Source organism: Tenacibaculum larymnensis (genome assembly GCF_028829235.1).
GTDB classification, from domain to species: domain Bacteria; phylum Bacteroidota; class Bacteroidia; order Flavobacteriales; family Flavobacteriaceae; genus Polaribacter; species Polaribacter larymnensis.
The window spans coordinates 288,358-346,028 of sequence record NZ_JAIWJY010000004.1 but is presented as its reverse complement, the minus strand read 5'-3'; the positions used below and the strand labels follow the sequence as shown (position 1 = coordinate 346,028).

Sequence of the window (57,671 nt, the reverse complement as noted above, 5' to 3'; positions counted from 1 at the left end):
TGAAGCATAAAAATAAAGATTACGATATGCTTTTAGGTACTTCTACAGGTAGTTTAATGGTATCGCATTTGGCTTTAGGTATGGTTGATGAATTGAAAGAGGTATATACTTCGGTAGATCAAAAAGCTATTTTTAGTAACAGTCCGTTCAGAGTAAAATCAGTACATGGTGAAAAGGTGGTGTCAATAAGACATAGAAACACGTTTTGGAACTTTTTAAATGGAAGTAAAACCTTTGGTGAGAGTAAAAATTTACGTAAGCTCATAAAAAACAGTATAACCAAAGAAATGTATGATGAGATTAGAAGGTTAAATAAAGAAGTAGTGGTAACAGTTTCTAATTTAACAGCGAATCAAATTGAATATAAGTCGATTTTAGAGTGCGAATATGAAGATTTTTGTGATTGGATTTGGGGTTCGTGTAATTATGTGCCGTTTATGAGTTTGTTAGAAAAAGATCACTGTCAGTATGCAGATGGAGGTTTTGGAAGTTTAATACCTATACGAGAAGCAATTTCTAGAGGAGCTACAGAGGTAGATGCAGTAATTTTAGCTACCGAAGTGACACAAATGAATAGATTGCCAGCAAAGAACCCATTTTCTTTGATGATGGACACGTTTGATTTCATGTTAGAGAATGTAGAGCGACATAATATTACCATAGGGAAATTATCAGCAAAACAGCACGATGTAAAGTTAAATTTATACTATACACCAACAGTTTTAACTACAAATTCTCTAGTATTTGATAAAGAGAAAATGAAACAATGGTGGAAGTCAGGATATAATTATGCTAAAAAGCTAAATGATGATAGAATGACAGAGTTTAGACCAGAAATGGTAGATAATCAGGAAATTGAAGAAGGAATAGAAAACAATTAAGTATGAAGTTTGGAAAGGTTGAACACCCTGAGTTAATAGATTTTACATTACCTGAAACTCACCCTAAAACAATAGAGTTGTTAAGTTCTTATGAAAAGAATGATAAACCAAGTGTTTTTGTAGGGTGTGCTAAGTGGAACAAAGCCGATTTAAAAGGGTTTTATCCGAGAGGTACAAAAGATGAATTAGAATATTATTCGAAGCAATTCAATTCTATCGAATTAAACGCTACTTTTTATCGTCAATTTTCTGCGGAACAATTTGCTAAATGGAAAGAAAAGACTCCAAAAGGGTTTAAATTTTTTCCAAAGTTAGGGCAGGAGATAAGTCATTGGAAACGACTAGAAGGTGTTCAAGATGCGGTAAATGTTTATTTAGATAATGCCTCGCATTTACAAGAGAAGTTAGGCACCATCTTTTTACAGTTACATGCTAATTTTGGAAATAAAAACTTTGACAGATTACAAAACTTTGTAGTGAGCTGGCCTAAAGGTATACCATTAGCTATTGAAGTTCGTCACCCAGATTGGTTTGAAGATACAACGGTATTTGATGAGTTTACACAGTTGTTTGAAGAACATAACATAGCCAATGTGTTAGTAGATACAGCAGGTAGAAGAGATATGATGCATATGCGCTTAACGAATAACGAAGCTTTTGTTCGTTATGTTGGAGCAAATCACCCGTCTGATTATGCACGTTTGGATGATTGGGTAGAGAGATTAAAGGAGTGGAATGATTTAGGATTACAGAATATTAACTTTTTTATCCATCAAAATTTGGAGGTAGAATCTCCTTTGTTGGCAGCCTATTTTATAAAAAAGTTGAATAAAGAATTAGGAATTAATTTAAAGATTCCTAATGAAGAGAATAACCAACAAATGAGTTTGTTGTAATAAATAAAATCCAGCTTACTCAGCTGGATTTTATTTTATATCGTTTAGTTCTCTATTTCAACTCCACATACATATTGTTATAATCAGGGCGCATCATGTTTGAATTCCATGATGGAGAGAATTGAACTCCTTTTTTCATGGTAGGTACTCCTTTTGCACCCGTAGTAATGTATTGAATAGTTCTTTCTAATAAAGGTTCTGTAGAATCCCCCAAGATACCTAAATTCCCAGGATCTTCATCTATAAGAATATCAGGAGTAAATCCTTCAGGAGAATTTTCTCCATCTACATTTTGAATTTCAGAAACAATAGGCTGTAGAGCCCAAGTATGACTTTTTAAATTATTTCCATATCGAGTATAATCGTCAGAATCGTACAAAGTTATCGAACCAACATGTTTTCCATAAGTTTGAGCTCCTACTAGTTTAACATCAATATATGGTTTTAGAGAATTGATTACGACTTCAGAAGCTGAGGCAGAATTACTAGAAACAATAAAATATACCGTTGTTAAATTCAAACTGTTAATGGTTTCTTCTAACACAATAGTTCCTTGCGGATCTGTATTTTTAATTTGATTCGTAAAATTGTTGATGAATGATTCAGCAGGGCGAGAGTTCATTACTTTTTGATTCCATAGTTGTTTTGCAAACAACTCATCAGTAAATTGTCCAGTAATCATACTACCTAAATAGGTAGCTGTTTGTAGAGAACCACCACCATTGTAGCGTAAATCGATGATTAAATCGGTAATTCCGGCAGCTTTAAAGTTGGCAAATTCGGTATTTAAATCTCCATCGAAATCTTTAGAGAATTGATTGTAGAGTAAATAACCAATTGTATGACCTCCATTTGTAATTACATTGCTTACCTTAACAGGGTTTTCAGTTACTTGTGATTTGTTAACCGTGATAGTTGTTCCATTACTAATAGGATTTCCTCCGTTATAATCCGCCAAATGAATGGTAAATGTTTCATTGGCAAATAAATCATTTACATTAGCCCTAGTTAAAGTTGTTCCGTTAACTTCAGTAATAATCATACCTCTAGTTACTCCTTGCATTTCAGCATCAGAGCCATTAACAACATCGTATACGTAGACATAATAACCACCAGAACCGTCAGAAAAATCAGCACCTATAGCCTTAATACCACTTGTTAATCGTGTACCTGCAAAAGACTGCTCAAGGGCAATATAATCATCTACAATCCAAGAATAAGTTTTATTAGGGTCTTGTGGATATTCATTATCCATGTATAATAAGCTATAAAAAAGATCTACTGGGTCATCATAGCCCGATAAATAACTATATATTTCGTTATCGTTACTAAAACGTCTGTCATCTAAATCAGGAACTAAATCTTGCCATAAGTAGTATGCATTTAAGCCTCTCCAAACAAAATGTTGAACTTCTATGTTTTTTGGGGCATCATCTTTTTCACTACAAGAAACAATAAGTATAGAAAATAAGAGAATAAGGGCTGTTTTTACTATTTTCATCTATTTTAGATTTTTGTAATTGTTTGTTTTATTAATGATTTAATCAAGTTATGTGAGTGTGGTATACCTAAATGCCCATTATGGACTTTTATAAGGAATGTGCTAACTGTAATACCAACGCAATTTAACGAATAATATTATTTTTTTTATTATTGATGTAACAAACTTGAAACTGCCTCGTCGTAGTTATGTAAGCCTGATAAATAAGAAGTGTTTATTTTAAAGGATTACACAATTAATCAACTAAACAATGAACCAAACAGACTTTTTAAAAGTTGTATTACCATTTAAAGACAAAGTCTTTCGTTTAGCGAAAAGGTTGTTGGTTTCTACAGAAGAAGCTGAAGACGCTACGCAAGAATTGTATTTTAAATTGTGGAGGAATCGGGAAAAACTGTCCGACTACAAAAATGTAGAGGCATTTGCGATGACGATGACAAAAAATTATTGTTATGATCGATTAAAATCGAAGCAAGCAAGTAATTTAACATTAGTGCATAGCAATTATAAAGAAAAAGAAACATCGCTAGAAAAGAAAGTAGAACATAACGATAGTGTAAACCAAGTACATCAGCTCATTGAAAAATTACCAGAACAGCAAAAAATAATCATTCAGTTACGTGATATCGAACAGTATGATTTTGATGAAATATGCAAAATGGTAGATATGAAACCTACCGCTGTAAGGGTAGCCTTATCAAGAGCAAGAAAAACAATAAGAGAAGAACTCATTAAAAAACATAACTATGGAGTTAGCTAACATAGAGAAGTTATTAGAAAAATATCTAGACGCAGAAACAACGTTGCAAGAAGAAAAGATGCTACAAGAGTATTTTACCTCAAACAATGTGGCACCTCATTTGCAAGAGTACAGTATGATGTTTGGTTATTTTAAACAAAGTAAAGATGAAACCTTTACCCAAACCATTCAGTTAAAACCTGAGAAAACTAAGAAGAACTGGAAATGGTTGTCGGTAGCAGCGTCAGTAGTCTTACTATTTAGTGTATTTATAGGTAACGAAGAATACCAAAAGTATCAACAACGTAAACAGTTTGCGCAAATTAAAGAAGTGTTACAACTAGTTTCAGTCAATTTAAACAAAGGAAACGAAGCTATATATGCCGTTTCAAACAACCTAAAAAAGGGAAGTGATGCAATTGAACATTTAGAAACCTATGAAGAAACAGTAAATAAAGTAATAAACACTGTAAATTAATAAAGAAAGTAAAACCAAGTACTTATAAACAAAAGAAATCATGAAAAAAGTAATAGTATTATTAGCATTAGCATTTGTATCTAACTTAAGTTTCGGACAATCAATTTTTGATAAGTTAGAAGATATTGATGAAGTTTCATCAGTTGTTGTAAACAAAGATGCTTTTGAAATTTTATCAAAATTTAAAGTAGAGTCTGAAGACAATGAAGCAATGGAAGTTTTTAAGATGATTCAAGACTTACAAGAATTAAAAGTTTTTTCTACTGAAAATGCTGCCGTAGCAGCTCAAATGGAAAATATGGTAAAATCAGCTGTAGGAAAAAGTAACTTAATAGAGTTAATGCGAGTAAAAGACAAAGATTCTCGTGTAAAGATTTATGTTAAGGCAACTAAAAACAAAGATTTTGTAAGTGAAGTGTTAATGTTTGTAAAAGACAAAGATTCTAAAAACGGATCACCAGAGTCAGTAATTGTTTCGTTAACAGGAAATATAGATATTAACAAAATGTCTAAACTAGCAGAAACGTTTTCTAAAGACGGAAAGAAAGATAAATAAAACAAACAGAGCAGCGTTAATTCGTTAATGCTGCTTTCAATCAAAAACTAACAACAATGAAAAAACTAGTTATATATTCAATGTTACTAATAGCATTTGTAACAGTTTCTTGTAAAACAGAATCGTTACAAAGTTATTTGGTAGAAAGTCAAGACAAAGAAGGTTTCATGTCGTTTGACTTACCAGCAAGTGCACTTCAATTAAGCATGGATAAAGCTTCTGAAGAAGATAAAAAAGCCTACGAAAGCATAAAAAAAATAAATGTTACAGGTGTTCCGTATAAAAACTTAGACGAGGCAAGTTATAAAGCTGAAAAAGAGAGATTAAAATCTATTTTAAAGAAATCAAACTACAAAGAGTTGATGAAATTTAAAAAAGACGGAGCCAATGCTGCAATTTATTATTTAGGTGAAGCAGATGCTATCGACGAAATTATAGCTTTTGGTTATGGAAAAGGAATGGGAGTAGGTGTAGCACGTGTTTTAGGAGAAAATATGGATGTTAACAAAATTATGGGAATGATGCAGAAAGCTAATTTCGATGCAGGAAATGTAGACCTAAAACAATTTAAAATGATTTTAGGAGATAATGATATAGTCTCAGATAAAGCAGAGTAACCGCCATTATTAAAAATATTAAAAAGCCATCAGATTATCTGATGGCTTTTTTCTTTTTAACGGGGCATTAACAAGCCTACCAATAGATTTTCCTATTTTTGGAGTCTAAACAAAAATATATGAAGTTTCAAAAACTCCTTGTTGTCGTTGTTACCCTTTTTACAGTAACATTATTCTCTCAATCAAATAAAGTTTATAGAGCTGAAAGAGACAAAGTTCATAGTTTAATTCATACGAAGTTAAAAGTAGATTTTAACTTTCAAGAACAAGAAATGAATGGAGAAGAATGGGTAACACTAAAACCACATTTTTACGAAACAGATAAAGTTACTTTAGATGCCAAAGCAATGGAAATTCATAAAGTAATGATGAATAACCAACCATTAGATTTTAATTATGACGATTTTGAGTTGGTTATCAATTTACCTCGCAAATACAATCGAAATGAAGAGTTTACGCTGTATATTAAATATACTGCACGTCCTGAAAGAGTAAAACAAAAAGGAAGTGCTGCAATTACTTCAGCAAAAGGGTTATATTTTATCAATCCGAAAGGCTTAGATAAAAACAAACCGACCCAAATTTGGACGCAAGGTGAAACTGAAGCGAGTAGTTGTTGGTTTCCAACAATTGATGCACCGAATCAAAAAACATCACAAGAAATTTACATGACGGTTCCGCAAAAGTATGTAACACTTTCTAACGGAAAATTAGAAAAGCAAAAAACAAATGCAGATGGAACTCGTACCGATTATTGGAATTTTACTCAAAAACACGCTCCGTATTTATTCTTTATGGGAGTAGGAGAGTATGAGATTATTAAAGACAAGTACAAAGATATTCCAGTTGATTATTATGTAGAAAAGGAATATGCTCCGTATGCAAAAGATATTTTTGGAAATACGCCTGAAATGTTAGCTTTTTTCTCAAAAATTACAGGAATTGAGTATCCTTGGAATAAGTATGCACAAATAGTTGGTCGCGATTATGTTAGTGGAGCGATGGAAAATACCACAGCGGTAATTCATGGAGAAAACGCATACCAAAGACCAGGGCAGTTAATTGATGAAAACGTACAAGAAAATACCATTGCACACGAAGTTTTTCATCACTGGTTTGGTGATTTAGTTACAACTGAAAGTTGGAGTAACTTAACTGTAAATGAGAGTTTTGCGAATTATAGCGAATATTTATGGTTAGAGCATAAATATGGAAAAGACGAAGCAGATGCACATTTGTTTGAAGATAGCGAGGCGTATAAGCAAGGGCAAAATTATGACAAGCATTTAGTTCGTTTTTATTACGATGATAAAGAAGATATGTTTGATGCGGTGAGTTACAACAAAGGTGGCGCTATTTTACACATGTTACGTAACTATTTAGGCGATGATGCTTTTTATACGACATTAAATACCTATTTAACCGATTATAAATACGGAACAGCAGAAGCACATCAGTTACGTTTGGCTTTTGAAAAAGTTACCGGAAAAGATTTAAACTGGTTTTTCAATCAGTGGTATTTTAATAGTGGTCACCCGAAGTTGTCTATTTCGTATGATTATAACAAGTTACGTAAAACGGTAACTGTAAATATCATGCAAACACAAATTAACGAGTTTAAATTCCCATTTGCAATTGATGTTTTTGAAGGAGGTAAACGTACACGTCATAATGTTTTTGTGGATGGTAGAGATGCTTCGTTTACCTTCCCTTTTACTAAACAACCAGATTTAATTCAAGTAAATGCAGATGGAGTATTACTATGTGATATTTCAGAAAATAAAGTGTTGAGTGATTATATCCATCAATTAAAATATGCTCAAAACTATGCTCATAAAAGAGAAGCGTTGTTAGAAGTTGCAAAACATCAAGATGATAAAAATGCGTTTAATGCAGTTGCTGGAGCGATGAATGACGATTTTTATAAAATCAGAATTTTAGCGTTGGAAAACATCAATCTAATCAATAAAAATTCAAAGAGAAATGTGATTGATAAAATTATGAAAATGGCTAATAACGATCCTAAAACATTAGTACAAGCGGCTGCTATTGAAACCTTAGGAAAGTTAACTGACCCTGCATTAAAATCGGTATTTGATAAAGGTTTACAAAGTAAATCATACTCAGTATTGGGTAAATCATTGGTAGCAATGTATTATATCGATAAGCAGTTGGCAATTCAAAAATCAAAAACCTTACCGTTAGAAGTAAAAAAGATTGTAGCCACTCCGTTAACACGTATTTATTTAGAAGAAAATGACGATACAGAGTTAAGTTTTATTGCGGGTAATGTAATGGCAGGAATGTTCTTAAGTCCGAATAAGAAAATTCAATCTTTATACAAAGAAGCGTTTGATAAAATTGGAAAAAGTAACAATACAGAAGCCATTCAAAATTTAGCGGATGATATTGTAGCGAAAGGATTGCAATACAAGCAATATAATTTTGATAAAGTAGGAATTAACTTGTTACGTCAATTAGTAGAAATGCAAAAGGCAAACAATCCTTCAAACATTGATAATAACTTACGAGTTATACAAATTGCAACAGCAAAATTGTTAGAGTAAACAAAATTAAACTCTTAGCACATATTATATAAAATCATAAAGTTTAAGTTAAAAAGAATACTTAGTTTTGGCACAGAAATTGAATTTTCTAGCGAAACTTAAACTTTATGATTAAAAAAACTACCCTACTATCTATTTTTTCAGTGCTAGTATTAGCGTCTTGTAGTAGTATTAAAACTACCGAAAAGGCTATTAATTCTGGTGATTACGAAAAAGCTATTTCTTTATCAATAGAAAATTTAGCAAAGAACAAAACCAAAGAGAAAAATCAGCCGTATGTGTTGATGCTTCAAGAAGCTTTTGCTAAAGCGACTCAAAGAGATTTAGACCGTATTTCATTTTTAGAAAAAGAGCAAAATCCGTCGAATTTAGAATCTATTTATAATTTATACCAACGATTAAATAATCGTCAGGAAAGAATTAAACCATTATTACCGTTACGAATTTTATCATCAGGAAGAGATGCTAAATTCAAAATGGTTAGTTATGCTGATAGAATTATTGAAGCTAAAGAAAACTATGCCGATTATTTATACGAAAATGGAGTTGCCTTGTTGAATGACGGAAAACGTAATAAAATTAATTACCGACATGCTTTTGATGAGCTAAGACATTTAGATAAAATCAACCCGAATTATAAAGATACAAGAGCGTTAATTGAAGAAGCTCATGAGTTGGGGACAGATTTTGTACATGTATCAGTAAGAAATAAAACCAATCAAATAATTCCTAAAAGATTAGAAAGAGATTTATTGGCGATTGATACCTACGGATTAAATGATTTATGGACCGTATATCATGCAAATAAAGACAGAAAAATTCGTTATGATTTTGATTTGGAATTAGATTTTAGAAATATTGAAATTTCTCCTGAACAAGTTCGCGAAAAAGAAATCATTAAAGAAAAAAGAATTAAAGACGGTTACAAGTACTTGTTAGATAACAACGGTAACTACGTGAAGGATAGTTTAGGAAATAAAATAAAGGTAGATAAGTACAAAGTAATTCGTTGTAAATTATATCAATTTACGCAGTTTAAAAGCAGCCGAGTTAGTGGAGTTGTAAAGTATATTGATAACAGAACGAATCAATTAGTACAAAAGTTTCCTATTCAAAGTGAGTTTGTATTTGAGCATGTATATGCCGATTATGATGGTGACAAAAGAGCGTTAGAGACTTCACTGTTAGATTTATTGAATGAAAGAGTAGTGATTTTTCCATCTAACGAACAAATGGTATACGATACGGGTACCGACTTAAAACAGAAACTAAAACATATTATCACACGAAATAAGTTTAGAAATTAAAGAAAAGCTCCTGTAATCTACAGGAGTTTTTTAATTTTATAGCGATGGACTTATTCTTACAATTTGGCGATGCTCCTAAAAACTTACTTCCGAAAGATGGAACGGTAAACTACTACGGAATTGTTTTGTCTAAGGAACTAGCAGACCATTATTACGAGGCTTTATTGAATTCTATTGAATGGCGTAACGATGAAGCTATTATTTTTGGTAAACGCATGGTAACCAAACGAAAAGTAGCTTGGTATGCCGAAAAACCCTTTGAATATTCCTATTCTAACATTACCAAAACAGCCTTACCATTTACCAAAGAATTGTTAGCGTTAAAAGGACTAGTTGAAAAGGAAACAGGCGAAACCTATAACTCTTGCTTACTGAATTTATACCACGATGGTTCTGAAGGAATGGCGTGGCATAGTGACGGAGAAAAAGATTTAAAAAAGAACGGAGCGATTGCTTCGTTAAGCTTTGGTGCAGAAAGACGTTTTGGATTTAAACACAAACAAACCAAAGAAACGGTGTATAAAGTGTTAGAACATGGTTCGTTATTGGTGATGAAAGACGAAACCCAAACCCATTGGCTACACCGATTACCGCCTACAAAAAAAGTCCACCGACCACGGGTGAACTTAACGTTTAGAACGATTGTGAGGTAGGGGTATATAATAGTAAATAGTTTACTTTTATTTTCTTTAGTATTTAGTCAATTTTTTCCAAAAGGAATTGATTATTACCTAAAACGGTTAAGTAGAACTTAGGAGGCATTCCCTTTTTCCAAAAAGTAAAATTATTTTCAATAAGCCATTTTCCGATTCTTTTATCTCTAAATTCTGGACAATCTTTCCAAAAACCACTTGTTATTTTTACCTTAAAGAAGCTGGAGTTTTCGATTGATAAATTAATTTCAGAGATTTTTTCTTCAAAAAAATCACGTCCTTTTACACCAACTCTAATTCCATATCCGTTCCCTCGTTGATTATGTTTATCATCATTCCAAGCACTTACTGTTAATTTTTTCATTTAACAGTTTAATGATTTTAATTTATCATCACGTTGTTGTATTAATGCTTTTTGTTGTGCTTCGTCTCCTTCAGCTAATTCAATTAGTTTGTTGAATTTCTCGATGATTTCAGTTTTTTCTGATAAACAATCATTTTCATCGTTAGAACAAGAGACAAATGAGAAACACAAAGTCATTATTAGAACTAGATAATTATATTTCATTTTCAAAAGCTTTTATTAAAATTAATTAAGAAATGTATAAATATAGTATATAAAAATGATTTAAAATAAAGGGAAACTAGGTGTTTTGACCAATTCATCAATCGTAAATCATAATTCAAAAACTTACTCCATTTCCTTATAAAAAGTCAATTCATATTCTGGGAGCAAATTAGGATGTGTAATTTTTATCAAATCTTTCAGCACTAAGTCTGGTCGTATAGGAGAGAGTTCAAAGTAAATTAAACCGCCACTTTCTCCTTTGTTATGTCCGATAGAAAATATCTTGTTATTAGTAAATGCATCAAACTCTTTGTAATGAATATTTGCGTTAGTTAGCTGTTCTTTGGTAGCATACAAGCCACAGTTAAACCAAAAATCGGCATGTTGTCCTTTTTCTAATACACTTTCAAAATTAAGTTGCAAACTCCCCGTTCCGCTAGTTTCTTTCCATAAGTAATTAAGGTTTGCATCGTTAAAAAAGGTAGCGATAAAACTTTCACCAGCAGGAACATTCCAAACATCTTTAAACATGCTTCCAGATAAAATCGTAGGTTGTTTATCGCTGTTTTTAGCAATTTCTTTTGCTTTTAAGTACTCTGTTTCTATGTTCGTAAAAATACTGTCTGCTTCCTTTTCTTTTCCGTATAAAGCTCCGAAGAATTTAATCCATTCCGCTCTCCCTAAAGGCGTTTCTTCTAACCAATCACCATTAAAAATCACAGGAACTCCCGTTTTTTTGATGTTTTGGTATAGTTTTGTATTTGGATGCAAAGCAAAACCAATAACTAATTCAGGCTCTAAATCGATAAGTTTTTCGGTGTTCATATCTTGTTCTAAACCTAATTCAACAATGTTACCTTCGTCAATTCTTTTTCTTGTCCTTTTTGAAGAAACATATTTGGTGTGCGGAAAACCAACAATAGTATTTTCAGCATTCAAAAGTTCCAACATTGGAACGTGCGTGGTACTGGTAACCACCATTTTTTCTACAGGAACTTTAATTTCATTTTTAGAAAGATCGGTTTTATCGGTAAGCGTATAAGAATATAGGTCGTGTGAGCTTTGAAAAGCCTTTTTGATCACTAATTTTTTTACTCCGTTTTCTGAAATAATATCAAACCCCTTGGCGTATTTCACAGTGCTTTTAGCAGGTTTCTTTTCAGTAGTTTTTTTAGCTTCTTGTTTACATTGTGTAAAGAACACAAATAAGGAAAGAATAAATAAATAGCGTTTCATAGTAATTTGTTTTTATAGGTGGAAAGTTAACGTATCTCCGTAGTTTAGTTTTAATTCAAATGATTTTTCCAACGGAATTTCATTCATATAAGCCCAAAGACTTCTCATTACTCCTGCATGGGTAACAAGCACAACTTTTTGATGGTTTTTGGTCGTTAATTCGGATAAAAATTCGGTAGTTCTGTTGTGCAAATCGATATAAGATTCTCCATTTTTAGCAGGAGTTTTTACAAAATTGTTCATCCAAATATCGAGTTCTTTTTTATCAATATCGTTCCATTTTTGGAGCTCCCAATCACCAAAATCAAGTTCTTTCAATCGGTTGTCAAAAATCACGTTAGCTGAAAGTTTTTCAGCTAAAAGTTTACAACGTTTTAGGGGACTGCTATAATACGTTACATCAGTATTGTTAACAGGAACTTTTTTTAGAATACTGCTCACTTCTTCTTCAAAATTAGTTGTTACGTCAATATCTGCTTGACCATAGCATATACCTTTGGCAATATCAGGTGTGGTATGTCGTACTAAAATAACTTCCATAAGGCGAGTAGGCTTAGATAAAAAACAATTTCAGCTACTTGTTGCAAAGCACCCGCACAATCTCCTGTTTGACCACCAATCCATTTTTTAAAGAAATGCCCCATATACAAATAGGTGAGTAATAAGGGAAGTAATACTAAAAATACCGTTGGTTTTTGAAAGAAAAATAAGGGTGCTATTCCGAAAATAGCTGATATGAGTAGCGATTTACTACTCATTTGTTTGGTGGTTGGTTTTATTTTAGAACTGTCAATATCTCTTACATAGTCATGTGTGTATAATAGAACAGTTGCGATAAATCGGCTAATACTATGCCCCGAGATAATTACTAGAATTAAATTAACTGATAGGTTTTGTAAATGATATAAAGCTAAAAACTTTATAGCTAGGATAAAGACCAAACCGCTCACTCCGAAAGTTCCGAGTCGGGAATCTTTCATAATGGTTAAAATCTTTTCTTTGGTCCATCCGCCACCAAAACCATCACATACATCAGCAAATCCATCTTCATGAAAAGCTCCTGTAATCCAAACGGAACTAATCATACTAATTACAATAGCAATATCTGTAGGAAAAATATAAGAAGAAGCGAAATAAGTTAGTGCTGCAATGCTTCCGACTACAATTCCTACTAAAGAAAAATAGCGACTGCTTTTGTTGAGTATTTCAGGAGAATGATTTACCCATTTAGGACACGGAATTCGTGTAAAAAACAATACAGCTGTTAAAAAATAATGGATTTGTCTTTTTATCATAACTAGGCTTCGCTAACATTGGCACTTTTAAAAGTAGCCATTTCGTTTAAAAAGTTCACACTCGATTGAATAATAGGAAATGCAACTGCACAACCTGTTCCTTCACCTAAGCGTAAGCCTAAATTTAAAAGCGGTTCAGCATTTAAGAACTCTAACATTTTTTGATGCCCTTGTTCTCCTGAATTATGACAGAAAATACAATAGTCTAAAATATCAGATTCCATTGCATGAGCCGCTAATAGGGCAGCAGTAACAATAAAACCATCAATAAGTAAGGTCATTTTTAAGGAAGCAGCTTCTAACATAGCACCACACATCATTACAATTTCAAATCCGCCGAAAGCAGTTAAGGCTTCCATAGGAGTTGAAATAGAATCGGCATGTAACTTATAGACTTCACATAATGTGTCGATTTTTGTTTGTAGTCCTTTATCATCCACTCCAGTACCTCTACCAACACATTTTTCAATAGGTGTATTGGTAAAATAACTCATTAATAAAGCTCCAGATGATGTGTTGCCAATCCCCATTTCACCAAAACCAATAACATTACAACCTTCGCTATATACCTTTCTTACCAATTGTCTTCCTTTTTCTATCGCTTCTTGACATTGTTCTGAAGTCATAGCTTTGGTAGTGCTATAATCTTGAGTTCCTTTCGCTATTTTGGCATTGGTAAGTTGTGGATGTACTTCAAAATCAGCATTTACACCAGCATCTACAATGTTTAAATGAATATTATTTTGTTTACAAAACACATTAATAGCAGCACCTCCTTGTAAAAAATTAAAGACCATTTGTTGGGTAACTTCTTGAGGATACGGACTCACTTTTCCTGTAGTAGCAATTCCATGATCTCCTGCAAAAACCATAATTGTAGGTTTTGATAACACAGGGCTAGTGGTATTTTGAATTAACCCCACTTGCATGCCGATTTTTTCTAAAGTACCTAAAGCACCAATAGGTTTGGTTTTGAAGTTGATTTCTTCTTGAAGTTCGCTCAGTAAATCTTTTGATAAGGGAGTTATTGTTGTTATCATGTGTTATTTTAAAGTTAAAGGAAGTCCAGATACCATAAAAGTAGCTTTGTCAGCCAATTTTGCTATGTGTTGATTCGTCCAACCTTGTAGTTGTGTAAATTTTCTTCCAGATTCAGAATTAGCGTGTAATCCCATACCAATTTCATTAGAAATGATGATAATATTGGCGTCAATTTCAACCAATTTGTTTATTTCTTCTTTGGCGATTTCTAGTGCTTTTTCAATATCATATTTTGTGTCTACAAAGAAATTTGTTAGCCACAGTGTTACACAATCGATAACCACCGTTTGTTTTTCAGAAATTACTTTACTTAACCATTTTTCTTCTTCAATAGTGGTCCAACGTTCATCTCTATCAGAAATATGCCTGTCTACTCGTTGTTTAAAATCTTCGTCCCAAATACGAGAAGTTGCTAGGTAAATAGGGGTTTTAGATAAAGATTCTGCTAACTTTTGAGCATAGCTACTTTTACCTGAGCGTTCACCTCCTGAGATATAATATATCATGAAATCGCATTTTATTTTGACACAAAGATTGGAAAGATTTTTAATAAAAAACAAATTAAAATAGAGAACTGTTTATTTTTGCTGAACTAAAACCACGAATTATGACAGTATCTTCTTTTATGCCAGCAGTAACTCAGATGATTTATGACATGGGGTTACAAGATTATTTAAACGGAATAACTTTTGAGTGTTCAGAAGTAGCTCTAAAAGAAAAAGAAGTAGCTGTTCGATATAAGTTAGAAGGAAAAGTGTTAACGAGTAAAGAAATAACGGCTATTTTTTCTAAAACCAAGGCAGAAGGAAAGACGTTGTATTATGTTGATGAACCTGTTTTAGAAAGTATAGCACCCGATATTGTTTTTACACAAGATGTATGTGATGTTTGTCAGATAGATACAGAATCTGTGGCAAAATCAGCGTATAAATTGCCTAAGGTTCCAGAATTAATATCAATTACTCCAAACTCTTTAGAAGATGTTTTTGATAATGCATTAACTATTGCAAAAGCAATGAAGCAAGAAGAAGTAGGAGAGGCGTATGTAAAGGGATTAAAAAAACGTATTTATGACATTGTAGATGTGCAACGTGAGCATAAAATACAGTCTAAAAGTGTAATGCTGTTAGAGTGGATTGATCCGTTGTTTAACTGCGGACATTGGATTCCCCATCAAATAGGATATGCAGGCGGAATTGATTTATTGTCGCATCCATCAGGAGATAGCATCGTTATTTCTTGGGATAAAATTGTAAAATATGATCCAGAGGTATTAATTATTGCTCCTTGTGGATATGGAATCGATAGAACACTAGAAGACATGAAGTTTTTAGAAGAAAGAGAAGAATGGAAGTCTTTGAGAGCTGTAAAAAACAAACAAGTATACATTGCTGACTTCGCCATGTTTACACAATCTTCTGCGGGTACTTTAGTAGAAGGAGTTGAATGTTTAGCAAAAATGATTCATCCAGATTATTATACACTACCAGAGAACTTAAAAACAAAATTCGCAAAATATCATGATTTGATGGTTGCTAATTTATAAGAATACTATACATTTGCCGTGATTTTTGGTTTTTCTTTAATCATCTATTAAAGAGAATTAAAAGGGAATTCGGTGTAAAACCGAAGCTGTTCCCGCAACTGTAAGCTATTAAGCTTGTAACAATTACTCAAACCACTGTTTTTAAAATGGGAAGGTATGTTGCAAGACGCAAGCCAGGAGACCTGCCAAGATTCAACATGTAATTCGAACTTTCGGGATAAAAGTTTGGGTGTGGTTTTTCTACGCTTATATTTTTCCTGATTTTAAACTTTAATGATTAAGTAGTAATGAAAAAAAAAGTACTTTACTTAAGTGTTTTAACATCATTTTTTGCGTTTAATATCAATGCGCAAGAACAAGAAAAAACAATACAACTAGATGAAGTTGTAATTTCAGATTCTAAATTCAATTTAAAAAAGGAAAATTCTGGAAAAGTTATTCATAAAATAACAGCAGAAACTATTGAAAGAAGTAGTGGTAAAAATGTTGTTGACTTAATTAATAATATTTCAGGAATTGAAATAAACGGAAACACAAGTTCACCAGGACAAACATTAGGGGTTTTTGTAAGAGGGGGAAGCACTAAAGAGTTAGTAGTGTTAATTGATGGAATTCAAGTATCTAATCCATCAAGTACTTCTGGAAGCTTTGATTTAAGATTGTTAGATTTAAACGATGTAGAATCAATAGAAGTAATTAAAGGAGCTGCCAGTACTTTATATGGAACAGGTGCAGCGACAGCAGTAATAAATATTAAGCTAAAAGAGGCTAAATCAAATAAAACGAATGTTGCATTATCGTTATTTGGAGGAACAAATAATGACCAAAATACTAAGAGTGGTACAAGTATCCAGAGTTCTGCAAATGTTAATGGAAAAATCAATGATTTTAACTATTTAGTGAGTTTTTCATCTCTTGATACAAAAGGAACATCATCTGCAAGAGGAGAAAATGGAGAATCTTTTAAAAATGATCCATTTCAACGTATTTCTACAAATGTGAAATTAGGTTATAAATTTAACGATAAGTTTTCCATTAATACTTTAGGGAGTTATAGTGAATTTACCAATAGTTATGATGGAGGTTCTTTTGCTGATGCTGATAACGTTTCGTTAGATAAAAGCTATAGAGTAAGTTTATCTCCTAAATACGAATATGGAAAAGGTAGTGTACAAATAAATATGGCCTACAGCAAGTACGATTCAGATAGAGTTAACACTCAGTATCCAGGAATAAGTAAAGGCGAAAATTATATAGCTGATGCATTTTTAAAGCATGAATTTGATAAAATATACTTTTTAGCTGGAGTAAATTTTCAACATAATACAATTGAAACCTATTCAATTCCTTATGGAGAAACAGAGTTAACTAAAACTGAGTATTCAGAAGAACCAACAACAAAATTAATAGATCCTTATGTGAATGCTGTTTATGTATCAGATTTTGGATTGAATGTTAATGCAGGAGTTCGATTAAATAACCATAATAAATATGGTAACCACTTTGTATATAACGTAAATCCATCTTATAGAATAAAACAAGAAAATGGATATCTTAAGTTCTTAGCATCATATAGTACAGCTTTTATAGCTCCGTCTGTTCAAGATTTATATGCTTCTTGGGGAAATGTAGACCTAGAACCACAAGAGAGTGTAACATATGAAGGAGGAGTAGAGTATAAGTTAAACTCATTAGTACTTAATGCTGTTTATTTTAATAGAGATATAGAAAATATAATTGCATACAATCCTACAACTTATTTAATGGATAATATTGGCGATGCTGTTGTAAATGGAGTTGAGTTTAATGTAAATTATAAACTATTAGAAAGTTTAGGGGTGAGCACTAATTACACCTACACAAATAACAAAGAAACCGCAATTAGAATTCCAAAGCATAAAATAAATGCAGGAGTAAATTATGAAATTAAAGCAACTAACTTATCATTAAATTATCAATATGTTAGCGATAGAGATGATACAGATTTTAGAGGGTTTCCTTATGAAAACATTTCTTTAGAGTCATATTCGTTGTTAGATTTTTCAGCAAACCATAAGTTAAACGATAATGTAAAATTATTTTTAGGAGTAACTAATATTTTAAATGAAGATTATCAAGAAACTTTAGGATATACAACTTTAGGAAGAAATTATAAGTTAGGAGTTCGTTTATCCTTTTAATTTAGAGGTTGTCCCCCAGTAAACAGGGAAATATTGCTATGAATAAGCTCACCAACTTGGTGAGCTTACTTTTTATAAAAACTTTTCTTGTATTTCTTTAGAAGGAATCATGCACGCTTCTTTTTTACCAAACCATTTATAACGATTTTTAGCAATATAATCGTATACAATATTTCTAAGCCCTTCAGGTAGAATCCAAAAAACTTGAGTTAACTTCCAAATTCCGCCAAAATCATTCATAATTTTTAAAGCTGCTGATGATTTAATATCATAAGCCACATTTGGTTCATATAAAATAATAGAATCAACTTTAGAAGTATCAATACCCAGATATTGTGTGATTTCTTTTCCTATGTCTGATTGAAGAGAGGTAAAAACAAACATATTTTTAGTGTCATACTTTATAACTTTTAGCACACTATCGTTGCAAAAATTACACACACCATCAAACAAAATCACTTTTTTATTGCTAGGTAAATTGTTCATATTTAGTTTTTTGTAAAAAATTAAGCGCTAACTTGTAACATTAATCAAAATTAAGCGTCTTGTAAGAAAGTAAATAATGATTTAACAATAATTTATTAGTAGATTAGAGAAATTAGTATTTATTTTTATTTAAAAATTAACTAACACTATGATTCGAATAGAAAATCTTCACAAATCTTACCCTATAGGAAAAGACTCACTTCATGTTTTAAAAGGGCTAGATTTACACATAAAAGAAGGGGAATTTGTGTCTATTATGGGATCTTCAGGGTCTGGAAAATCTACCTTATTAAATATTGTAGGTTTATTAGATACACATGATGAAGGAAAATATTACTTAAATGGGCAGTTAATAGAAAATTTAAATGAAAAAAAAGCTGCTGTATTACGTAACAAGTTTTTAGGATTCGTTTTCCAATCATTCAATTTAATTTCCTATAAAACAGCTCTAGAAAATGTTGCTTTACCATTGTATTATAAAGGAGTTGGTAGAAAAGAACGGTTAGAAATAGCTTTAGAATATCTTGAAAAAGTAGGATTAAAAGAATGGGCTAATCACTTGCCGAATGAGCTTTCTGGAGGTCAAAAGCAACGTGTAGCAATTGCAAGAGCTTTAGCTACCAAACCAAAAGTTGTATTAGCAGATGAGCCTACAGGAGCTTTAGATTCTACAACAACCGATTCGGTAATGGATTTATTAAAAGAAATTAACGATGAAGGAATGACTGTTTTTGTAATTACACACGAGGAAGAAGTAGCAGCACAGACTAATAGAGTTGTTCGTTTAAAAGATGGAGTTATAATTAGTGATGAGTTAACAGAAGCGGCAACAAATAAAGCAAAAGCAATTTAATTATGTTTGATTTAGATCGCTGGAGAGAAATATTTCAAAGTATTGGTAAAAATAAGCTGCGTTCTGTTTTATCAGGATTCACTGTTGCCTTTGCTATTTTACTATTTACGCTATTATTCGGAATTGTATCAGGTTTACAAAATCAGTTCAAATCTGCTTTTGTAGATGATGCAACCAATGCTATGTTTGTAAGAGTATGGAAAACATCAAAACCTTATAAAGGATTACAAACAGGAAGAAGAATTCAGCTAAAAAATAAAGACTTTGATTACGTTAAAGACGAATATGAAAACAAAATTCAACATTTAACGGCAAGAATATACAAAAGCGTAAATATTACCTACAAGAACAATCAAAATAATTATCAATTACGTGCAGTTCACCCAGATCATCAGTTTTTAGAAAAAACAATTATTGATGAAGGAAGGTATATTAACGACTTAGACTTAAAAGACAAGTCTAAAGTAATTGTAATTGGTAGACTTGTAAAGCAAGATTTATTTGGAGAAAAGCCAGCTTTAGGAAAAAGAGTAAATGTTGATGGAATTTCATACAAAGTAGTCGGAATATTTTCTGATAAGGGAGGAGATAATGAAGAAAGATTGACTTACATGCCTGTAACAACTGCGCAAAAGTTATATGGGAACAATGATTATATCAGTCAAATTAATATAGGATATGACCCTAAGTTAAATCTTGACCAAGCCATTACATTTGGTAATAGATTAGAAAGAGATTTACGTAAAAAATTAGACATTCACCCAGATGATCAAAGTGCTTTATCTGTAAGAAACATGGCGGAAGCGAATAAAGGGATTAATCAATTTATGTTTGCATTGTATTTCATTGTCATATTTGTAGGTTCAGGAACTTTAATTGCAGGTATTATAGGTATTAGTAACATTATGATTTTTGTTATTAAAGAGCGTACCAAAGAATTCGGAATTCGTAAAGCATTAGGTGCAAAACCATCTTCAATTATTGGTATGGTAATTCAAGAATCTATTTTAATAACCACAATAGCAGGGTACTTAGGTTTAAGTTTAGGAACTTACATTTTAAGTGCTATTGGAGGTAGTTTAGAAAAATACTTTATAAAAGATCCAAGTGTAAGTCCAGGTATTGTAATAGGAGCTACCATTATTTTAATCTTATCAGGATTAATTGCAGGGTATTTACCAGCAAAAAAGGCAGCACAAATTAAACCAATTGTAGCACTAAGAGCAGACTAATTATGAAGTTTTTATTTGATTCAGACACTTGGCAAGAAATTTACGGAAGTATTCGTAAAAATAAATTAAGAACTGGTATTACCATTGTAGGTGTACTATGGGGAATTTTCATATTAGTAGTCTTATTAGGAGCTGCACGTGGTATGGAAAACAATTTTAAAAGAATTTTTGGAGACTTTGCAACCAATAGTGTTTTTATGTGGACGCAGAGGACCGATATGCCTTTTAAAGGATTTCAAAAAGGAAGAAGGTTTAATTTAACCTTTAAAGATATTGAAGTACTTCAAAAAGAATACAATAAAGAAATAAAGCTATTAGCACCAAGAAATCAAACCAACGGTAGTGTTGTTAAAGATTTTAAATCTGGAGATTTTCAAGTAAGTGGAGATTACCCAGTTTTAGATCGTGTACAAAAGAAAGATTTAATCTACGGAAGATTTCTCAATCAAAATGATATAAAGAATAACTCTAAAGTTTGTGTTATTTCTGAAGACATGTACAAACAACTGTTTGATAAAAAAGAAATGCCAATTGGACAGTATGTGAAAATTAGTAATGTAAACTATAAGGTTATAGGGGTTTATAAACCATCAAATACTATAGATATTGACGGAGATACAGCCTACATTCCATTTACTACCTTTCAAAAAGTATACAACACTTCAAATAAAGTAGATTGGATGATGATTACGGCTAATGAAGGAGTAGATATTAAGCAGATGGAAAAAGACATTCTTTTAACCTTAAAAAATCTGCACAAAGTACATCCAGAAGATAACAGAGCATTTGGTAGTGTAAATTTAGGAGACCAAATAGATAAACTAATGGGCTTTTTAACAGGAATGCAATTTTTAACATGGTTTGTTGGGATTGCAACTTTAATAGCAGGAGTTTTTGCTATTGGTAATATCTTACTAATTACCGTAAAAGAGCGTACTAAAGAAATTGGAATTAGACGAGCTTTAGGGGCAACTCCAATAAGCATTAAAAGACAAATAATATTAGAATCTGTTTTTTTAACTACAATAGCAGGAATGTTAGGAATTATTTTTGGAGGACTTGTTTTATTCCTATTAGACTTTACAGTAGGAAGTGGAGACGATCCAACACTTGTAAATCCTACCGTAAATATACCCATAGTAATGCTGGCCTTTTCAATCCTAGTAATTCTAGGAACCTTAATAGGTTTAATACCAGCATATATGGCAACAATAGTAAAACCAATCGAAGCATTAAGAGAAGAATAAAAAAAGAAATAATCAATTAATCATGAGCAAAAGAGCAAAAATTATCTTAGGAATAGTAGCACTATTATTTGTAGTCATCCTAATTTGGTTAGGAAAGAAAAATCAAAAAAGTGTGGTAACCTATGAAACAGAAAAACCATTTAGAACAACAATTGTAAAAAAGGCAGTGGCTACAGGGAAAGTAGTTCCTCTAGAAGAGGTAGAAATAAAACCTCAAATTGCAGGAATTATAGACAAAATTGTAGTTGAAGAAGGAGCAATTGTAAAAGCAGGAGATTTATTAGCTACAGTAAGAGTTGTACCAAACGAACAATCGCTACAAAGTGCTAGAGGAAGAATAAACTCAGTACAAATTCAATTAAATAATGCTAAAACTCAATACGATAGAAATAAAAGTTTATTTGATAAAGGAGTAATTTCTAGTCAAGAGTTTGAAGCCTCACAATTATCATACAATCAAGCAAAAAATGATTTGACAAATGCTCAAAATGATTATCAAATCATTAAAAAAGGATCAGTAGGTTCTGCCGGAGCAAACACAAATATCAGAGCAACAACATCAGGTATGGTTGTAGAAATTCCTGTAAAAAAAGGATACCAAGTTATTCAATCAAATAACTTTAATGAAGGTACAACTATTGCTACTATTGCTGATATGGAAAAAATGATTTTTGAAGGGCAAGTTGATGAATCAGAAGTAGGAAAATTAGTAAAAGGATCAAACATAGAAGTTTCATTAGGAGCTATTGAAAACAAAAAGTTTCCTGCAATATTAAACTTTATTGCACCAAAAGGAACTGAAGAAAACGGAGCAGTACAGTTTAAAATTAAAGCAGATGTAAGTCTTGATGACAACTATTTTGTAAGGGCAGGTTATAGTGCCAATGCAGATATCGTTTTAGAGAAAAAAGACAGTGTTTTATCTATTAAAGAATCGTTGTTACGTTTTGATAAGAAAACTGAAGAACCTTATGTAGAAGTAAAGAAAGGAGAGGATGAATTTGAAAAGCGTGAGTTAAAACTAGGAGTTTCAGACGGAGTAAACATTGAAGTATTAGAAGGTGTAACTACTGAAGATGAAATTAAAATCTGGAACAAAGCATCAAAAGATGATGAAAAGAAAGATTAAAACATCTAAATAGTTGATTAATAGTTGTAAAGCAGTTCTTTTAAGAGCTGCTTTTTACTTTTAAGGTATAATATAACACACTCATATCCAAAAAGGTATCATTCAAGGAAGTAAAGGTGGAAAAGGCTTTTTTGTTGTAGATATTTGGAGTGCTCAAACAAACGAGTACTTAATTTAATTTATTGGGGAAAATTAAATTATTTAAATAAGGGGTAAAAAGCAGCTTTTAAAAAGCTGCTTTTTTTTAGATATATTTTTAACTTTTATAAAAAGGTAACTTCACTACTTTAGCAGGAATTTGTTTCTTACGAACTTGAATAAAAATATCACTATCAACTTTAGAGTTTTCTTTAGTAACATATCCTAATCCAATTCCTTTTCCTAATGACGGACTCATAGTACCAGAGGTAACACGTCCAATGTTGTTTCCATCAGCATCAACAATTTCATAATCATGACGAGGAACACCACGCTCAGTCAACTCAAAAGCAACCAATTTACGAGTAACACCCGCTTCTTTTTGAGCTTTTAAAGCCTCAGCATTAACAAAGTCTTTCGTAAACTTAGTAATCCATCCTAAGCCAGCTTCTAAAGGAGAAGTAGTATCATCAATATCGTTACCATATAAACAATATCCCATCTCTAAACGTAAGGTATCACGAGCAGCTAAACCAATAGGCTTAATTCCCCAGTCTTTACCAGCTTCAAAAACTTTATTCCAAAGTTGCTCAACATCTTCATTCTTTACATATACTTCAAATCCACCAGAACCAGTATATCCAGTAGCAGAAACTACTATATTCGGAATTCCAGCAAAATCAGTAATTTCAAAAGTATAGAATTTAATAGTAGATAAATCTACTGAAGTTAACGATTGCATAGCTTCCGCAGCTTTTGGACCTTGAATAGCTAATAACGACCATTCTTCAGAACGATTCTCCATCTCAACGTTTAAATCGTTGTGTTGAGAAATCCAGTTCCAATCTTTTTCAATATTAGAAGCATTTACTACTAACATATACTCATTTTCAGCAATCATGTAAATAATTAAATCATCTACAATTCCTCCATCAGCATTAGGCATACAGCTATATTGTGCTTTTCCAGGAACTAATTTAGAAGCGTCGTTAGAAGATATTTTTTGAATTAAAGCCAATGCATTTTCTCCTTTTAAAAAGAACTCTCCCATATGACTTACATCAAAAACACCAACTCCTTTTCTAACAGTTTCGTGTTCAGCAGTTACTCCTTCGTATTGTACAGGCATGTTATAACCTGCAAAAGGAACCATTTTAGCTCCTAAAGCTTCATGTACATGTGATAAAGCTGTATTTTTCATGTGTTTGTTTTTTATTGTTTTTATTAACGCATGTAACCTTTTATGAATAAAACAACCAATTATAGGGTATATTTTATTTATGTAGGTTTCATTATTGTGTATTGTTTGTTTTAAAAAAGTGATGCTAAAGTATTGAAAAATTAGCAAACAATACAGGCGAATCTGTGTAATATTATAAGAGTATATTACCTAAATGTTTGTTAATATTTTCCTTATTCTATCATAGAATACTAAATTTGAGAGTAACAAATTTTATCACGATGCTAAAAAAACTATTATTTACTCTTATCTTACTAAATATATGTGTTGTTGTATCTGCACAAGTTCCAACAGATTATTTACCAGCTGATTTTCATAAAGAGCGAAGAGCAATTTTACGATCAAAAATGCCTAAAAATGCCGTAGCAGTTGTTTTTTCAAACCCAACTCGAAACAGAGCGAATGATGTAGATTATGTATTTCATCAAGATCCTAACTTTTACTATTTAACAGGGTTTAGAGAACCCAATGCGGTTTTGGTACTATTTTCTGAAAATCAAAAAGACGCTAAAGGGAATAGTTATAATGAAATATTATATGTACCTAAAAAAGACCCTCGATTTGAAATGTGGAATGGAAAACGTTTAGGAGTAGAAGGAGCAAAAAAAGAATTAGGGTTTGCGATGGCAAAAACATCAGAAGAATTTGTTACAGATGCTATTAATTTTAAAAGTTTTGATAATGTAAACATATTAAAACTTAATGACGATTATAGAAACTCAGAAAGAGATAAAGGAGAAATTTACGATTTAGTAAAAGCATTTAAAAAGCAGTCTGGGTATAAGAATGAGGAGGCTAAAGATCCAAATATAGGGTATATTCATAAAGCTATAGCAAATGTGCCAGATGCGAAGTTAGAAGAAGTGGCTAAAGAACTATCTAAAAGCTTAGAGAATTATCCAGAGTATAAAAAAGACCCGATAATAAAAGAGTATATAAGTGCTACAGATGATGGATTAAGAAGAGAACTCAAACAAAAAATAAAAATAAAACTTCAAAAAAATAGTGAGTCTAATATAGATGTTAAATTTTTATCTACTGCGCTTGCTGAAATGCGTGAAGTGAAAACACCAGAAGAATTAAAACTGTTGACTAAGGCGATACGAATTTCGGCAATAGGACAAGTAGAAGTGATGAAAGCTATGAAACCACACATGTCTGAAACAGAAATTCAAGGAGTTCATGAGTTTGTGTATAAAAAATATGGAGCAGAGTATGAAGGTTACCCATCTATAGTTGGTGCAGGAAATAATGGGTGTGTTTTACATTACATTGAAAATAACAAAACAAAACTTGGAAATGAGCTAGTTTTAATGGATTTAGGAGCTGAATACAGAGGGTATACAGCAGACGTAACCAGAACAATACCAGCAAACGGTAAGTTTTCTCCAGAACAAAAAGCTATTTACGAATTAGTTTTAAAAGCACAAGACGCAGGAATCAAGGTATGTAAACCTGGAAATCAATTTTGGAAGCCAGGAGAAGCAACAAAACAGATTATTAATGAAGGATTAGCAGCTTTGGGTATTATTAGTTCTCCTTCAGCAAAACATAGCTATTTTCCACATGGTACTTCTCATCACATAGGCTTAGATGTCCATGATCCAGGAACATATGGTGCTTTTAAAGAAAATATGGTTATTACCGTAGAACCTGGTATTTATATTCCAGAAGGAAGCCCTTGTGATAAGAAATGGTGGGGAATTGCAGTTAGAATTGAAGATGATATTTTAATCACAAAAAACGGACCTGTAAACCTATCAGCAGAAGCTCCAAGAACCGTCGAAAATATTGAGAAAATGATGGCTAAAAAAAGCATTTTAAATGATTTTTTACTGCCTAATTTAGATTGATAAAGAAAACATATACAATTTGTAATACAATAATATTCATAACGACAGATAACAACCTTTAACCTAAAAGAAACTAAATGAAATTCAATAGAAAAACAATCTCAAACATTGTATTTGTCGTTATTATAGGCTTATTACTATATCCGCCAACCAAAGTATATTTTATTAGGTTGGTTTCATTTTCACCTTCTACTATTACAGAAGAAAAAAGAGAAGTATTAAACGATTACGACTGGAATTTAAAAGGGTTAAATACTACGAATATAGATTTTAACGACACCAAGAACAAAGTTGTTTTTGTAAATTTTTGGGCAACTTGGTGCCCGCCATGTATAGCAGAAATGCCAAGTATTCAAAAGCTATATAATGATTATAAAGATAAGGTTGAGTTTGTATTTGTAAGTAACGAAGATTGGACGACTATTAAAGCATTTTATAAAGATAAAGGCTACGACTTACCAACGTATAATATTTTATCTAAAGTACCAGAACAGTTAGTAAGCAACTCAATTCCTGCGACGTTTATTATAGATAAAAAAGGAACTATTGTTGTAGACAAAAAAGGAGCTGCTGATTGGAATAGTGATAAAATTAGAATTTTGTTAGACGAATTACTACAATAGAATATTTACCTTTGTAGCATGAGTCAAGAACAGCCAAATAATCCGCTTCACGGAATAAAATTAGCCACCATGTTAGAAGAATTATACTTAGAGTATGGTTGGGAGGAAATGGGAGAAATATTGAATATAAACGCTTTTAAAAAGAACCCAACCTATAAATCTAGTTTAAAGTTTTTAAGAACAACGCCTTGGGCAAGAGCTAAAGTAGAAAAGCTGTATCTAGAAATGTTAGGTTATTAAACATTAACGTAATACCAAATCACTCCATTCTTTAGCATTCTCTAACATTGGGAAGTGCCCTGTGTTTTCAAGCCATCGTAATTCATTATTAGGAATTTCTTTGTGTAATTGCTCTCCAATAGCTTTTACAGCAATAGGGTCGTGGGTAGCCCAAACTATTTTTGTAGGAATTTGTGTTTGTGTCAATCCACCAATCCAACGATGCCAAAAAAAGTATCGCTCATTAATATAATTGCTCAATAAATGAATAACATTTCGACCGTTATTATAGTTTAACTGAAACCACATTTCGTTTAACTCTTCCTGAGAAACCTTAGAAGCATCAACATAAATTTTGCGAATATTCCTATTGAAAACAGGTTGATTCGCCAATTTAGCAACCCATTTTCCTGTAATTTTATTCTTTAGTAACTTTTGAATAGTTCGTAGTTTGGCTAATTCAATATGCATGCTACCATTGCACAAAATCAATTCTTTAATAGAAAAAGGAAGCAGATTCATATTGTTTCTAGCAATAATTTCGGTGGCAATACTAGTACCGTAATCATGCGCTAGCAGCGTAACTTCATGTAAACCCAGTTTTTTCCATAAAAGTAAAGCTATATCAGTCTGCTCAATTAAAGAATACGAATAGTTTAAAGGTTTATCAGAAAAACCAAACCCTAAATGATCGTAAATAATCACTCTGTATTTTTTTGATAAAAAAGGGAGCGCTTTATAATAATCAAAAGAAGAAGTAGGATATCCGTGGAGTATCACAAGAGTTTCATCAGCATTTCCTTCATCAATAACGAAAACTTGCTGATTATTAATGGTGTAAAATTCACCCTTATTTTTCCATTCTAGTGAAGTCATAAATATAGAAGCTTTGGTGTTTACAATGTACTCATTTTTGTGTAGTTTTGATTTAATTTAAAAAGAAAGCTTTATCCATTTCATCGACGTCATATTACCCATTCCGTTGCAAAAAACGTTTACCTATACGGTAACCGAAGCAGAAGCATCTTTTTTAAAAAAAGGAATGCGTGTAGCGGTTTCCTTCGGAAAAAGTAAAATTTATACCGCATTGGTGTTTAACATTCACCAAAATGCACCCGAATTATATGAAGCCAAAGACATTCATCAAATATTAGATGATACGCCTATTATAACGGAACAGCAACTAAAACATTGGCAATGGATTTCAAGCTATTATATGTGTTCGTTAGGCGATGTATACAGAGCAGCCTTACCGTCAGCATTTTTGCTAGAAAGTGAAACCATCATCTATAAAAATGAAAACTTTGAAGAAGAAGCAATACTAACCGATGAAGAGTTTTTAATTTTTGAAGCCTTACAACATCATTCACAGTTAACCATTCATCAAGTTGCTGATATTTTAGGAAAGAAAACCGTACTTCCTATCATTAACGGATTGATAGAAAAGAATGCGGTTTACATTAAAGAAGAAATTTACGAAACATATAAGCCTAAACTGGTTAAGTATGTTCGATTACATAACAATTATGCCTCAAATGAAGGTCTACAAACGCTTTTAGAGGAACTTTCAAGAGCTAAAAAGCAACGAGAAGCTGTATTGACGTATTTTCAGTTAGCAGCAGCTAAAAAGCCGATAAAAGCAAAAGATTTAGAAGAACAGTCGGGAGCTTCTTCCGCAGTTTTAAAAGCCTTGGTAGAGAAAGATATTTTTGAATTTTATCATATTCAAACCGATCGAATTAACTATCAAGGAGAAACGAATCAGATAAAAGAGTTGAATGAATTTCAGCAAGAAGCTTTCAATCAAATAAAAACTTCTTTTGAAACACAACAAGTGAGTTTATTACACGGGGTTACAGGGTCTGGTAAAACAGAAATTTATGTAAAACTGATTAAAGAAGTGATTGCTGAAGGAAAACAAGTACTGTTTTTATTACCAGAAATTGCATTAACAACTCAAATTATTACCCGTTTACAAAACTATTTTGGAAACTTTATTTCAGTATTCCATTCAAAATACTCGATGAACGAACGAGTAGAGGTATGGAATAACGTGTTAGAAAATAAACCGAAAGCACAGGTTATTTTAGGAGCGCGTTCTTCGTTGTTTTTACCATTTTCAAACTTAGGGTTGATTGTAGTGGATGAAGAGCACGAAACGTCGTACAAGCAATTTGAACCGTCACCACGTTACAATGCGCGTGATGCGTCGGTAGTATTAGGTCATTTACACCAAGCAAAAGTATTGTTAGGCTCTGCAACACCATCAATAGAGAGTTATTTCAACGCAGAGCAAAACAAATACGGATTTATAGAATTAACGCGTCGTTTCGGAAACATTCAATTGCCTAAAATTGAGTTGATAGACATTAAAGAAAAGCATCGAAAAAAGGAAATGAATGGTCATTTTTCTGATCGCTTATTAAAAATGATTACGGAAGCGTTGGAGGAAAAAGAACAGGTTATTTTATTTCAAAACCGACGTGGATTTTCGCCTGTTGTAGAGTGTACTACTTGTGGTGTTTCCCCTCAATGTCCGAATTGTGATGTGAGTTTAACCTATCATAAATTCCGTAAGGAGTTAAAATGTCATTACTGTCATTACCAACGTGCAATGCCGAATAGCTGTGGTGCTTGTGGAAGTGCTACCTTAGACACCAAAGGTTTCGGAACGGAGCAAATAGAACTCGAGTTAAAAGAGCTATTTCCGAATTATAATATTGGACGAATGGACTTGGATACCACCCGAGGAAAATATGGGTATCAAAAGATTATTGGGGCTTTTGAAGCGCAAGAAATTGATATTTTGGTAGGAACGCAAATGCTATCTAAAGGATTGGATTTTGAAAATGTATCGTTGGTAGGAATCTTAAATGCGGACTCTATGCTCAACTTTCCTGATTTTAGAGCTCATGAGCGTGCTTTTCAATTGATGGTACAAGTATCGGGTAGGGCAGGACGTACTAAAAAACAAGGAAATGTGGCGATACAAACCTACAACCCATATCATCAAATTTTACAGCAAGTATCTACCAATAATTATACAGAAATGTATAAAGAACAGTTGCAAGATCGTTGGCAGTTTCATTATCCGCCATACTATCGCTTGATAAAAATTACCTTAAAACACAAAGATTACACGCGTGTAGATAATGGTATTAACTGGTTAGCAAAAGCGTTACAAAATGTGTTTCATGAAAATGTATTAGGACCTACAGCACCTGCGGTTTCTCGTATTAGAAACCAGTATATTAAGAATTTAGTAATTAAAATTCCGCCCAAACAATCTTTAGGAAAAACCAAAGAGCAGCTACAAAAAATTAAAAACACCTTTGAAGCAGTCAAAGATTTTAGACCTATTCGCTTTATTATTGATGTGGATGCGTATTAAAAGTTTCGCTAACGTCTCGGGGCTTTTGCAGATTACGAAGCCGAAAGTTTCAATTTAGACGAAACCTTGCTATTTTGCAAAACCTTGTTAGTGGCAGTTTTTATTTTTTCACAATTTTATTTTCGGCATTATCAATTGATTGCTCACTTTCAAAATACAAATATTTAATATTTTTATATAGTTGGTCGTTATTAATTGTTGATTTTAGTGTGGTAGTTAAAAAATCATAATTTGTATAGGTGGTTTTAGTTTTTAAAATAGTATTTAACCATTGCCACATTTTTTTCTCTCCAATTTCTTTTTCGATAGCAAGAAAAATAAGCGGTGCATAATTATAAACGTATAACTGCCTGTTTAAATACTCTGATTGAGATTTTATTTTGCTGAAAGGGATAGCTTCTTTTTTAAATTGTTGTAAATTTTCAATCTTTTTATTTATCATTTCTTCATAAACATCTTTTCCTATATTATTTTTAGTTAACTGTAAAGCTAAATATTCTGCAAAACCTTCACTCATCATATCCCCGAGTTCGGAATTAAATACTTTATATGTACCGAAATAAAAATGACCTAATTCGTGAGCGATAAATGGACGGTAAAAATTTTGATATTCTGGTTCTATCACCTTCTCTAATCCATTTTGCCAACCAATGCTCATAATTGTTGGATATGATACAAACATCCAGCTGTCTTTTATTGACATTGGTGTAGTATTTACAAAAACCGTTGCTAGCTCATAAGTAATATTGAGTTTGGATTCATAAAATTTCTTGTAATCGTTGATAACAGAACTAAATTCGTTTATTTGTTCGTTAGTAAAATCGGAATTCAAAATATAAGTTTCATCAATATTGGAATATTCGTAATTACCACAGAAAAGTGTTAACTCTTGTGGAATTTCACTTTTAAAATGAGCCGACTGCTTTTTAACAGGTAAACTTCCGTTTACATAAATTGTATTGCAGTCCTCACAAACAATTTCAATGTCATATTTCACTTTTTCAAAAGCTTTATCTTTTTCTATATCATAAAGAACAGGGTACCAAGCCGATTGAACTCCGTCAGTTCTTAAAGAATTATTATTAAAAGCAATATTTCCCTTCCAATCTTTTCTGCTGTAATTTTCAATGGTGTCATTCACTACCGGAAATTTACCAACATATTTTATTTGTAAAGATTTGGGTAGAAATTTCCCGTCATTACCAGCAAAATAATACGCTAAAGACTCTCCTGTAGAAGTTGAGTCTGACCAGGATTTGTTTGCATAAATCAAAAAGTCATTAGGTCCTTTACTTCTAAAGTGAAGTACATTCATTCCTGAATTAAGTCTGATAAAATAATCTTTTAAATGAGGAATATCACTTAAAGTTAAATCACATTCAAATGTTCCCTCTTTTATTGAAATGTTTACTTTTCCTGTAATCATCGGGGCTTTCTCCTGTGCTTGAAGTTGAATTGATGATAAAATGATAGTCAGTACTAAAAAGATTTTTTTCATATAAGAATTTATTTTTAGGAAGTTTGTTTTAAAACTGCAATAAGTCGCTTAAGAATATGAATCCGTTTTAATGATTTATATTCAACGTTAGCGAAAGGCAGTAGAATTTAGTTAAATTATTTTTCAAAAATTCCGAATATCCACAATATCCCCATTTTGTAGTTTGTTTTGGGTGTCTATGGTAAAAATGGTTTCAGCAACGTACTCAGGAGTGTAAAGCTGGTTGTTTTCTTTTAAATCGATAAAACGTTGTACGTTTTTAAAATCTTTTTCATCGGTACTTCTAATATCAGTTTGCATGTTGGTATCTACCACACCAGGGTAAATAGCATTACACTTTACACCATGTTCAAGCTCGTTTTGTTCCGCAGCAATAGTTTTGGTCATCATGTCAATCGCAGCTTTAGACGTACAGTAAATACTCCAACCTTCATATGGTTTTACGGCTGCACCCGAAGAAATACTAATAATCTGTTTTTTGCAACTAAGGTGTTGCGTAGCTTCAATAAACAAACTGGATAAAATCAGTGGAGTAGTGGTATTGAGTTGAATACTTTGTGCAATATCTTCCGAAGGAATATTTTCTAAGTTCGCTATGGTACCGAGTCTTCCGGCATTATTGACCAAGGTAATCGATGAAACTTCCAATTTCTGAATTTCATCTAATAACATTTTAAACGTGTTGTGTGTGGCTTTGGTATCAGATAAATCCACAGAAAGCTGCACCACATTTTCCAAATCGACAATGCTTCTGGATAGTGAGTATACTCTGTAGTTTTCTTGTGCGTATTTTTCGGCTAAGGCTTTACCGATTCCTTTACTTCCTCCGGTGATGATGATTATATCCATAGAGTAAAAATAAGGAAATATTGGAAGTTGTACTCTAAATTGTGAGATTTCTCCCTTCGGTCGAAATGACGAGTAACGTCATAGCGAGGAGATCATTGAGCGTAGTCGAAATGAACGACGTTGCTATCTTTTAGTGGATACAAAGATTGTTTCGTTATCACTCGCAATGACGGTTACGTTGTGTTGAGGAAAGCTCAGCGGCGCTCGCTGATGGTTTCGTTGCGTTGAGGAAAGCTCAGCGAAGCTCGCTGATGGTTTCGTTGTGTTGAGGAAAGTTCAGCGAAGCTCGCTGATGGTTTCGTTGTGTTGAGGAAAGCTCAGCGACGCTCGCTGATGGTTTCGTTGCGTTGAGGAAAGTTCAGCGGCGCTCGCTGATGGTTCCGTTATATTGTGGAAACTTCAACAGAGCTAAATCTTATGATTAGTGTCTGTAATTTTAAAGAGTATTTGGAAATTCATTGGGTGAGATTCCTCTCTTCGGTAGGAATGACGGTAGTCGATTATTTGAAAAACTCTTTCGAGTTTTCCCAATTTGAGTTATTTGAAAAATTCTTTCGAATTTTCCCAATGCACATCCATTTCAGCGAGGGTCATGTCAGAAAGTTGCTTGCCTTCTTTTTTGGTAGCTTCTTCTAAGTACTGAAAGCGATTGATGAATTTTTTATTGGTTTTTTCCAGTGCATTTTCAGGATTTACCCCAATAAAACGAGCGTAGTTAATCATGGAGAACAAAACGTCTCCAAACTCTTTTTCTATTTTCTCCTGATTGTTGTTTTTGATTTCTTCGTTCAACTCAGAAAGCTCTTCTTGAACCTTTTCCCACACTTGATGTGGTTCTTCCCAATCAAAACCAACACCTGCAACTTTATCTTGAATACGATTGGCTTTTACCACTGCAGGTAAACTTTTAGGAACGCCTTCTAAAACAGATTTATTCCCTTCTTTTAGTTTGAGTTTTTCCCAGTTTTTCTTAACGTCTTCTTCGTTTTCAACAACTACATCGCCATAAATATGTGGATGACGGTCAATGAGTTTATCTGAGATCGCATTGGCTACGTCAGCAATATCGAAAGCTTGTTTTTCGCTTCCTATTTTAGCATAAAAGACGATGTGCAAAAGCACATCGCCTAATTCTTTTTTTATTTCTTGTAAATCGTTGTCTAAAATAGCATCTGCTAACTCGTAGGTTTCTTCAATAGTTAAATGACGTAGACTTTGTAAGGTTTGTTTTTTATCCCACGGACACTTCTCACGAAGGTCATCCATGATGTCTAACAAACGATTAAAGGCGGCTAACTGTTGCTTACGAGTATTCACGATTTAAGCTTCTTCTGTAGTTGTTTCTTCAGCTTCAACTAACGTGCTAAAGTCAAATTCAGCTTTCGCTAAGATGTTGTACCACTGAATTACTTTTTTAATGTTTGAAGCGTACACACGTTCTTCATCAAATCCAGGTAATACTTCTCCAAAATAAGTAGTTAATTTATTAGCGCTCTCTTTGTGAGAAATAGCTTCTTTACCATCTTCTTTATCAGCAATATTTTTAAGTACTTGTGCTAAAGGCACTTCTTCTTCGTACGTGTAAATAGCGATATTTTCTAATAAGCTTACGTTATGAGTAGCAGTAATAGGAAAACGTTTACCGTCAACAATAGATTTTACGATAACTCCTGTTTTAGTTTGTGATAAGATTTCATACAAACCTGGCTTACCTGTTACAGCTATAATTTTGTTAAATTCCATGTCTTAATGTTTTTTTAGTGTATAACTATTATCTTTTAGCATTAGGAAAACGCATGCGATATCCAGCGTTTACTTTCCCTTTAGAAATATTGTCTAATTTCTTTTTAATTAATCTCTTTTTTAAAGAAGAAAGTTTATCGGTAAACAAAATTCCTTCAATATGGTCATATTCATGTTGAAAAACACGTGCAGGTAATCCGCTTAACGTTTCTGTGTGTTTTTCAAAATTTTCATCTTGGTATTCAATAGTAACTTTTTCTTGACGAAAAACATCTTCGTTTATGGTTGGAATACTTAAACATCCTTCGTTAAAAGCCCATTCGTCACCTTCTTCTTCAATAATTTTAGCATTGATAAATACGCGATTAAAGTTTTTGAAAACTTCTTTTTCTTCTTCACTTATATCGTCATCTTCTGCAAAAGGAGAAGCATCAATAACAAATAAACGGATGTCTTTTCCTATTTGAGGAGCCGCTAAACCAAGTCCGTTAGCATTGTACATAGTTTCTCTCATATCAGCAATTAATTTGTCTAACTGCGGATAGTCTTTATCGATTTCTTTTCCTACTTTACGTAAAACGGGATCTCCGTATGCTACAATGGGTAAAATCATTTACTTTTTAATTTTAAGGAATGCAAAAATACAAAGAATGCTTTTGGTAGAAAATTATTTGTTGTATAAATACGACTGTAAGATGATTGTAGCACTTATTTCGTCTACTAAAGCTTTGTTTTGACGTTGTTTTTTCTTCAAACCACTATCAATCATTGTTTGAAAAGCCATTTTAGAGGTAAAACGCTCATCTACACGTTTTATGGGGATAGAAGGGATAGCTTTTTCAAGCTTTTGAAGAAAAGGAGTTATAAGTACCTCACTTTCACTATCAGAATTATCCATCTGCTTTGGTTTTCCTACTAAAAAAAGTTCAACATTTTCTTTTTGAGTATACTCTTTTAAAAATGTGATAAGTTCAGAGGTATCTACAGTTGTTAAACCCGAAGCAATAATTTGAAGTTCATCGGTTACAGCAATACCTGTTCTTTTTTTTCCAAAATCTATGGCTAATATCCTGCCCATTCTATAAGTTTTTGCAAAGGTAGCTAAATTAAACAAGGAAGAAATATCTGTTTAAAAAATGTATCTTCGCGGTATATTCTTGAAAGCAACTTTATTTTTGCTGAAAAATATTATTAAAAAATGACAGAATTACAATCAATTATAGAAAAAGCGTGGGATAACCGCGATTTATTGAAAGAAGAAACTACGATTAATGCTATTAGAAAAGTAGTAGATTTATTAGATGCTGGAGATTTACGTGTTGCTGAACCAACTGACAATGGATGGCAAGTAAATGAATGGGTGAAAAAGGCAGTAGTGTTATATTTTCCTATTCAAAAAATGGAAACTTTAGAGGCTGGTATTTTTGAATATCATGATAAAATTCCATTAAAGAGAGGTTACGAAGCTAAAGGAATTCGTGTGGTACCTAATGCAGTAGCACGTCATGGAGCCTATATTTCTGCAGGAACTATTTTAATGCCAAGTTATGTAAATATTGGAGCGTATGTTGATGAAGGTACGATGGTAGATACTTGGGCAACTGTAGGTTCTTGTGCACAAATTGGTAAAAACGTACACTTATCTGGTGGAGTAGGAATTGGAGGGGTTTTAGAGCCTTTACAAGCAGCACCAGTAATTATTGAAGATGGAGCTTTCATCGGATCTCGTTGTATTGTTGTAGAAGGAGTTAGAGTAGAGAAAGAAGCTGTTTTAGGAGCAAACGTTGTATTGACGATGAGTACTAAGATAATTGATGTAACAGGAGATGAACCTGTTGAAATGAAAGGCGTAGTACCAGCACGTTCGGTAGTAATTCCTGGAAGTTATACCAAGAAGTTTGCAGCAGGGGAGTATCAAGTTCCTTGTGCTTTAATCATTGGTAAGCGTAAAGAAAGTACCAACAAGAAAACTTCGTTAAATGATGCTCTTAGAGAGTATGATGTGGCGGTATAAAGAATTAAGAAATTTTGATATGCAGATAGATGCAGTAATTACTTGGGTTGATAGCTCGGACGAAGTTTGGAGAAATAAAATCAATCAATATTTAGATAAAAAGATAGATTGGAGTAATAAGAAAGAATCTACTCGTTATAATTCTATTAATGAGGTAGAAATTACTATTTTATCAATACTTAAGTTTGCTGTATTTATAAAAAATATTTATGTGGTTACTGATAATCAGCAACCACATAACTTTTTAGAGCTGAAGCAAAAAGCAAAGGATCAAGGTGTCAATTTGGAGTTGGTAGATCATACGATTATTTTTAAAGACTATGAACATTACCTGCCAACTTTTAATTCATGTTCTATAATTTCAATGTTATATAGAATACCAAACCTATCGGATAATTTTGTTATTTTTAATGATGATACTTTCTTAATGCGAGAGACAAAAAAGGAAGATTTTTTTATAGATGACAAACCAGTTATTAGAGGAAGATGGGATTCTTTTTATGAAGATAAATTTTTTAGAAATTTGTTTTTAAGGGTAAAAGGAATTTTTAAAAAGAACAATCCAAAGAAAACAGGATATAAGTTAGCACAACAAAAAAGTGCAAAATTATTAGGATTTAAAAAGTATGTGAGAAGAGATCATACACCAGTCTCTATAAAGAAATCAGGACTCGAGAATTATTTTGCAGAGAATCCTAATTTTTTAGAAAATAATATTAAATATCGGTTTAGAGATAATACACAGTTTATAATATCTTCATTGTCTAATCATATTCAAATAAAAAATGATGATTATATTTTAGATAGAGACTTCAAATTGAGTTATTTTCAATCTTATAACAAGACATCAATAAGATTAAAATTATTAAATTTTTCTATTGATAAGAGTAAACTTTTTATGTGTTTTCAAAGTTTAGAAACAGCAGAAAAGACTACACAAAAGTATATTTTAAAATGGATAGATAAAAAACTAGATTCAAATTTTGCAAGTAAAGTATAATTCTATAATTGACGCATTAAAAACAGCTAAAACAATTCTATACCCCACAGATACTGTATGGGGACTTGGCTGTGATGCTACAAATGAAGAAGCTGTAAAAAAAATCTACAAACTAAAAAATAGAGAAGAGTCAAAAAGCTTAATTATTTTGGTTGATTCTATTAAAATGTTACTGAATTATGTTGAAAGTATCCCTGAAAAAGCACTTCAAATTTTAAAAGAATCTAAAAAACCAACTACTATTATTTATAATAACCCGAAAGGATTAGCACCAAATACAATAGCATCAGACAATACAATTGCGATAAGAATTCCACAGGATGAGTTTTGTATTCAGTTAATTAAAGAGTTTGGAAATCCTATTGTTTCTACATCAGCAAACGTTAGTGGAGAGCCAACACCTAAGTCTTTTTCAGAAATAAGCGAAGCAATTTTAAAGAATGTAGATTATGTGGTAAATTTGCATCAAGATAAAGTAGCAGAAAAGTCTTCAACCATTTTAAAAATTGAAGATGACGATGTTATTGTGATTAGAGAATAATTGTATGCAAAAACAATATTTTAAGGAAGCAATTTCCGCAGAAATATTTCAATATATATCCCAAGCAGCTAAAGAATTACAACTAGAAAGCTATGTAATTGGCGGTTTTGTACGTGATTTTATTTTAAAACGTGGAACAGCCAAAGATATTGACGTTGTCGCTGTTGGAAGTGGAATAGAATTAGCTCAAAAAGTAGCTGAATTACTACCTAGTAAGCCAAAAGTTCAAGTGTTTAAAACTTACGGAACGGCAATGTTGCGTTTTCAAGATGTTGAAATTGAGTTCGTAGGGGCACGTAAAGAATCTTATTCAGAAGAGAGTAGAAACCCTAAAGTTTCTGAAGGAACCTTACAAGACGATCAAAATAGGAGAGATTTTACGATAAATGCATTAGCATTGAGTTTAAATGAAGATGATTTCGGGTTGTTACTTGATCCTTTTGGAGGTATAACGGATTTAGAAGCAAAAATTATAAGAACACCGTTAGATCCAGATATAACCTATTCTGACGATCCGTTACGTATGATGCGTGCTATTCGATTTGCTACCCAATTGAATTTTACTATTGAAGAAAATTCATTAAATGCAATCACAAAAAATGCTTCAAGAATTGATATTATTACTCGTGAGCGTATTGTAGTTGAGTTGAATAAAATTTTAGAATCTCCAGTGCCTTCTATAGGTTTTTTACTATTGGAGAAAACAGGGTTGTTAGAGCGAATTTTACCGGAATTAATTGCTTTAAAAGGAGTAGAAGAGGTAGAAGGACAAAAACACAAAGATAATTTTTATCATACTTTAGAGGTAGTAGATAATATTGCCGATAACACAGATGATGTTTGGCTTCGTTGGGCAGCGTTGTTACATGATATAGGTAAAGCTCCAACAAAACGTTACCATAAAAAAATAGGTTGGACATTCCATTCACATGAATTTGTGGGTTCAAAAATGGTATATAAACTATTTAAACGTTTAAAAATGCCATTGAATAACAAGATGAAGTTTGTTCAGAAAATGGTGATGTTAAGCTCTCGTCCGATTGTATTAGCAAGTGAAGTAACAGATTCTGCAGTACGTCGTTTAATTTTTGATGCAGGTGATGATGTAGAATCATTGATGACTTTATGTGAAGCAGACATCACAACTAAAAATCCGAAGAAATTTAAGAGATATCATAAAAATTTTGAGATAGTTCGTCAAAAAATTAAAGAAGTAGAAGAGCGCGATAGGGTTCGTAATTTCCAACCCCCAATAACAGGGGAAGAAATAATGAAAACCTTTAACTTACAACCTTGTAGGGAAATTGGTCAGATAAAAGAAGCTATAAAAGAAGCTATTTTAGATGGTAAAATTCCTAATGAACATGATGCTTCGTATCAATTTATGTTAGAAAAAGGAGTTCAGTTAGGTTTAAAAGTGAGCCAATAATAATAAATAAAAGAGTTTTAAAAAAAAGAGAAGCAGAATGCTTCTCTTTTTTAGTTTGTTATCCTAAAGATTGCATTTCTACAAGCTTTTTATAAGTTCCACTCTTAGATATAAGCTCATTATGAGTACCTTGCTCTACAATTTTTCCTTTTTGCATCACTATAATCATATCTGCTTTTTGAATGGTAGATAAACGATGTGCAATGACTACAGAAGTTCTATTCTGCATCATTTTTTCTAAAGCATCTTGTACTAACTTTTCTGATTCTGTATCTAAAGCTGAAGTAGCTTCATCTAAAATCATAATTGGAGGGTTTTTAAGTACCGCACGAGCAATACTTAGGCGTTGTTTTTGTCCTCCTGAAAGCTTGTTTCCACTATCGCCAATATTAGTATTATAACCATTAGGCAGGTCTTTTATAAATTCGTGAGCGTTGGCAATTTTTGCGGCCTCCATGATTTCTTCATCACTTTTACCTTCAATTCCCAAGGTAATGTTATTCTTTATTGTATCATTGAACAATATAGAATCTTGTGTAACTAAACCTTCTAATTGTCTGAGTGAATGTTTTTTGATATTTCTAATATTTATACCATCTATTTCGATAGCACCTTTGTTAACGTCATAAAAACGCGTTAATAAGTTTGCGATAGTAGATTTACCACTTCCTGATTGCCCAACCAAAGCAACCATTTTACCTTTAGGTATACTTAGAGAGAAATCCTCTAGAACGTAGTTGTCTTCATATTTAAAAGAAACATTTTCTATTGAAATATCTGTGTCAAAAGCCTTTTTGTCAATGGCATTCGAAGTATCCTTTAACGGATTTTCTGTTTCTAATATTTCTAAAACACGTTCAGCAGCAGCATTTCCTTTTTTAACACTATAACTAGCTTTAGAAATAGCTTTTGCTGGAGTTAAAATATTGTAGGCTAATCCCATATAAGCAATAAAATCTTCGCCTTGTAATGTGCCTTCTTCTAAAACTAATATACCTCCATACCATAAAAGAACTGCTATAACACCTATGCCTAGAAATTCACTAGCAGGACTTGACAAGTTAGTACGGTTAACTAAAGTGTTTGAAAAATGATAAAAACGGTTAGTTGAATCTTCAAATTTTTGTTGAAATTCCTTTTCAGCAGTAAATCCTTTAATTACTTTCAATCCCCCTAGAGTTTCCTCCAATAACGATAAAAAATAACCTTGCTCTTTTTGAACATTATCTGATTTTCGTTTTAAGCTTTTCCCTATTAAGGAAATTATATAACCAGAAATAGGAATAAAAATAAAAACAAATATTGTTAATTTAACGCTAATTAAAACCATTGCTACAATTGTGAATACAATAGTTAAAGGTTCTCTAACAATCATTAATAATATTGATAAAAAAGAATGTTGAATTTCTAATACATCAGTACCAATACGTGCCATAGTATCCCCCTTTCTTTTTTCTGAGAAGTAGGATATTGGTAGCTCTATAGTTTTCCTATATAAATCGTTTCTAATATCTTTTAAAACACCGTTCCTTAAAAATGTAATAAAATACATAGCTAAGTAATTAAAGATGTTTTTAAAGAAAAAAGTTATGATAACTAAACCAACAACTACCATTAAAGCTTTTGATTTATCTTCTCCTGCTATACCTGTAATATGGTAAGAAATAAACTCTTTAAAATAATTGATAGTATCTGCAATTCCGTTAAAAGTAGGTTTTGTTGTTACTTTTGGCGTATCAGGTTTGAAAATGACCTCTAACATTGGCATTAAAACCAAAAAAGAAAGCGTTGAAAAGAATGCATATAAGATATTAAATAAGATATTCAAATACCCATATTTTTTGTACGGGACAGCATATTTAATAATCTTTTTGAAATATTCCATTATAAGTTTAACTCTTTAATAATACGTTGAATTTTGTTGTCAAGTTCTTTCTCTACTTCCTTAGCATTTGAAATATCACTTAATTTACTTTTAACACTAAAGTAAAATTTGATTTTAGGTTCTGTACCACTTGGACGAGCGGCAATTTTAGTTCCATCTTGGGTTTGATAGATTAATACATTTGATTTAGGAATGTCAATTGCTGTTTCTTCACCTGTTAGTAAATTTTTTCTTGTAGAAGATTGGTAATCGTATAAGTATTTAACTTTTGATCCATCTATTTCAGTAAACGGATTATTACGTAAATCAACCATCATTTGTTTGATTTGCTGTGCTCCATCCATTCCTTTTTTTACTAAAGAAATTAAATGCTCTTTATAAAAATGATGGCGTGTATATAAATTCAATAATTCTTTATAGAAAGAACTATTGTTAGATTTTGCATCTGAAGCGATTTCACAGGCTAGTAGGGCAGAGGTAACAGCATCTTTATCACGCACAAAATCGCCTACCATATAGCCAAAACTTTCTTCACCACCGCCTATAAAATTAAGTTCAGGATGATCTTTGATCATTTTTGCAATCCACTTAAAACCAGTTAATCCAACTTTGGTTTCCACTCTATATGAATCGGCTATTTCATTCACTAAATTGGTAGAAACAATTGTTGATCCAACAAATTGTTTTCCGTTTAATTTTCCTTGCTTTTTCCAATCATTAATTAAAAAATCAGTCATCATACTCATAGTTTGATTTCCGTTTAGTAATTTCATATTTCCTTCAGTATCGCGAACAGCAATTCCAATTCTGTCTGAATCTGGATCTGTTCCTAATACAATATCAGCACTAATTTTATTGGCTAAGTCAACCGCCATTTTAAGAGCTGCTGGTTCTTCTGGGTTTGGTGATTCAACAGTAGGGAAATCACCATCAGGAATTGCTTGTTCTTCAACAATATGTACTTGAGTATAACCAGCACGTTTTAAAACCTCTGGAATTAATTTGATAGACGTTCCATGTAAAGAAGTAAATACTATTTTTAAATCTTCACAACCTTTAATATCAAAAGTTCCGTTAGCTAAAGAAGATTTCCAAAAAGCTTCATCAATTTCGCTTCCGATAGCAGTTATCAATTCTTCTTTTGAGTTGAAATTGATTTCTGAAAAGGCTAAAGAATTTACTTCATTGATAATTTCTGTGTCTTGTGGAGGAACGATTTGTCCACCATCATTCCAATATACTTTATACCCGTTATATTCTGGTGGATTGTGAGAAGCTGTTAATACGATTCCTGCGTCACATTCTAAATAATTTACCGCAAATGATAATTCTGGAGTAGGACGCATATCTTCAAACAAAAATACTTGAATGTTATTTGCAGATAATACATCAGCAACCACTTTAGCTAACCATTCACTGTCGTGGCGGCAATCGTAACCAATAGCTACTTTTAATGTTTTATCAGGATATGTTTTGTGTAAGTAATTACTTAATCCTTGAGTTGCTTTACCTAAGGTGTATTTATTAATTCGGTTGGTACCTGCGCCAACAATTCCACGCATTCCTCCAGTTCCGAATTCTAAATTTTTATAAAAACGATCTGCTAAATCGTCAGCATTAGTATTAATTAATTGCTGAATTTCTTGTTGGGTTTCTGAATCGAAATCGTCAGAAAGCCACAGTTTTGCGCTGTTTAAAATCTCTTTCATGTATCAAATAAAAAACGTACAAAGGTACGAGTTTAAAAATTCAGTTGTTCTTTAATTTTATAATGTTTTTGTTGCGGATTACTCTTGATAATTAGCTCACCTAAGAATCCTGCTAAAAACATTAGAGTTCCTAAAATCATGGAAGTTAAGGCTATGTAAAACCAAGGATTATTTGTAACGAGTATTGCTTTTATTCCGACAGTAAGGTGGTATATTTTCATCACCCCAATAAAAAAGGCAGATAAGAATCCGAAAATAAACATTAAAGTTCCCCATAAACCAAAAAAGTGCATAGGGCGTTTACCGAATTTAGATAAAAAGGAAATAGTAATTAAGTCTAAAAAACCGTTTACAAAACGATCCATTCCAAATTTGGTAACTCCGTATTTACGAGCTTGGTGTTGTACTACTTTTTCATCAATACGATTAAAACCTTCATTTTTAGCTAAAACAGGAATATAACGGTGCATTTCACCGCTTACTTTTACCGCCTTAACTACTTCATTTTTGTAAGCTTTTAATCCGCAGTTAAAATCGTGTAATTTTAATCCTGATGTTTTACGAGCAGCCCAATTGAAGAGTTTAGATGGAATATTTTTAGTAATTACGTTATCGTAACGCTTCCTTTTCCAACCAGAAATTAAATCAAAATTGTCTTCAATAATTAGCTTGTATAATTCAGGAATTTCATCTGGGCTGTCTTGTAAGTCGGCATCCATGGTAATAACCACGCGTCCTTGTGCTAACCCAAAACCAGCGTCTAAGGCTTGAGATTTGCCGTAATTTTTTTGAAATCGAAGTCCTTTTACCGATTTGTTTTTTACTGATAATTCTTCAATAACACTCCAAGAAGCATCTGTGCTACCATCATCAATAAAAATGAGCTCGTATAAAAACTGATTGGATTGCATGACGTTTGCAATCCAATCGTGTAACTCGTGTAAAGACTCTTCTTCGTTAAGAAGAGGTATTACTATCGATATATCCATATATTTTATTCAATGTTTAAAAAGGTAAAGTTACGAAGTATTACTTTTATGTAAAACTTTAACCTGTTTAAACTATGTTTTAATATTGTTCTTCTTCTGTTTTTTTCATGATAGCACCTCCTATAGCTGAAATTATAAATCCAAAGAAAGCAGATACTACTATTGATAAAGGTACTGTTATTATAGGGCTACTGAATTTTTTAGACATAGCTTCAGATGCTTCAATTTGTTCATCAGTCATACCTGAATCAATCCAAGTTTGTTTTTGAACTTCCATCATTTGTGCTTGAAAATCAGGTTCAATTACGTTTGTGAAAACTAAGGTGTAGATAGTTGTGATAACTGCACTTATTAGCGCTATTCCAACTCCAATTTTTAAAGCTTGACCAAAAGTTAAAAAACCACTATTATCAGTTTTGAATTTTTTTATACCTAAAATAATAAGTACAATCATTGCTATAAAACCAATAATACCACTTAGCCATCCAAATTTTATTAAGGTTCCTGTGGCATAAAATGCTAAGTGAATAAAAACTCCGATAATACCTAAATATAATCCATAGTTTAAGATAATGTTTTTACTTTTTGCTTGATTTTCCATTGTGTGAATTTAGTTAGTGATACAAATATATTCTTTTTTAATGTTACGTTTATTTTATCCTGTCAAAAGAAAAAAATATAAATAACAAACTATTAGTATTCAAAAACTTAGAAATGTTACAGTTTTTTTATTGAAATTTTGTTGTTTTTTACGAAAAAATGGTTGTAAATTTGCATCGGCAAGTCCTACACAACCAGCTCCCTTTGAATCCCCCAGGGCGGGAACGCAGCAAGGGTATTAGGTCGTAGCGGTGTGATGTAGGTAGCTTGCCTTTTTTTGTACCCGATAGTTTCGTTTATTCTTCCTCGTTTAAATTCAAATTACTTCTAGGGTGATGCAATTCTACAACTTCTTTAAGGTAGCTATTATCTAAATGCACGTAAATCTCTGTAGTAGTAATACTTTCATGTCCTAATAACTGCTGAATAACACGTAAGTCTGCTCCGTTTTTAAGTAAATATGTAGCAAAAGAATGCCTTAAGGTATGTGGACCAATACTTTTTTTTAGATTGATTTTTTGAGCTAATTCTTTTAAAATGATAAAAATCATTTGTCGGGTTAAGCGCTTTCCTCTTCTATTTAAGAAAACAATATCTTCATCTTCTTTTTTAGGAGAGATTGTAGATCTAATCTCATTAATATAAAAGTTAAGTCTATGTATTGTTGTTATATGTATAGGCACAAATCGATATTTATTCCCTTTTCCTAGTATACGTATGTAACCATCATCAAAAAATAAATCAGAAAGCTGTAGATTAATTAATTCACTTACACGAAGACCACAACTATAAATAGTTTCAATGATGGTTTTGTTACGTTCTCCTTGAGGGTGACTTAAATCAATAGCATCAATTAACTTGTCAATATCTTCTTTTTCTAAAGTATCAGGTAGTTTTTGGGTGATATTAGGACTCTCTATTAAGTCTGTAGGGTTGTCTTTTCGGTAATCTTCAAAGACTAGAAAGTCAAAAAAGCTACGTAATCCTGAAATTAAACGAGCTTGGCTACGAGCTTTTATGCTTTTACTTATATCATAAATAAATTGTTGTAAAACTTCATGAGTTATATAAACAGGAGAAGGGATTACTTCTAAATTATTTACAAATAAGGTTAACTTTTTTATATCTCTTTGATAGCTGTCAATAGAGTTTTTTGAAAGTCCTCTCTCAATTTTCAAAAAATTAATATAATCAGATATAGCTTGTTCCCAGTTCATTTTTTAAAGAGTAGCTTTTTTTAGAAAAAGGTATTGTTAAAATTATTTTTGCTAGACAAACTTATAATTATAAATTTAAAAATTAAGAAAAAATTATTATTAGTAATTGCTATGGTAGCAGTGGGTTTAATTGCTAACGCACAAGAAGGAAAGTTTGTATTGGTTTACCTGTAGCAGATGCTTACACAGGTTACGATTTTGCAATAGGCTTAGAAGCTAATTATTTATTTAGTATTTCAGATAATTTTTAGTTAGGCCCTTCGGTTTCTTACTCTCATTATTTTGGAGGTGAATTTGCTGGTTTTGATATTAAAGATGCCTCTTTTTTACCTATTGCAGCAGCAGCGCGTTTTGATGCTTCTGAAAAATTTGTTGTAGGTTTAGATTTAGGTTACGCAATAGGTATTAGTCCAGATGGAAATGATGGAAGGTTTCATTACAGACCATTAGTAGGATATAACGTTTCAGATAATATTTCTATTCAAGCTTCATATTCTGGAGTTAGTGTTGAAGGCGGTACAATGGCTAATTTTGGATTTGGTGTTGTATTTGGACTATAGTTTAATAGTTTTAATAAAATATAAAGGGGGTAATTATACTTCTTTTTTTTATTAAAAGAATTTTTAAGCTAACTTTTTAAGTTTTAGTGTTTTAAGTATAAAGAGGGGGTTGACCTCTTTTTTTATTAAAAAAATGAGCTGTTAAAACTTTATTTAGGTGTATCTTCGCCGGCTCAAAATAAAACTTATAAAACAAAAATTATGAAAAAATTTTTAGTAGTTGCTATGATGGCTTTAGGTTTAGCTGTTAATGCACAAGAAGGACAATTAAACGTTGGTGGTACTATTGGTTTACCAGTAGGTGATGCTGATGGTTTTGACGTAACTGGAGCTATTGAGGCTAACTATTTATTTAATGTAGCTGAAGGTTTTAAATTAGGACCATCTGTATCGTATGTACACTTCCAAGGAGAAGGAGCTGATATAGCTTTCTTACCTTTAGCTGTAGCTGGTCGTTACAATGTAGCTGAGAAGTTTGTTGTTGGTGCTGATTTAGGGTACGGAATTGGTGTTAGACCTTCTGGAGTTGATAGTGGTTTTTACTATAGACCAATGGTAGGTTACCAAGTAAGTGAAAAGATTACTTTACATGTTGATTATTCAAATGTTGCTCTTGATGGAGCTACAGCTTCAACTGTTGGTTTAGGAGGAACTTATTCTTTTTCTTTATAATAAGAAACTCAATAATAAGTAAAAAGGAAGCAAAATTGCTTCCTTTTTTTTGTTTTAAGAAAAAAATATTTTGGTTGTAGGCTAACTTTTTCAGATTGAAATAGTTAGTTTTTAGTAGCTCTATTTGGATTTTTTTTAGAAAAAATGATTGCTTGAAGTCCTAATTTAGATGTATATTTGCCGGCTCAAACTAAAAATTTATAAAATTTAAAAATTATGAAAAAATTATTATTAGTAATTGCTATGGTAGCTGCAGGTTTTACAGCTAATGCACAAGAGGCTAACGGACAAACAGCAAAAGGAAAATGGTTAGTAGAAGGTAACACTGGTTTTGGAGCTGCTCATGGTGCTGCAACAGGTTTTTACTTGTCTTCAGAAGATATGCCTGGGGGAGGATCAGTAACATCTTGGGGAATTGGAGCAGAAGCTGGATATTTCATTATGGATGACTTAGCTATTAAGTTAGGTTTAGGGTACAATGATAGAGGTGCTGATGATGCTTTTTCTTACAAGATTGGAGCAAAATATTATATTTCTAGTATGATTCCAGTACAAATTGATTATTCAGGAGCTTCATATGATGCATATGATGCATCTTTCTTAGGTTTTCAAGCGGGTTATGCTATATTCTTAGGTGATATGGTAAGTATTGAGCCAGGTTTAAGATATAACTTAGGTTTAGGAGATACTGAAGATTTTAACTCTTTCCAATTTAATGTTGGTTTTGCATTACATTTCTAAAAAGTACTTAAAAAATAAATTTAAAAAGGAAGCAAAATTGCTTCCTTTTTTTTATGCTTAAAAGTTAAAAAGAGTATTTTTACTTTAGAAAATATTAAGAATGAAAAAAATAATTATAATTAATGGACCTAATTTGAATTTATTAGGGAAGCGTGAACCAACTATTTATGGAGCAAGTTCTTTTGATGATTATTTTAAAGAATTAAAAAATAATTATACTAATGTAAATTTAGAGTATTTTCAATCGAATATAGAAGGGGAGTTGATAGATAAATTACATGAAGTAGGTTTTGATTATGATGGTATCATTCTAAATGCAGCGGCCTATACTCATACATCTGTAGGTATTGGTGATGCTGTAAAAGGTATAGAAACCCCTGTAGTTGAAGTGCATATTTCAAATATACATGCTAGAGAAGAGTTTCGCCACACTAGTTATATAGCTCCTAATGCTAAAGGAGTTATTTTTGGTTTTGGTTTACAAGGATATGAACTAGCTCTTCAAAGCTTTTTGTAAAAAGAAATAGCGAGTTCCTAATAACAAAAATAGAGGAATCATAGGATACGTGTATAATTGAATACTAAATAGCCATATAAAAGGAATAATTAGTATAAAAATTAATAAAACGATACAATAACCGTATATCCATTTTGGTGGAATTTCCTTCAATAAAAAGATAGCAACAACTAAGTTAGGTGCAAACGCCCATAAAAAGTTAAAATTGTTAGGTGCAGTTGAGTGGTTGGTAAAGAACCATAAAAAAACAATCAGCAAACCTAAAATACCAGTTGTAAAAAACAGAACAAAGTCAAACCATTTGGTTCTTTTAGAGTTTTTAATGTCCTTATAAGTAATAAACATTCCAAATAAGGAGAATAATAAAATTACTAAAAAGGGATTAATAATATCACTTTTGGATTCTTTCTCTTCAAAATCGAGTAAAACATTTGTTTTCCTAACTAAATTTTCTTCTTTTTCATCTTTAACAATTTTTGATACACTTAAAGCTTCAAAAACATAATCAGGTAAGTATAAGTATTCTTTTGGAGCTGCTATTTTATCTAACTTACTTCCTAAAGCTATATTAATTCCTAAGCTACCCCAAGTGTTTGGATTAATTTCTTTATTCATCAATTGTCGTAACGATAAATACTTAGTAACAAAATTATCCTTAAAAACTAAGTTATTTTCTGTAACTTTTTGAATTATATCACGAGGCCTGGTAGCACAGTTATCGAAAAAAGGATCGTAAAAATAGCTTGCATTTTCAGGGAGAACATTTGTTTCTAAAAACTGAAAAAAATCATTTCTTTGTTGTTGTGTTAAGTTTAAAATTTGTTCTTTCACCCAACGTTTATCTCGTTGAGCACTCTTTAAAGATAAATGGAACGGATAACGAGCCAACTTATATTTCATATAACCTTTTGTGAAATTTACATAAAAGTTTGGGTCATCAAAATCAAAAATCCCATAATTATAAAGAAGATCTAGTTGTAAAACGGGATCTTTTACTCGAATGGCTGTATGTCCAAACTTCTCATATAAAGCTTCTCCAGGTCCTGAAGTAATGATACTTATTTGAGAAAATTTTGATAAACCTAAAGTATTAACTCTTTGAGAAAAAGCTTGATTAATACATAATAAACAAAGAAAAAGAAAGGTATATTTTTTTATCATCATAAGTATCAGAGAAAATTAATGTCGGTGTTTTACAAATATCATAAATCCGATTAATATAACTAGGTATTTTTAAGGTTATTGTTTAATATTCAATACCAAGAGTTTCATTTATAAATCTTGAAATACGTTGTTCTAACCATCTGTTTTCTGTACTAGAAAAAGAAGACATAAAACCTACATGTCCGCCATAATTTGGTGTAGAGAGATAAAAGTTTTTCATTTCTTTAGCTTCTTTTATAGGGTAGCATTCTTTTGATAAAAAACTATCATCTAAAGCATTAACAAGTAATGTTGGAACCTTAATTTCTGGAATAAAAGGCTTAGCACTTGCTTTTAGCCAATAATCCTCGGAACTTTCAAAGCCAAAAACAGGTACGGTGTACTGTTTTTCTAAATGTCTAAATTTACTAGCTTTTAATAAGAGTTCTTTATTTAATTTGAAGTCAGGGAACTTTTTTGCTTTCTGTAAGAGCTTTAACTTCATAGTTTTTAAAAACTCATTTAGGTAAATTTTGTTTTTTAATTTATTTAGTTCCGCTTGAGAAGAGGTTAAATCAACAGGAACAGATACAGCTATTCCTCCTTTAACTTCTGAAGGAATATCACTGTATTCCCCTAAATATTTTAAAGTTAGATTTCCTCCTAAACTAAACCCTGTGATTATAATATTGTCATAATCATAATGGTTTTTTAAGTATTTAATGATGAAACTAACATCGTCTGTTTTTCCGCTATGATAGGTTTCTAAAAGTAAATTATCTTCTCCGCTACAACCTCTTAAATTCATACAGACTGTATCAAAACCTAAACAGTTTAGATGGTTAGATGTTGTAATCATATAATTTGACTGAGAACTCCCTTCGAGTCCGTGAATTAACAGCACAATAGTGTTAGATTCCACAAAAGAAAAGTCTAAATCAATAAAATCAGCATCCCACGTTGTAATTCTTTTTCGTTTATATTCAATGGTGTCTTTCATGAATAACGGACGATAAACAGTGTTAAAATGAGCACTTTTAAATGGGAGGCTAGGAGAGAATGTATCTGTGATAATTGGCATAATACTAAGTAATAGCTTTTTAAACAAAGATGACAAAAAATAACTAAAATGTAAAAGCCATTGAATGATTTCTTATTTTAGCTGTAAATTTTATGAGTACTATGAATGTCAAAAAATATATTCCAAATTTATTAACCTTAGGAAACTTGTTGTGTGGTACTATTGCTACCATTTTTGCCATAAAAGGTGATTTTTTCGCCACGGCAATATTAGTAATGCTTGGAATACTTTTTGATTTTTTTGATGGGTTTGCAGCTCGTATGTTAAAGGTACAAGGTGAACTAGGTAAACAGTTAGATAGTTTAGCTGATATGGTAACAAGTGGAGTAGTGCCTGGGATTGTAATGATGCAAATGTTGGTAAATGCTATAGATGTAGATGCTGTTGGATACTTTGGAGTTGATGAATATGGAGCAACAGGAAGTAATTTGCCTTATTTAGGCTTATTGCTAACATTAGGAGCAGGATACCGTTTAGCAAAGTTTAATATTGATGAGCGTCAATCGGATAGTTTTATTGGAGTACCAACACCAGCTATGAGCTTGTTTGTAATTTCTTTACCATTAATAGCACAGTTTGATAAAGAATCGTTTTTAATAAGTTTTATTGAAAATCAATACTTTTTAATATTACTTACAGTGTTGTTTACGTATTTAATGAATGCTGAAATACCGTTGTTCTCCTTGAAGTTTAAAAATTTTTATTTTAAAGATAATGTGATTAAGTATGTGTTTTTAGCTTTATCAATTATATTAATTATTACTTTAAAAATAGTTGCAATTCCAATGATAATACTATCATATGTAGTATTGTCTATTGTAAATAACTCAGATAAAAAACTCTCTTCAAAATAGAATAAGTTACATCTTAAATAAAACAAAAAAGCACGTTGTGAATCAACGTGCTTTTTTGTTTTGATTTTGAAAATCATTTTTTAGGTGTTTTTTTGAGGTTCAAAAATGTTACTTATGAAATGATAATTTTCTAAAGATATTTTATCTTCAGCAAAGACCTTATCCATAAGCTTATTTTTCGTAAAATCTCCTTTTTTGTAAATGTCCCAGCTTTCGTTATTTCTATTGGTTAATGTAACTTTATCTGAACCTATTTCAAAGTTACACCAATCATTATAATTAGCTATTTTTTTATAGCTATGATCAGACACTTTGATATTCCCTTTTACATTTAAACCTTCTATATCAATGCATAAATTACAGAAATCGATGAAACTCATATTATCCGCAGGTATAACAAGAAAAGAATTAGTATTCCCTTTTTTTCTATACAGCTTAAAACCATCTTTTAAGTTTTGGTTGTGATAGACTTTAGAAAAAGAGGAGAAAAGATCTTCTTCTTTTGCGTTCTCAATTATGAAATGATTTTGTGTTACAGCTTGATTATCGAATTTTTTCTTCTTAAGCTCAAAATCCTTTCCAAGATACACTCTACGAACAGTTTCGTCTTCAGCAAGCTCTTCGGGAGTTCCTTCTTTTAAAATTCCCCCATTATACATTAGGTAAGTTCTGTCAGTAATTGCAAGAGTAGCCTGCACATCATGATCGGTAATTAAAATACCAATATTTTTATTTTTCAATTGCGCTACAATTCCTTGAATATCTTCTACAGCAATTGGGTCGACACCAGCAAAAGGTTCATCTAATAAAATAAATTTAGGATCAGAAGCTAAACAACGTGCAATTTCTGTTCTACGGCGTTCACCACCCGACAATAAATCACCGCGGTTTTTACGTACATGTCCTAAACTAAATTCATCTATTAACTCTTCTAGGCGTTGTTTTCTTTCAGCTTTAGTTCTATCAGTAAATTCAAGAACTGACATAATATTATCTTCTACTGAAAGCTTTCTAAAAACAGAAGCTTCTTGTGCTAAATAACCAATTCCTTTTTGAGAACGTTTATACATTGCATCAGTAGTAATTTCTTCATTGTCTAGAAAAATGTGACCATCGTTAGGTTTAATCATACCTACAATCATATAGAAAGAGGTCGTTTTACCAGCTCCGTTAGGACCAAGTAATCCAATAATTTCACCTTGCTCAACTTCCAAAGAAATTCCTTTTACTACTTTTCTGCTACCGTATATCTTTTGTATGTTGTCTGCTCTTAACTTCATTTATTATTGTTGAAAATGGAATTGATTAAAGTATAAAAGTAACAAAACTGTTTCTTAAAAACTTCTTAAATCAATATATGTATAAATTAAGCTTCGTTTTCTAATGCTTCCCAAAACTCTACAGCTCTTCGTAAATGAGGAATTAAAATAGTTCCACCTACTAATGTGGCAATACTCATAGTTTCCATCATTTCTTCTTTGGTAACACCATTTTGGTGGGCTGTTTTTAAATGATAAGCAATACAGTCATCACAACGTAATACTGCAGATGCTACTAAACCTAGTAATTCTTTAGTTTTAACAGGTAAATGCCCTTCAGTAAAAGCATTGGTGTCTAAGTTAAAAATACGTTTGATTACTTTATTATCTGATGCTAAAATCTTTTCGTTCATTTTAGCACGGTAGTCGTTAAACTCTTGGACTTTTTGTGACATTCTTTTGTTGTTGTTTTAAGACAAATTTTGATACATAAATACTCATTTCATATAAAATCATGATAGGCACTGATACAATTACTTGACTAGCCACATCTGGTGGAGTAATAATAGCAGATAATACCAATACCACGACTAATGCATGTTTACGATATTTTCGTAAAAACTCTGGTGTAATTAATCCTATTTTAGTTAGGAAGAAAATAACTACGGGAAGTTCAAAAAATATAGCAACACCCAATAATGTATTTGTAATAAGGCTAATGTAAGCCTCTAACTTAAAATTGTTTTGTATAGCGTCTGATATTTCAAAGTTGTAAAAGAAGTATACAGACATTGGTAAAATAACATAATAGCTAAATAAAATACCTAGAAAGAACAGAAAAGAAGAGGTGAAAATAAAGCCTTTTGATTTTTTCTTTTCGTTTTCATGCAACCCAGGAGCTATAAATCGCCAAAACTCCCATAAAATATAAGGAAAAGCAACTACAAACCCTAAAATTAGAGAAGACCAAATTCCTGTCATTAATTGTTGAGTAGGATTTAAGGCTTGAAGTGTTTGTTTAAATTTAATCGTACAAAAACTACTATCAATTCCAATAGAAGAAAATACTTTACAAAAGAATTGATACGTTGCAAAATCAGGCTTTAAATGAGCTAAAAGAATCTCATTAAAAACAAAATTAATGTTTGCAAAAATGACGATTGCTACTACAAAAATAGCTACAAAACTCCTTACTAAATGCCATCTTAGTTCTTCAAGATGGTCTAAAAAAGACATTTCCTTTTCTGCCATCTTAAAATATTCCTTCTTTAATTAAATCATGTAAGTGTACCACACCTACATAATTGTTGTCTGCATCAGTAACTAAAATTTGGGTAATATTGTTGTTTTCTAAAGTATCTAAAGCTTCAACAGCCATAGCATCTACGTCTATTGTCTTTGGGGTAGTACTCATAATATCAGCAGCAGTAAGCTCGTCTATTTTTGTCGTTTTACTTAGCATTCTACGAATATCTCCATCGGTAATAATTCCTGCAATTTTATCATTATCAACAACGGCAGTTACACCTAAGCGTTTTTCTGATATTTCAACAATTACTTGAGTAACTTTATCTGTACTTTTTACTTTTGGTAATTCATTATTTTTAATAAGATCAGAAACTCTTAAATACAGACGTTTTCCTAAAGCTCCTCCAGGGTGATATTTTGCAAAATCACTACTAGTAAAACCTCTTAATTCTAATAAACAAACGGCTAAAGCGTCCCCTAAAACTAATTGAGCTGTAGTACTTGTTGTAGGAGCTAAGTTGTTAGGACAAGCCTCTTTATCTACAAAAGAATTTAAAAGGAAGTCGGCATTTTTTCCTAAGAAAGAATCAGGGTTTCCTGTTATAGCTATAATTTTATTGTTATAGTTTTTAATTAAAGGTACCAACACTTTTATTTCAGGAGTATTCCCACTTTTAGAAATACAAATCACCACATCATCATCCTGCACATTACCTAAATCACCATGTATAGCATCAGCAGCATGCATAAAAACAGCAGGTGTACCTGTTGAGTTAAAAGTAGCTACCATTTTAGTAGCAATATTGGCACTTTTTCCAATACCAGTTACAATAACACGCCCTTTTGAATTAAATATAAAATTAACAGCGTCCGTAAACGAGCTATTTAATAAATTTGCTAAATTAGCAATAGCATTACTTTCTAAAAGAATAGTATCTTTTGCGGTTGAGAGAATAGCGTTTGCGTCTTTCAAGTTAAAAAAGTTTTAAGTATATTTTTAAAGTGTAAAAATAGGAATATTTGAGAAGAAAATCTTTTTTAATAAAAAGAAAGTTTACGTTATGTATTGTTGGGAATTTTTGTAAATTAGTTCTCGTTTTTAATTTTTGATATTAGAAGATGAATAAAGAGCAGACGGATTTATATGGATCATTAAAAAAAATCTTCGGATTTAACCAGTTTAAAGGGCTACAAGAAGATGTAGTTAACAGTGTGTTAGCAAATAAAAACACATTTGTTATTATGCCTACTGGTGGTGGTAAGTCGCTATGTTATCAATTACCTGCCTTAATGAAGGAAGGTACAGCAATTGTGGTATCACCATTAATTGCCTTAATGAAAAATCAAGTAGATGCCATTAGAGGAATTTCTGAAAACCATGGGATAGCCCATGTATTAAACTCTTCGTTAAACAAATCGGAGATTGCTCAGGTAAAATCAGATATTGAATCGGGAATTACAAAATTATTGTATGTAGCTCCTGAATCTTTAATAAAAGAAGAATATGCTGAGTTCCTTAGGAAACAAAAAATATCGTTTGTAGCGATTGATGAAGCACACTGTATTTCTGAATGGGGGCACGATTTTAGGCCTGAATACAGAAATCTAAGAAATATTATTAAGCAGATTGATAATGTACCAATTATTGGTTTAACAGCAACCGCAACAGAAAAAGTACAAGAGGATATTCTTAAAACTCTTGGAATGACGGATGCGAATGTATTTAAAGCATCTTTTAACAGATCAAATTTATTCTACGAAGTTAGACCAAAGACTAAAGAGGTAGAAAAAGATATAATTCGCTTTATAAAACAACGAATAGGAAAATCTGGAATCATATACTGTTTAAGTCGTAAAAAAGTAGAAGAAATAGCTCAAATTTTACAAGTGAACGGAATAAATGCAGTTCCTTACCATGCAGGATTAGATGCAAAAACACGTGTTAAGCATCAAGACATGTTTTTGATGGAAGATTGTGATGTTGTAGTAGCTACAATTGCTTTCGGTATGGGGATTGATAAACCTGATGTTCGTTTTGTAATACACCATGACATTCCTAAAAGTTTAGAGAGTTATTATCAAGAAACAGGTAGAGCTGGTCGTGATGGAGGAGAAGGTTATTGTTTAACTTTTTACTCATATAAAGATATTGAAAAGCTTGAAAAATTCATGGCTAACAAGCCAGTAGCAGAACAAGAAGTAGGGCATGCTCTTTTACAAGAAGTTGTTGGGTATGCAGAAACGTCAATGAACAGGCGTAAATACTTACTTCACTATTTTGGAGAAGAATTTGATGAAGTAAATGGAGAAGGTGCTGATATGGATGACAATATGCGAAATCCTAAGAAAAAGCACGAAGCAAAAGATGAAGTAGTAACCTTACTTTCTGTTATTAGAGATACTAGCGAAATGTATAAGCCTAAAGAAATTGTAAATACAATAATAGGTAAAGAAAATGCATTGTTAAAGTCTCACAAAACAAATATTCAACCTTTTTTTGGTGTTGGTAAAGCAAAAGACAATCATTACTGGATGGCTTTAATTCGTCAAGTACTAGTGGCGGATTTAATTAAGAAAGAAATAGAACAGTATGGTGTATTAAAGCTAACTAAAGAAGGTAAAGAGTTTATAAAAAATCCATCATCATTTATGATGACAGAAAATCATGTTTATAAGACAGCGGATGATGGTACTATTATTACTAATGAAAAGTCTGCAGGAGGAGTAGATGATAAGTTGGTAGCGATGTTGAAAGATTTAAGGAAAACTGTAGGAAAACGTTTAGGAGTACCGCCTTTTGCTGTTTTTCAAGATCCATCTTTAGATGATATGGCATTAAAATACCCTGTAACATTAGATGAATTAGCAAAAGTTCATGGTGTTGGAGAGGGTAAAGCTAAAAAATACGGTAAAGATTTCGTTGCACTCATTTCAAAATATGTGGAAGACAATGAAATTATGCGTCCTGATGATTTAATAGTTAAGAGTACAGGAGTAAATTCTGGATTAAAACTTTATATCATTCAAAATACAGATAGAAAATTACCTCTAGAAGATATCGCAAAATCTAAAGGTTTAGAAATGTCTGAGTTGATAAAAGAAATGGAGGCTATTGTATTTTCTGGAACTAAGTTAAATATCGATTATGCTGTAGATGACTTACTTGATGAAGATCAACAGGAAGAAATCCATGATTATTTTATGGAAGCTGAAACTGATAAAATTCAAGAAGCCTTAGATGAGTTTGATGGAGATTATGATGATGATGAATTGCGATTAATGCGTATTAAATTTACAAGTGAAATAGCTAACTAAAAATAACTAAGTAATATACTAATAGGTAAGTTTGGTGTAAGCTGGAAGATGTTTTTAGAAGAATAAATAGCAAAATGAATCCTAGAGTATCAGAATATATAGAAGATAAAAGTAATTGGACGCAAGAGTTAAATCTCTTGCGTTCTGTTTTTTTAGATCTCCCTGTAGATGAAACCATTAAGTGGGGAGCTCCTGTTTATGTGTATAAAGGTAAAAATATAGTTGGTTTATCTGCTTTTAAAAATTATTGTGGCTTATGGTTTTTTCAAGGTTGCTTTTTAACTGATAAAGAAGAAGTATTGGAAAATGCTCAAGAAGGAAAAACACAAGCAATG

Annotated in this window: 56 protein-coding genes, 1 other RNA gene, 1 pseudogene and 1 riboswitch (2 of these 59 only partly in view); of the genes and pseudogenes, 30 read left to right on the top strand and 28 right to left on the bottom strand. The window is 31.8% G+C overall.

The genetic code is table 11. The features are described from left to right. Positions 1 to 881, top strand: partial view of a patatin-like phospholipase family protein gene (locus LCI24_RS08550; protein ID WP_274640001.1) — the 3' portion only. Its footprint begins 73 nt before the window's first position; the window shows 881 of its 954 coding nt (coding positions 74-954); the start codon falls outside the window, past its left edge; its stop codon occupies positions 879 to 881. Between the two features lie 2 nt (positions 882 to 883). Beyond that, positions 884 to 1,777, top strand: a complete 894-nt coding sequence (locus LCI24_RS08545; protein WP_274640000.1) for a DUF72 domain-containing protein — start codon at positions 884 to 886, stop codon at positions 1,775 to 1,777. A gap of 52 nt (positions 1,778 to 1,829) precedes the next feature. Here the strand turns inward: LCI24_RS08545 and LCI24_RS08540 are convergent, their stop codons facing one another. Further along, positions 1,830 to 3,278, bottom strand: coding sequence for a S41 family peptidase (locus LCI24_RS08540; RefSeq protein WP_274639999.1), 1,449 nt, complete (start codon positions 3,276 to 3,278; stop codon positions 1,830 to 1,832). A 250-nt stretch (positions 3,279 to 3,528) separates the two neighbouring features. Here LCI24_RS08540 and LCI24_RS08535 point away from each other — a divergent pair, with 250 nt between their 5' ends. The 7 genes from LCI24_RS08535 (at position 3,529) to LCI24_RS08505 (ending at position 10,195) form a co-directional block, all read left to right on the top strand. After that, a complete protein-coding gene (locus LCI24_RS08535; RefSeq protein WP_028891866.1) occupies positions 3,529 to 4,038 on the top strand; it encodes an RNA polymerase sigma factor in 510 nt (169 codons plus the stop codon). Beyond that, positions 4,025 to 4,495, top strand: a complete 471-nt coding sequence (locus LCI24_RS08530) for a hypothetical protein (protein ID WP_274639998.1) — start codon at positions 4,025 to 4,027, stop codon at positions 4,493 to 4,495. The genes LCI24_RS08535 and LCI24_RS08530 overlap by 14 nt, the downstream gene beginning before the upstream one ends. A gap of 40 nt (positions 4,496 to 4,535) precedes the next feature. Next, positions 4,536 to 5,051, top strand: a complete 516-nt coding sequence (locus tag LCI24_RS08525) for a DUF4252 domain-containing protein (RefSeq protein ID WP_274639997.1) — start codon at positions 4,536 to 4,538, stop codon at positions 5,049 to 5,051. Between the two features lie 56 nt (positions 5,052 to 5,107). Beyond that, the gene (locus tag LCI24_RS08520) at positions 5,108 to 5,668 is read left to right on the top strand and encodes a DUF4252 domain-containing protein (RefSeq protein ID WP_274639996.1); all 561 of its coding nucleotides are present in this window, start codon (positions 5,108 to 5,110) and stop codon (positions 5,666 to 5,668) included. Positions 5,669 to 5,787: 119 nt separating this feature from the next. Beyond that, positions 5,788 to 8,235: a M1 family metallopeptidase gene (locus tag LCI24_RS08515; protein ID WP_274639995.1), complete on the top strand. Its 2,448-nt coding sequence runs from the start codon at positions 5,788 to 5,790 to the stop codon at positions 8,233 to 8,235. Between the two features lie 107 nt (positions 8,236 to 8,342). Next, a complete protein-coding gene (locus LCI24_RS08510; protein WP_275563636.1) occupies positions 8,343 to 9,542 on the top strand; it encodes a hypothetical protein in 1,200 nt (399 codons plus the stop codon). A gap of 44 nt (positions 9,543 to 9,586) precedes the next feature. After that, on the top strand, positions 9,587 to 10,195 hold the full coding sequence (locus tag LCI24_RS08505) for an alpha-ketoglutarate-dependent dioxygenase AlkB family protein (RefSeq protein ID WP_274639994.1): 609 nt from the start codon (positions 9,587 to 9,589) through the stop codon (positions 10,193 to 10,195). A 43-nt stretch (positions 10,196 to 10,238) separates the two neighbouring features. On the opposite strand, the gene LCI24_RS08500 is transcribed toward LCI24_RS08505, so the two are convergent. The 7 genes from LCI24_RS08500 to LCI24_RS08470 form a co-directional block, all read right to left on the bottom strand. Beyond that, a complete protein-coding gene (locus LCI24_RS08500) occupies positions 10,239 to 10,559 on the bottom strand; it encodes a hypothetical protein (protein ID WP_274639993.1) in 321 nt (106 codons plus the stop codon). Beyond that, on the bottom strand, positions 10,560 to 10,763 hold the full coding sequence (locus LCI24_RS08495) for a hypothetical protein (RefSeq protein ID WP_274639992.1): 204 nt from the start codon (positions 10,761 to 10,763) through the stop codon (positions 10,560 to 10,562). Positions 10,764 to 10,886: 123 nt separating this feature from the next. Beyond that, complete coding sequence (locus LCI24_RS08490) at positions 10,887 to 11,999, bottom strand: ABC transporter substrate-binding protein (protein ID WP_274639991.1); 1,113 nt, start codon at positions 11,997 to 11,999, stop codon at positions 10,887 to 10,889. Positions 12,000 to 12,011: 12 nt separating this feature from the next. Continuing rightward, a complete protein-coding gene (gene cobC, locus LCI24_RS08485; RefSeq protein ID WP_274639990.1) occupies positions 12,012 to 12,539 on the bottom strand; it encodes an alpha-ribazole phosphatase in 528 nt (175 codons plus the stop codon). Next, positions 12,524 to 13,294 carry an adenosylcobinamide-GDP ribazoletransferase gene (locus LCI24_RS08480; RefSeq protein WP_274639989.1) on the bottom strand — a complete coding sequence of 257 codons (771 nt, stop codon included), beginning with the start codon at positions 13,292 to 13,294 and terminating at the stop codon, positions 12,524 to 12,526. The genes cobC and LCI24_RS08480 overlap by 16 nt, the downstream gene beginning before the upstream one ends. 2 nt (positions 13,295 to 13,296) lie before the next feature. Then, positions 13,297 to 14,334, bottom strand: coding sequence for a nicotinate-nucleotide--dimethylbenzimidazole phosphoribosyltransferase (gene cobT, locus LCI24_RS08475; protein WP_274639988.1), 1,038 nt, complete (start codon positions 14,332 to 14,334; stop codon positions 13,297 to 13,299). 3 nt (positions 14,335 to 14,337) lie between these two features. After that, entirely contained in the window at positions 14,338 to 14,841 is a 504-nt protein-coding gene (locus LCI24_RS08470) for a bifunctional adenosylcobinamide kinase/adenosylcobinamide-phosphate guanylyltransferase (RefSeq protein WP_274639987.1), read from the bottom strand. Positions 14,842 to 14,942: 101 nt separating this feature from the next. On the opposite strand from LCI24_RS08470, the gene LCI24_RS08465 reads away from it, so the two are divergent. Further along, the gene (locus tag LCI24_RS08465; RefSeq protein ID WP_274639986.1) at positions 14,943 to 15,881 is read left to right on the top strand and encodes an ABC transporter substrate-binding protein; all 939 of its coding nucleotides are present in this window, start codon (positions 14,943 to 14,945) and stop codon (positions 15,879 to 15,881) included. Positions 15,882 to 15,890: 9 nt separating this feature from the next. Beyond that, a riboswitch (cobalamin riboswitch) is annotated at positions 15,891 to 16,085 on the top strand. Between the two features lie 83 nt (positions 16,086 to 16,168). Continuing rightward, positions 16,169 to 18,061: a TonB-dependent receptor plug domain-containing protein gene (locus tag LCI24_RS08460; protein ID WP_274639985.1), complete on the top strand. Its 1,893-nt coding sequence runs from the start codon at positions 16,169 to 16,171 to the stop codon at positions 18,059 to 18,061. 72 nt (positions 18,062 to 18,133) lie between these two features. On the opposite strand, the gene LCI24_RS08455 is transcribed toward LCI24_RS08460, so the two are convergent. Beyond that, positions 18,134 to 18,547 (bottom strand): thiol-disulfide oxidoreductase DCC family protein, encoded by a 414-nt coding sequence (locus tag LCI24_RS08455; RefSeq protein WP_274639984.1) that lies wholly within the window; start codon positions 18,545 to 18,547, stop codon positions 18,134 to 18,136. A gap of 148 nt (positions 18,548 to 18,695) precedes the next feature. Here LCI24_RS08455 and LCI24_RS08450 point away from each other — a divergent pair, with 148 nt between their 5' ends. The 4 genes from LCI24_RS08450 to LCI24_RS08435 are packed head-to-tail and all read left to right on the top strand — an operon-like array spanning position 18,696 to position 23,008. Then, positions 18,696 to 19,400, top strand: a complete 705-nt coding sequence (locus LCI24_RS08450; RefSeq protein ID WP_274639983.1) for an ABC transporter ATP-binding protein — start codon at positions 18,696 to 18,698, stop codon at positions 19,398 to 19,400. Positions 19,401 to 19,402: 2 nt separating this feature from the next. Then, positions 19,403 to 20,632 (top strand): ABC transporter permease, encoded by a 1,230-nt coding sequence (locus LCI24_RS08445; protein ID WP_274639982.1) that lies wholly within the window; start codon positions 19,403 to 19,405, stop codon positions 20,630 to 20,632. 2 nt (positions 20,633 to 20,634) lie between these two features. Beyond that, positions 20,635 to 21,879: an ABC transporter permease gene (locus tag LCI24_RS08440; protein WP_274639981.1), complete on the top strand. Its 1,245-nt coding sequence runs from the start codon at positions 20,635 to 20,637 to the stop codon at positions 21,877 to 21,879. A 22-nt stretch (positions 21,880 to 21,901) separates the two neighbouring features. Beyond that, positions 21,902 to 23,008 carry an efflux RND transporter periplasmic adaptor subunit gene (locus LCI24_RS08435; RefSeq protein ID WP_274639980.1) on the top strand — a complete coding sequence of 369 codons (1,107 nt, stop codon included), beginning with the start codon at positions 21,902 to 21,904 and terminating at the stop codon, positions 23,006 to 23,008. A gap of 256 nt (positions 23,009 to 23,264) precedes the next feature. Here the strand turns inward: LCI24_RS08435 and gcvT are convergent, their stop codons facing one another. Beyond that, positions 23,265 to 24,347: a glycine cleavage system aminomethyltransferase GcvT gene (gene gcvT / locus LCI24_RS08430; RefSeq protein WP_274639979.1), complete on the bottom strand. Its 1,083-nt coding sequence runs from the start codon at positions 24,345 to 24,347 to the stop codon at positions 23,265 to 23,267. Positions 24,348 to 24,607: 260 nt separating this feature from the next. On the opposite strand from gcvT, the gene LCI24_RS08425 reads away from it, so the two are divergent. From LCI24_RS08425 to LCI24_RS08415, 3 genes are all read left to right on the top strand, one after another. After that, positions 24,608 to 26,239 carry an aminopeptidase P family protein gene (locus LCI24_RS08425; RefSeq protein ID WP_274639978.1) on the top strand — a complete coding sequence of 544 codons (1,632 nt, stop codon included), beginning with the start codon at positions 24,608 to 24,610 and terminating at the stop codon, positions 26,237 to 26,239. A 77-nt stretch (positions 26,240 to 26,316) separates the two neighbouring features. Continuing rightward, positions 26,317 to 26,862, top strand: a complete 546-nt coding sequence (locus LCI24_RS08420; protein ID WP_274639977.1) for a TlpA family protein disulfide reductase — start codon at positions 26,317 to 26,319, stop codon at positions 26,860 to 26,862. An 18-nt stretch (positions 26,863 to 26,880) separates the two neighbouring features. Further along, complete coding sequence (locus LCI24_RS08415; RefSeq protein WP_274639976.1) at positions 26,881 to 27,102, top strand: VF530 family protein; 222 nt, start codon at positions 26,881 to 26,883, stop codon at positions 27,100 to 27,102. A 3-nt stretch (positions 27,103 to 27,105) separates the two neighbouring features. On the opposite strand, the gene LCI24_RS08410 is transcribed toward LCI24_RS08415, so the two are convergent. Then, a complete protein-coding gene (locus LCI24_RS08410; protein ID WP_274639975.1) occupies positions 27,106 to 27,957 on the bottom strand; it encodes an alpha/beta fold hydrolase in 852 nt (283 codons plus the stop codon). A gap of 73 nt (positions 27,958 to 28,030) precedes the next feature. Between LCI24_RS08410 and priA the strand changes: the two genes are divergently transcribed. Beyond that, positions 28,031 to 30,472, top strand: coding sequence for a replication restart helicase PriA (priA, locus tag LCI24_RS08405; RefSeq protein ID WP_476691252.1), 2,442 nt, complete (start codon positions 28,031 to 28,033; stop codon positions 30,470 to 30,472). Positions 30,473 to 30,572: 100 nt separating this feature from the next. On the opposite strand, the gene LCI24_RS08400 is transcribed toward priA, so the two are convergent. From LCI24_RS08400 to ruvX, 6 genes are all read right to left on the bottom strand, one after another. Next, positions 30,573 to 31,970, bottom strand: coding sequence for a gluzincin family metallopeptidase (locus LCI24_RS08400; protein WP_274639974.1), 1,398 nt, complete (start codon positions 31,968 to 31,970; stop codon positions 30,573 to 30,575). A gap of 123 nt (positions 31,971 to 32,093) precedes the next feature. Beyond that, positions 32,094 to 32,819, bottom strand: coding sequence for a (S)-benzoin forming benzil reductase (locus LCI24_RS08395; protein WP_274639973.1), 726 nt, complete (start codon positions 32,817 to 32,819; stop codon positions 32,094 to 32,096). A gap of 537 nt (positions 32,820 to 33,356) precedes the next feature. Beyond that, positions 33,357 to 34,136, bottom strand: coding sequence for a nucleoside triphosphate pyrophosphohydrolase (gene mazG / locus LCI24_RS08390; protein ID WP_274639972.1), 780 nt, complete (start codon positions 34,134 to 34,136; stop codon positions 33,357 to 33,359). A 3-nt stretch (positions 34,137 to 34,139) separates the two neighbouring features. Next, on the bottom strand, positions 34,140 to 34,562 hold the full coding sequence (locus tag LCI24_RS08385) for a DUF5606 family protein (protein WP_274639971.1): 423 nt from the start codon (positions 34,560 to 34,562) through the stop codon (positions 34,140 to 34,142). 28 nt (positions 34,563 to 34,590) lie between these two features. Further along, positions 34,591 to 35,175 carry a peptide deformylase gene (def, locus tag LCI24_RS08380; RefSeq protein WP_099214309.1) on the bottom strand — a complete coding sequence of 195 codons (585 nt, stop codon included), beginning with the start codon at positions 35,173 to 35,175 and terminating at the stop codon, positions 34,591 to 34,593. Positions 35,176 to 35,229: 54 nt separating this feature from the next. Next, entirely contained in the window at positions 35,230 to 35,640 is a 411-nt protein-coding gene (gene ruvX, locus LCI24_RS08375; protein WP_274639970.1) for a Holliday junction resolvase RuvX, read from the bottom strand. A gap of 120 nt (positions 35,641 to 35,760) precedes the next feature. Here ruvX and LCI24_RS08370 point away from each other — a divergent pair, with 120 nt between their 5' ends. Genes LCI24_RS08370 through LCI24_RS08355 form a run of 4 tightly spaced genes read left to right on the top strand, consistent with a single transcriptional unit; the run spans position 35,761 to position 39,546 of the window. Then, positions 35,761 to 36,576 (top strand): 2,3,4,5-tetrahydropyridine-2,6-dicarboxylate N-succinyltransferase, encoded by an 816-nt coding sequence (locus tag LCI24_RS08370; protein WP_028891899.1) that lies wholly within the window; start codon positions 35,761 to 35,763, stop codon positions 36,574 to 36,576. Then, entirely contained in the window at positions 36,542 to 37,576 is a 1,035-nt protein-coding gene (locus LCI24_RS08365) for a Stealth CR1 domain-containing protein (RefSeq protein WP_274639969.1), read from the top strand. The genes LCI24_RS08370 and LCI24_RS08365 overlap by 35 nt, the downstream gene beginning before the upstream one ends. After that, on the top strand, positions 37,560 to 38,117 hold the full coding sequence (locus LCI24_RS08360; RefSeq protein ID WP_274639968.1) for an L-threonylcarbamoyladenylate synthase: 558 nt from the start codon (positions 37,560 to 37,562) through the stop codon (positions 38,115 to 38,117). Before LCI24_RS08365 ends, LCI24_RS08360 begins: the two co-directional genes overlap by 17 nt. Before the next feature lie 4 nt (positions 38,118 to 38,121). Beyond that, complete coding sequence (locus tag LCI24_RS08355) at positions 38,122 to 39,546, top strand: CCA tRNA nucleotidyltransferase (protein ID WP_274639967.1); 1,425 nt, start codon at positions 38,122 to 38,124, stop codon at positions 39,544 to 39,546. 58 nt (positions 39,547 to 39,604) lie between these two features. On the opposite strand, the gene LCI24_RS08350 is transcribed toward LCI24_RS08355, so the two are convergent. From LCI24_RS08350 to LCI24_RS08335, 4 genes are all read right to left on the bottom strand, one after another. Continuing rightward, positions 39,605 to 41,431: an ABC transporter ATP-binding protein gene (locus LCI24_RS08350; RefSeq protein ID WP_274639966.1), complete on the bottom strand. Its 1,827-nt coding sequence runs from the start codon at positions 41,429 to 41,431 to the stop codon at positions 39,605 to 39,607. Continuing rightward, complete coding sequence (locus LCI24_RS08345) at positions 41,431 to 43,140, bottom strand: phospho-sugar mutase (RefSeq protein WP_274639965.1); 1,710 nt, start codon at positions 43,138 to 43,140, stop codon at positions 41,431 to 41,433. The genes LCI24_RS08350 and LCI24_RS08345 overlap by 1 nt, the downstream gene beginning before the upstream one ends. Positions 43,141 to 43,172: 32 nt before the next feature. Beyond that, positions 43,173 to 44,129 (bottom strand): glycosyltransferase family 2 protein, encoded by a 957-nt coding sequence (locus LCI24_RS08340; RefSeq protein WP_274639964.1) that lies wholly within the window; start codon positions 44,127 to 44,129, stop codon positions 43,173 to 43,175. A 79-nt stretch (positions 44,130 to 44,208) separates the two neighbouring features. Further along, positions 44,209 to 44,730, bottom strand: a complete 522-nt coding sequence (locus LCI24_RS08335) for a DUF4199 domain-containing protein (RefSeq protein ID WP_274639963.1) — start codon at positions 44,728 to 44,730, stop codon at positions 44,209 to 44,211. Positions 44,731 to 44,906: 176 nt separating this feature from the next. On the opposite strand from LCI24_RS08335, the gene ffs reads away from it, so the two are divergent. Then, positions 44,907 to 45,005: signal recognition particle sRNA small type (gene ffs, locus LCI24_RS08330), an RNA gene on the top strand. A gap of 20 nt (positions 45,006 to 45,025) precedes the next feature. Here ffs and LCI24_RS08325 read toward each other — a convergent pair. Further along, positions 45,026 to 45,946, bottom strand: a complete 921-nt coding sequence (locus LCI24_RS08325) for a site-specific tyrosine recombinase (RefSeq protein ID WP_274639962.1) — start codon at positions 45,944 to 45,946, stop codon at positions 45,026 to 45,028. A gap of 761 nt (positions 45,947 to 46,707) precedes the next feature. On the opposite strand from LCI24_RS08325, the gene LCI24_RS08320 reads away from it, so the two are divergent. The 3 genes from LCI24_RS08320 (at position 46,708) to aroQ (ending at position 48,436) form a co-directional block, all read left to right on the top strand. After that, on the top strand, positions 46,708 to 47,178 hold the full coding sequence (locus tag LCI24_RS08320) for a hypothetical protein (RefSeq protein ID WP_274639961.1): 471 nt from the start codon (positions 46,708 to 46,710) through the stop codon (positions 47,176 to 47,178). Between the two features lie 216 nt (positions 47,179 to 47,394). Further along, positions 47,395 to 47,919 carry a hypothetical protein gene (locus LCI24_RS08315; protein WP_274639960.1) on the top strand — a complete coding sequence of 175 codons (525 nt, stop codon included), beginning with the start codon at positions 47,395 to 47,397 and terminating at the stop codon, positions 47,917 to 47,919. Between the two features lie 100 nt (positions 47,920 to 48,019). Beyond that, positions 48,020 to 48,436 carry a type II 3-dehydroquinate dehydratase gene (gene aroQ / locus LCI24_RS08310; protein ID WP_274639959.1) on the top strand — a complete coding sequence of 139 codons (417 nt, stop codon included), beginning with the start codon at positions 48,020 to 48,022 and terminating at the stop codon, positions 48,434 to 48,436. Here aroQ and LCI24_RS08305 read toward each other — a convergent pair. Beyond that, a complete protein-coding gene (locus LCI24_RS08305; protein WP_274639958.1) occupies positions 48,413 to 49,600 on the bottom strand; it encodes a lipoprotein N-acyltransferase Lnb domain-containing protein in 1,188 nt (395 codons plus the stop codon). The genes aroQ and LCI24_RS08305 overlap by 24 nt on opposite strands. Before the next feature lie 82 nt (positions 49,601 to 49,682). Continuing rightward, positions 49,683 to 50,660, bottom strand: coding sequence for a YheT family hydrolase (locus tag LCI24_RS08300; RefSeq protein ID WP_274639957.1), 978 nt, complete (start codon positions 50,658 to 50,660; stop codon positions 49,683 to 49,685). A gap of 101 nt (positions 50,661 to 50,761) precedes the next feature. Here LCI24_RS08300 and LCI24_RS08295 point away from each other — a divergent pair, with 101 nt between their 5' ends. Next, a complete protein-coding gene (locus LCI24_RS08295) occupies positions 50,762 to 51,514 on the top strand; it encodes a CDP-alcohol phosphatidyltransferase family protein (protein ID WP_274639956.1) in 753 nt (250 codons plus the stop codon). Between the two features lie 545 nt (positions 51,515 to 52,059). Here LCI24_RS08295 and lptB read toward each other — a convergent pair. From lptB to LCI24_RS08275, 4 genes and pseudogenes are all read right to left on the bottom strand, one after another. Then, positions 52,060 to 52,794: pseudogene (lptB, locus tag LCI24_RS08290) on the bottom strand (LPS export ABC transporter ATP-binding protein); the annotation flags it as partial. An 86-nt stretch (positions 52,795 to 52,880) separates the two neighbouring features. Then, positions 52,881 to 53,228, bottom strand: a complete 348-nt coding sequence (locus LCI24_RS08285; RefSeq protein WP_099214324.1) for a carboxymuconolactone decarboxylase family protein — start codon at positions 53,226 to 53,228, stop codon at positions 52,881 to 52,883. Next, positions 53,203 to 54,024, bottom strand: coding sequence for a twin-arginine translocase subunit TatC (tatC, locus tag LCI24_RS08280; RefSeq protein WP_274639955.1), 822 nt, complete (start codon positions 54,022 to 54,024; stop codon positions 53,203 to 53,205). The genes LCI24_RS08285 and tatC overlap by 26 nt, the downstream gene beginning before the upstream one ends. A 1-nt stretch (position 54,025) precedes the next feature. Then, a complete protein-coding gene (locus LCI24_RS08275) occupies positions 54,026 to 54,994 on the bottom strand; it encodes a KpsF/GutQ family sugar-phosphate isomerase (protein WP_099214326.1) in 969 nt (322 codons plus the stop codon). Between the two features lie 146 nt (positions 54,995 to 55,140). Here LCI24_RS08275 and LCI24_RS08270 point away from each other — a divergent pair, with 146 nt between their 5' ends. Both LCI24_RS08270 and LCI24_RS08265 read left to right on the top strand, forming a co-directional pair. Further along, positions 55,141 to 57,336 (top strand): RecQ family ATP-dependent DNA helicase, encoded by a 2,196-nt coding sequence (locus LCI24_RS08270; protein WP_274639954.1) that lies wholly within the window; start codon positions 55,141 to 55,143, stop codon positions 57,334 to 57,336. A 74-nt stretch (positions 57,337 to 57,410) separates the two neighbouring features. Then, positions 57,411 to 57,671: the 5' end (the start) of a YdeI/OmpD-associated family protein gene (locus LCI24_RS08265; RefSeq protein ID WP_274639953.1), read on the top strand. Its footprint extends 333 nt past the window's final position; only the first 261 of its 594 coding nucleotides appear in the window; its start codon is at positions 57,411 to 57,413; its stop codon lies off the right edge, out of view.

Coding starts and splice junctions, on each gene's coding strand:
- gcvT (WP_274639979.1), bottom strand. CDS start 24,347: ATGAAAAATACAGCTTTATCACATGTACATGAAGCTTTAGGAGCTAAA.
- LCI24_RS08300 (WP_274639957.1), bottom strand. CDS start 50,660: ATGCCAATTATCACAGATACATTCTCTCCTAGCCTCCCATTTAAAAGT.
- LCI24_RS08415 (WP_274639976.1), top strand. CDS start 26,881: ATGAGTCAAGAACAGCCAAATAATCCGCTTCACGGAATAAAATTAGCC.
- LCI24_RS08455 (WP_274639984.1), bottom strand. CDS start 18,547: ATGAACAATTTACCTAGCAATAAAAAAGTGATTTTGTTTGATGGTGTG.
- LCI24_RS08420 (WP_274639977.1), top strand. CDS start 26,317: ATGAAATTCAATAGAAAAACAATCTCAAACATTGTATTTGTCGTTATT.
- LCI24_RS08465 (WP_274639986.1), top strand. CDS start 14,943: ATGACAGTATCTTCTTTTATGCCAGCAGTAACTCAGATGATTTATGAC.
- LCI24_RS08410 (WP_274639975.1), bottom strand. CDS start 27,957: ATGACTTCACTAGAATGGAAAAATAAGGGTGAATTTTACACCATTAAT.
- LCI24_RS08540 (WP_274639999.1), bottom strand. CDS start 3,278: ATGAAAATAGTAAAAACAGCCCTTATTCTCTTATTTTCTATACTTATT.
- LCI24_RS08470 (WP_274639987.1), bottom strand. CDS start 14,841: ATGATATATTATATCTCAGGAGGTGAACGCTCAGGTAAAAGTAGCTAT.
- LCI24_RS08445 (WP_274639982.1), top strand. CDS start 19,403: ATGTTTGATTTAGATCGCTGGAGAGAAATATTTCAAAGTATTGGTAAA.
- LCI24_RS08350 (WP_274639966.1), bottom strand. CDS start 41,431: ATGGAATATTTCAAAAAGATTATTAAATATGCTGTCCCGTACAAAAAA.
- LCI24_RS08425 (WP_274639978.1), top strand. CDS start 24,608: ATGCTAAAAAAACTATTATTTACTCTTATCTTACTAAATATATGTGTT.
- ruvX (WP_274639970.1), bottom strand. CDS start 35,640: ATGGGCAGGATATTAGCCATAGATTTTGGAAAAAAAAGAACAGGTATT.
- LCI24_RS08400 (WP_274639974.1), bottom strand. CDS start 31,970: ATGAAAAAAATCTTTTTAGTACTGACTATCATTTTATCATCAATTCAA.
- LCI24_RS08355 (WP_274639967.1), top strand. CDS start 38,122: ATGCAAAAACAATATTTTAAGGAAGCAATTTCCGCAGAAATATTTCAA.
- cobC (WP_274639990.1), bottom strand. CDS start 12,539: ATGGAAGTTATTTTAGTACGACATACCACACCTGATATTGCCAAAGGT.
- LCI24_RS08440 (WP_274639981.1), top strand. CDS start 20,635: ATGAAGTTTTTATTTGATTCAGACACTTGGCAAGAAATTTACGGAAGT.
- LCI24_RS08315 (WP_274639960.1), top strand. CDS start 47,395: ATGAAAAAATTATTATTAGTAATTGCTATGGTAGCTGCAGGTTTTACA.
- LCI24_RS08520 (WP_274639996.1), top strand. CDS start 5,108: ATGAAAAAACTAGTTATATATTCAATGTTACTAATAGCATTTGTAACA.
- LCI24_RS08385 (WP_274639971.1), bottom strand. CDS start 34,562: ATGGAATTTAACAAAATTATAGCTGTAACAGGTAAGCCAGGTTTGTAT.
- LCI24_RS08325 (WP_274639962.1), bottom strand. CDS start 45,946: ATGAACTGGGAACAAGCTATATCTGATTATATTAATTTTTTGAAAATT.
- LCI24_RS08510 (WP_275563636.1), top strand. CDS start 8,343: ATGATTAAAAAAACTACCCTACTATCTATTTTTTCAGTGCTAGTATTA.
- LCI24_RS08365 (WP_274639969.1), top strand. CDS start 36,542: ATGATGCTCTTAGAGAGTATGATGTGGCGGTATAAAGAATTAAGAAAT.
- LCI24_RS08460 (WP_274639985.1), top strand. CDS start 16,169: ATGAAAAAAAAAGTACTTTACTTAAGTGTTTTAACATCATTTTTTGCG.
- LCI24_RS08525 (WP_274639997.1), top strand. CDS start 4,536: ATGAAAAAAGTAATAGTATTATTAGCATTAGCATTTGTATCTAACTTA.
- LCI24_RS08450 (WP_274639983.1), top strand. CDS start 18,696: ATGATTCGAATAGAAAATCTTCACAAATCTTACCCTATAGGAAAAGAC.
- LCI24_RS08295 (WP_274639956.1), top strand. CDS start 50,762: ATGAATGTCAAAAAATATATTCCAAATTTATTAACCTTAGGAAACTTG.
- LCI24_RS08505 (WP_274639994.1), top strand. CDS start 9,587: ATGGACTTATTCTTACAATTTGGCGATGCTCCTAAAAACTTACTTCCG.
- tatC (WP_274639955.1), bottom strand. CDS start 54,024: ATGGCAGAAAAGGAAATGTCTTTTTTAGACCATCTTGAAGAACTAAGA.
- LCI24_RS08490 (WP_274639991.1), bottom strand. CDS start 11,999: ATGAAACGCTATTTATTTATTCTTTCCTTATTTGTGTTCTTTACACAA.
- LCI24_RS08370 (WP_028891899.1), top strand. CDS start 35,761: ATGACAGAATTACAATCAATTATAGAAAAAGCGTGGGATAACCGCGAT.
- LCI24_RS08305 (WP_274639958.1), bottom strand. CDS start 49,600: ATGATGATAAAAAAATATACCTTTCTTTTTCTTTGTTTATTATGTATT.
- LCI24_RS08320 (WP_274639961.1), top strand. CDS start 46,708: ATGAAAAAATTTTTAGTAGTTGCTATGATGGCTTTAGGTTTAGCTGTT.
- LCI24_RS08535 (WP_028891866.1), top strand. CDS start 3,529: ATGAACCAAACAGACTTTTTAAAAGTTGTATTACCATTTAAAGACAAA.
- LCI24_RS08530 (WP_274639998.1), top strand. CDS start 4,025: ATGGAGTTAGCTAACATAGAGAAGTTATTAGAAAAATATCTAGACGCA.
- LCI24_RS08270 (WP_274639954.1), top strand. CDS start 55,141: ATGAATAAAGAGCAGACGGATTTATATGGATCATTAAAAAAAATCTTC.
- def (WP_099214309.1), bottom strand. CDS start 35,175: ATGATTTTACCCATTGTAGCATACGGAGATCCCGTTTTACGTAAAGTA.
- LCI24_RS08340 (WP_274639964.1), bottom strand. CDS start 44,129: ATGGATATATCGATAGTAATACCTCTTCTTAACGAAGAAGAGTCTTTA.
- LCI24_RS08345 (WP_274639965.1), bottom strand. CDS start 43,140: ATGAAAGAGATTTTAAACAGCGCAAAACTGTGGCTTTCTGACGATTTC.
- LCI24_RS08480 (WP_274639989.1), bottom strand. CDS start 13,294: ATGATAAAAAGACAAATCCATTATTTTTTAACAGCTGTATTGTTTTTT.
- LCI24_RS08435 (WP_274639980.1), top strand. CDS start 21,902: ATGAGCAAAAGAGCAAAAATTATCTTAGGAATAGTAGCACTATTATTT.
- LCI24_RS08285 (WP_099214324.1), bottom strand. CDS start 53,228: ATGTCACAAAAAGTCCAAGAGTTTAACGACTACCGTGCTAAAATGAAC.
- aroQ (WP_274639959.1), top strand. CDS start 48,020: ATGAAAAAAATAATTATAATTAATGGACCTAATTTGAATTTATTAGGG.
- LCI24_RS08545 (WP_274640000.1), top strand. CDS start 884: ATGAAGTTTGGAAAGGTTGAACACCCTGAGTTAATAGATTTTACATTA.
- LCI24_RS08500 (WP_274639993.1), bottom strand. CDS start 10,559: ATGAAAAAATTAACAGTAAGTGCTTGGAATGATGATAAACATAATCAA.
- LCI24_RS08395 (WP_274639973.1), bottom strand. CDS start 32,819: ATGGATATAATCATCATCACCGGAGGAAGTAAAGGAATCGGTAAAGCC.
- LCI24_RS08515 (WP_274639995.1), top strand. CDS start 5,788: ATGAAGTTTCAAAAACTCCTTGTTGTCGTTGTTACCCTTTTTACAGTA.
- LCI24_RS08495 (WP_274639992.1), bottom strand. CDS start 10,763: ATGAAATATAATTATCTAGTTCTAATAATGACTTTGTGTTTCTCATTT.
- LCI24_RS08335 (WP_274639963.1), bottom strand. CDS start 44,730: ATGGAAAATCAAGCAAAAAGTAAAAACATTATCTTAAACTATGGATTA.
- cobT (WP_274639988.1), bottom strand. CDS start 14,334: ATGATAACAACAATAACTCCCTTATCAAAAGATTTACTGAGCGAACTT.